This is a genomic window from Dactylosporangium cerinum (assembly GCF_042653625.1).
Lineage (GTDB): Bacteria > Actinomycetota > Actinomycetes > Mycobacteriales > Micromonosporaceae > Dactylosporangium > Dactylosporangium cerinum.
The window spans coordinates 1-57,671 of sequence record NZ_JBHSIU010000034.1 but is presented as its reverse complement, the minus strand read 5'-3'; the positions used below and the strand labels follow the sequence as shown (position 1 = coordinate 57,671).

The following is a 57,671-nucleotide window of genomic DNA, read 5'->3' as shown; positions in this document are numbered from 1 at the left end:
GCTCGTTGCCGGCGTCGTGGGCAGGGCCGGCGTCGTGGACGGGGGAGCCGAGCTCCGGTCGGGCGCGATCAGCGGTGGCACCAGCACCGTCGCGGCCGCCATCCCGGCAGCCACCACCGTCACCCCGGCCCACTGGCCCCACCGGCTACGGTCGGTCACCGGCGCTCCTCGTCCTTCCCGCGTTCATGGCCCGTCGACCCTATGCCATCAAGGCCGGACACCACGACGGCACCGCCGCCCGACGCGCACCCGCAGTGACTGCGGCGGCGTCGAGCGGCGGTGTACCGCGCCCTGTGGGGGTCAGGGCAGGAGGTAGTTCTCGTTCAGCACGTACGGCGCCGGTTGCTGGTCGTCACGGCCGTCGTGACCGCGCGGGTCGCACTGCCGGGCCGCCACGATGCAGCCCTGCACCATCGCGGCGAGGGTCCGGTCGTCCCACGCGTTCATGAAGTCGTAGTGGAACGTGGGACCGGCACCGCTGCTGAAGCGGACCTTCGACATGTCGCCGTTCACCGGCCACGCCATCTTGAACTCGAGCTTCGGCACGGCGACCGGGTGGCTGTCGGGGCAGACCCAGCCGGAGGCGGTGTGGCTGTCGACGGGGTACACGATGTGGCTCTGGTGGTCGGGGGAGTCCAGGTGCAGCCCGTCCCAGCAGCTCGGCGCCTGGTACCGGATGTTGAGCTTGACGTCCCGCGCGGCCGAGCAGGTCGCCGGGATGTTCTTGTTCTTGTAGCTGTCACCGCACTCGAAGCCCTCCTCGGTCGCGGCGAGGAACTTGTCGGCGTCGGTGTTCTTGGCGTTGCCGACGACGAACCGCAGGCCCTTCGGGAACGGCCGCACGCTGCGGTAGTCGGTGACGCCCGCCTTGTAGTAGATGACCTGCAGGCCCTCGGGGTTGACCGCGGTGTCGCCGTTGAACAGCGTCGGCATCCAGTACGCGGACAGGTCACCCTTGGCCTTGCACGTCGTCTGCCCCTGGGTCAGCGACTCGATCGTCGTGGCCGCGTTCGTCGTGGTGTTGCCCATGAACGTGTGCAGGTGCGCGGCGCCGGGCAGGCCGGGGAACACGATCGGGTCGTCGCCGAGGTTGGTCCGGCTGACCGAGCAGTTCGCCTGGAACTCGTGGAACCCGCCCTTGTTCGGCGGCACCTCGTGCGAGGCCTTCACGTTCGTGACGGGGTTCGGCGCGTCGATCCAGCCGCCGGCGGTGCCGCCGGTGCTCGTCCCGCCGCTGGTGCTGCCGGTCGGATTCGCCGGCGGGCTCGCCGGCGGGTTCACGGTAGCGGTCGCCGGTCCGGACCCCGCCGCCGCGTACACCTGGAACTCCCACAGCGAGAAGCCGTACCCCGACGACCGTTTGGTGCCGTACATCCGCACGTACCGGCCGAGGCCGCTCACCGGCAGGTTCTGCACGCCGCCGGCGCCGGTCGTGGTGCTGTACACCGCCCGCCAGTTCGTGCCGTCGACGGAGACCTGCACCTCGAACGCGGTGGCGTGGGCCCGTTCCCAGTTCAGCACGACCCGGCCGATCGCCACCGGCGCGCCGAGGTCGATCTGCACCCACTGCGGGTCGCTGAACGCGCTCGACCAGCGGGTCTTGGGGTCGCCGTCGGTGACGGCCTTGGCCGGGTAGCCCTGCCCCTCCAGGGACGACGCGGTCGCCGGCTTGCCCTGCGACAGCGGCTTGTCTTCGGCGCTGGCCAGGTGCAACGGCCCGGTCGCGAACCAGCCGAGGAACCCGACGAGCGCGACCGCGATCCCGGCCAGGATGAACAGCCGCGACCGCGGGAGGCGTCGCAGCGACACGGTTCCGGATCTCATCAAGAAGACTCCTGTGGTGATGTTCCGCCGCCGGTACGGGCGGCACAGCACCTGGACGCTAACCGCGCGCCCGCCCGCGCACCTGAGCCCAAAGACCCAGACGGGGCCCAGATGCGGCGAGGCGTGTTCATGCGTCGACGGGATCACGAGCGTCAAGGAGTTCGTCCCAGTGGTCCGCTGTCCACTCATAGACAACGTTGAGGGCGCCGAGCAGGCTCCGGCCGAGCGGCGTCAGCTCGTAGGTGACGGCGCGGCCAGCCGTAGCGCGTGATACGAAGCCGTCGCGTTCCAGCATGCGCAGAGCGCGGGTGAGTTCCTTGGGGCTTATCCGGTGGAGCACGACGCGCAGTTCGCTGAACCGGAGGGGCGCCGCTTCCAGCAACCGCATCACAAGTGGCGCCCACCTGTGATCCATCCGTACCGGCAGGAACGAGGAAGGGCATAGATCGTCGAACAGATCAGGCTTCAGGCGGCGCATAGCTCGAGGATAGATACCCGATTGGTTACCACGACCTGGCCTATGGTCGGCGCCATGTTGAAGATCGTTGTTTTCGGAGCGGGTGGCAAGGCCGGTGGCGCCGCTGTTGTCGAGGCGAGGGCACGCGGCCATGAGGTCACGCCGCTGGTGCGGTCCGCGGCGGATGTCACGGATCCTGCGGCCGTGGCAGCAGGGGCGGCGGGTCACGACGTGGCAATCGCGGCGGTGGCTGACGCCACCGCCGATCCCGCTGTGTTCTTCCGCGCGGCGGCTGAGAGCCTCGTCGCGGGATTGAAGGATGCGGGGGTGAACCGTCTCGTCTGGGTCGGCATCGCGTCGCTGCTGCCCAACGCGAGTGGCGTGCCCGTCATGGACACGGCCGGTTTCCCACCTGAGTTTCAGCCGTTCTCGCTTGCCCACCGCGCGGCCCTGGACATCATCCGTCGTTCCGACCTCGAGTGGGTCGCGGTCAGCCCATCGGGCAACTTCGACCTTGAGGGCGAGCCCGCCGGCGCGTACCGTCTGGCGCTCGGCGATCTGGCAGAGCACATCACCTACGCCGATCACGCGCGCGCCTTGATCGATGAGGCCGAGCGGGCCCAGTTCCGTCAAACGCACGTCGGGGTGGCGAACTAGCCACTGGATGCGCCGGCCGTCGCTGTCCACCGCCTGGACGGCTACCACGGGCGATCGAACACGCGATGACACCGGGGCGCAGCAGAAAGGTCCTGTTCAAGCTCGCCTGGCGCCCGGCGCGATCGCTGATGGGGCGAGCCGGGCGCCGGGACGTCAGGTGGCCAGGTAGCGGTAGCGGCCTCGGTGGGGGCGGCCCCACCATCGGGACGCGGGACAGCTGGATCGATATGGATCATTGCGCGCAATAGCGTCCGGATATGAGATTCCTCAGGTACATCACGATCGTCGGGCTGATGTTGGTGGCGGGCGCGTCGAGCGCCGCAGTGGCCGGCGCGCAGCCGGCCCCGGGGTGAACACGACGGGCGTGGGGAGGTTGTGCGGGACCCAGATCCCGGCCGGCCGGGAATCGTGGCGCGCCGGCCGCATGATGCGGTGCCGGCGGGGCATACGACGACGACGTAGCGCGCCGCTGATCCGGGGGATCCCATGTCGCAGCTCCTCGTCACGTCGTACGGCGATCCGCGCGGGTCGGTGTCGCTGGACCGGGCGGTTCCCGTGGTGCTGGGGGCCGACGACATCCTGGTCGAGATGGAGGCCGCGCCGGTCAACCCGTCGGACCTCCTGCTCGTCCGGGGTGATTACGGAGTGCGGCCGTCGCTGCCGAGCCCGCTCGGCGGCGAGGGGGTCGGGCGGGTGATCGACGCCGGCGGGGACGCGGGCCGGCAGCTGGTCGGGCGGAGGGTGGTCGTCCTGCCCAACTACGAGCAGGGCACCTGGGCGGACCAGGTGGCGATGCCGTGCCGCAACGTCGTGCCGATCCGGGACGACGGCGACCCGCTGCAACTCGCGATGCTGCCGATCAACCCGGCGACCGCGTACCTGCTGCTGCACAGGTTCGCCGAGCTCGTCCCCGGCGACTGGGTCGGCCTGAACGCCGCAAACTCCGCCGTCGGCCTGTGCGTCATCGCCCTCGCCCGGCTGCGGGGCCTCAAGACGCTCAACGTCGTGCGGCGCGAGGCCGCGGCCCAGACGGTGCGTGCGGCCGGCGGAGACCGCGTGATCGTCGCCGGGGACGACCTGCCCGCGCAGATCGCCGACGCGCTGGACGGCGCGCAGCTCGGCCTGGCGCTGGACGCCACGGCCGGCCCGGTCGTCGCCGACCTCGCCGCGGCGCTCAGGTTCCGCGGCACGGTCGTCAGCTACGCCTACGTGACCGACGCACCCCCGGCCGTCCGCGCCCACGACGTCATCTTCAACGAGGTGACACACACCGGGTTCTGGCTGCTCAACTGGCTGCGTCACGCCCCACGCACCGAGATCGAGCAGACCTACCGCACGCTCAACGACCTCGTCGCCGGCGGCGAGCTGGCCGTCCCGGTCGACGCGGTCTACCGCCTGGACGACTACCGCGAGGCGATCGAACACGCGATGACACCGGAACGCAGCGGAAAGGTCCTGTTCACGTTCGCCTGACGTCAGCCCCGACCGGCGGTCATGCCGGTCGGGGCTGCCAGGTTCCGTCGAGCGGGACGCCGGCGGCTGCGGCGATCCGGTTGCGCGATGCCACCAGCCGCATCCTGAGCGTCGGCAGGTCCACGTCGAGCAGCCGGCCGTCGCGTTTGACCACGCGGCCGGCGACGAGCACCGTGTCGACCAGGCCGGGATGGCCGGCGGTGACGATTGTGCCGGCCGGGTTGTTGGCCGGGAACACGGTCAGGTCGTCGGTGCGCAACAGGACCAGGTCGGCGTCCTTGCCGGGCGTGACACTGCCGGTCCGCGCGGCGAGCCCGCAGGCCCGGGCGCCGTCGACGGTGGCGAACTCCAGCACGTCGCGGGCGTTCAAGCCGCCGTCCAGGCCGCGTTGCACCGTGTAGGCGGTGCGCATGGTGGCGAACATGTCGCCGCCGGCCGACGGCGCGTCGTCGGTGGACAGCGACGGGCGCAGGCCGGCGGCGAGCATCCGGCCGGTCTCGGGCCAGCCGATGCCCATCCGCAGCTCGACGTCCGGGCTGATCGACACCGAACTGCCGGCCTGCGCGAGCATCCGCAGCTGGTCGTCGTCGATGCCGTTGGCGTGCACGAAGGTGGTGGTGTCGGACAGCAGGCCGTGCTGGAGGAGTTCGGCGATCGGGCGGCCGCCGGCACCCCCGGACTCGATGTGCACACTGGTCCGCAGCCCGAGCTCCGCTGCCAGTTCCAGGTCCTGCGCAACTGTGTCCATGGTGGTCATCTCCGGGCCGCGCAGACCCAACGCCATGGTGACCAGGCCGCCTCCGGGCAGCGCAGACCGGACGCGGCGGACCTCGGCGTCGATGGGGTCGGTGGTGCGGAACCCGGCGCCGTAGCAGAAGATCGACCGCCCGGGTGCGTCCCGCAGGGCGGCGACGGCGGCGTCGGCGTGCGCTGGGCTCTGTCCGCAGTGGAACCAGTCCAGCATCGTCGTGACACCGCAGTGCAGGGCTTCCAGCCGGCCGAGCAGGTTGCCCAGATAGACGTCCTCGGGCCGGTACTGCGGCTTCAACGTGCCGTGGACCGCCGCCAGGTACTGCGCGAACGTCCAGTCCGCGCCGACGCCGCGGAACGCGCTCTGCCAGGTGTGCCGGTGGGTGTCGACGAAGCCGGGCAGCACGATCCGGTCGGTCGCGTCGATCACCTCGGCGTCCGGCGCGTCGATCCGCTCGGCCACCTCGACGATCACGCCGTCATCGAGCAGCACGTCGCCGCGGTCGAGATCGCCGACGGCCGGGTCCATGCTGACCACGGCGCCGCCGGTGACAAGGATCCTCATCGGGTCAGTTCCTTCCACGAGGCCACCGCGTCGGCGGCGGCGAGCACGTCGGCGACGAGGTCTGCCGTGTCCTCGGTGCCGGCGGCCAACCGGACCAGGCCCTGCGCGACCCCGGAGGCGGCGATCTGCTCGTCGCTGAGCATCCCGCGCCACATCGCCGCCGGGTGCACGGCCAGGGACTCCACGCCGCCGAGGCTGGCCGACCGGCGGGCGTAGCGCAGCCGGCCGAGGAACGCGTCGGCCGCCGCGAAACCGCCGGTGAGCTCGACGGCGAGTACTCCGCCGCATCCGCTCATCTGGCTGTGCGCCAACGCGCGCTGCGGGTGGGTCGCCAGGCCGGGGTAGTGCACCCGGGCTACGGCCGGGTGGTCGTTCAGCGCCCCAGCGAGCGCCTGGCCGTTGGCGTTGTGCCGGGACATGCGCAGCGGCAGGGTACGCAGGCCGCGCAGCAGCAGCCACGCGTCGAACGGGCCGAGCGTGGCGCCGGTGAGCAGGGCGACGTCCCAGATCCGGCCCAGGAGCGCCTCCGGTCCCGCGATGACCCCGGCGGACACGTCGGAATGGCCGTTGAGGTACTTGGTCGCGCTGTGCCAGACCAGGTCGATGCCGAGGTCGGCCGGCCGCTGGTTCAACGGGGTGGCGAACGTGTTGTCCGCCATCGTCAGCACCCCGTGTGCGCGGGCCAGTTCCGATACCGCCCGTAGGTCAGTGACCTGCAGTAGCGGGTTGCTCGGCGACTCCACCAGCAGCAAGCGGGTCTGCGGGGTCAGGGCCTTCTCGAACGCCGCCGGGTCGGTCTGGTCCACCTGGGTCGTCGAGACACCGAGCCGCGGCAGCAGATTCAACAGCACCGACGCCGTGCCCCCGTAGGTGGACCGCTGCCCGATCACGTGGTCACCGGCGGACACCAGGGCCAGCACGGCCGTGGTGAGCGCGGCCATCCCGGACGCGGTGACCATCGCCGCCTCGGTGTGTTCCAGTTCGGCGATCACCGCGGCGACCTGTGCATGGTTCGGGTTCCCGTAGCGGGTGTAGAAGTCCTTGCCTCGCCGGTCGACGGCGGCCCGCGCGAACTGATCAGCGTCCTCGGCCCAGAACGCCGCCGTCTGATAGATCGGCGGCGCCACCGCGCGGCTGGGATGGACGTCGCGATCGGCGTGCACCGCGACCGTGCTGCTGCCCGACATGGTTTCCTTTCCCGTGCACCTCTGCTGGCGCCACAAGCTTGGTCGCCAGGCCGACCGGCACAAGCCGATCGCGGCAACTTTGGCAGCAAATAGCGCTCGGAACCGGGTCCATAGGGGTGGTAAGCGGCCTCGAGGCGCAATAATCTGCCAACGTGGACGATGTCGATCGCGCGATACTCGCCGTGCTTGAGAAGGACGGACGGATCAACAACGCCGACCTGGCGGCCCGGGTCGGCCTGTCACCGTCGCCGTGCCTGCGTCGCGTGCGCCGGCTGGAGGACACCGGGGTGATCCGCGGCTACCGGGCGCTGATCGACCCGGCCGCGGTGGGCCGCAGCCTGCGGGTGTTCGTCGGTGTCCGGCTGGCCCGCCACGCCCGCGCGGACGTGGCCGCGTTCGAACGCGCGGTCCTCCGGCTGCCGGAGGTGGTGCACACCCACCACGTCACCGGCAACTTCGACTACCTGCTCCACGTCGAGGTCGCCGACCTGTCCGCCTACGAGGACTTCCACGCCAACCGCCTGGCCGGCCTGCCCGGCGTCGCCGCGGTGACCAGCTACGTCACGATGAAGACACTCCCCACCGGCCCTGCCGCCAGGTAGCCGTAGCGGCCACGGTGGGGACGGCCCCACCGCCGGGACGCTGGGCAGCTGGATCGAAGCGGATCGTTGCGCGTCATAGCGTCCGGGTATGAGATTCCTCAGGTACATCACGATCATCGGGCTGGTATCGGTGGCGGGCGCGTCGAGCGCCGCGGTCGCCGGTGCGCAGCCGGCAAAGGGTGAACACGACGGGCGCGGGGAGGTCGTGGCGGTGCAGCCGCTGCGCGGGCTCGACGCTGGCGCCGTACGGGACACGCTCGCCGAGGCGCAGTTCGGCACGGGTGACGTCCGGTTCGGCGTCGACACGTACCAGGTCCTGTACCGCACGATCGACGCGCGGCGCCGCCCGACGGTCGCCAGCGGCCTGCTGGCCCTGCCCCGCAACGGCGAGCGGCAGTTGCGGGTCGTGTCGTACGCGCACGGCACGGAGCTCAACCGGACCGACGCGCCGTCGATGTGGCGCGACGGCTGGGCGGTGGCACCGGCGTTGACGTACGCGTCGGCCGGGTTCGCCGCCGTCGCACCGGACTACCTCGGCATGGGGCTCGGGCCCGGCCCGCACCCGTACCTCGACGTCACGACCGAGGCGTCGGCGTCGCTGGACCTGCTGCGCGCCGCCAGGACGGTCGCCGCCGGGCAGCAGCGCGTCCTGCGGCGGGAGGTGTATGCGACCGGCTTCTCGCAGGGCGCCAGCGCGGCGACCGCGCTCGGCCGGGCCCTCGAACGCGGCGACGACGGCTGGTTCCGGCTCGGCGCCCTCGCCCCGGTGTCCGGCGCGTTCGACCTGCGCGGCGCCGAGCTGCCCGCGCTGCTCGGCGGGACCGTGCCGCCCCCGTACAACGTCGGCTACACCGCGTACCTGGTCGTGGCGTGGAACCGGCTGCACGGGCTGTACCAGCGGCCGGAGGAGTTCTTCGCCGCACCGTACGCCGCGAAGGTCGAAACCCTCTACGACGGCGTGCACACCGGCGAGGACCTGGCCGCGACGCTCCCCGGCACGGTGGAGGAGCTGTTCACGCCGCGCGGGCTGGCGATGCTGCGCGAACCGTCGGGGCCGTTCGCGGCCGCGCTGGCCGAGCACGACGCCTCCTGCGACGGCATCCGGGCCCCGGCCCGGCTGCTCGTGGACCGCACCGACGAGCAGGTGCCGGCCGCCAGCAGCGCCTACTGCGCGGCCCGCCTGCGCTCCGGTGCCGTCGTGGACCTGGGCACGCATCCGTACTTCGGCTCGGCGCATCTCGGCTCGAACGTCACGGGTGCGGCGGCGGCCGTGGCCTGGTTCCGGCAGCTCGGCTGACCGGAACCGCCACCTGGAACGGGGCAGCGGCGCGGTCGTAGGCTCGGCGGGTGGACCGCCGACCGTTGCAGAACCGCGTCCTGCCCACCGGGGACATCGTCGCCGACCCGGCCCGCGGGACGCTGATGGGCAACCGGGGTTGCCTGCACGGCGCCGGCCGGGTGCTCGGCGCCGCCCGGTGGCGGTCCAAGCTCTGGATCTGCTGCACGCTGACCTGGAAGGACGTCCGCCGGGACCCGATGCCGCCGGGCCGCTGGACGGCGTTGTTCTTCCTCGACGAGGCGACGGCCCTGGCGGCCGGGCATCGGCCGTGCGCCTACTGCCGGCGGGCCGAGTTCCTTGCCTACGCCGAGGCGTGGCGCAGCGCGGAACGGCTCGCGCGGCGGCCGTGGGCGCGGGACATGGACGCGCGCCTGCACGGTGAGCGCGTCGAGCCGGGGACCCGCCGGCAGGTGACCCGGCCGGCCCGGTGCGGCGACCTGCCCGACGGTGCGATGGTCCGGCACGACGGCACCGTCGGGCTCGTCTCGCAGCGGCGGTTCCTGCCGTGGGCCAGCACCGGGTACGGCCCGCCGCGTACTCTGCCGGACCGGGTCGAGCTGCTCACCCCGCCGGCGTCGGTGGCGGTGCTCCGGGCCGGGTACCGCGCCGCGCTCCACCCGAGTGCGGTCCAGCCGTAGCGGACGTGATCAGGCGGGTTCGACGCCGTACCGCAGTGCGAGGTCGATGAGGCCGTCAACCAATGTCTTCGCCAGGCCGTTGTGCTCCAGCGGCATCGGGCCGTTGCTCTTCCCGGGGGATCCCCACGGCGCGAAATCCGTGTCGATCAGCTCCAGCACGCCGCCGCTGCGCTGCGGGAGGTGTCCGTAGCCGCGGATGCTGAAGCTGTGGACGACACCGGTCGCGGTCAGCACGTATCCGTTGGCGTTGAAGCTGTACGAGTTCGAGCTCTGCGTGTCCGGGTCGTTGAACTCGTGGGTGTGCAGCGAGAACGCCCATCCTTCGGCGACCTCCGGGAAGGTCTCGGTGATGACCTCCCGGAACATCCGCTTGGAGACCACCCGGACGCGCTGCAGGATCCGCAGGTCCGGTGGTACCCCCTTGGCGGTGAGCGCGGCCGCGATGTGCGACGCACCCTGCGCCAGCGCCCGCTCGTGCCCCTGCTGCTCGAGGTCCTGCTGCCGCTGGGCCTCCGCTCGGATGCGTTCGGCGGCGTCGCGCTGCTGCCTCGCGGCACCGAACCGCGACGCGAAGTCGTCCACGCGCATTCCCTTTCTCGAAGGCCAGTGCCTCCCATCGAAGCAGCAGCGCCGTTCGCGGTGCTTCGCCTGGACGGCCGATACAGCGTCCGCTCATCGGCGGCCCCTCTGGCGTGATCCAGCTCGGCTGTCTTATAGTCCTACTGTCGTAGGACAACAGAGAGGGTCGCCGCCGGTGATCGAGTTCGTGCTGGACGGCCGGTCGAAGGTCAACACCTATGTGCAGCTCGTCCAGCAGGTCAAACAGGCGCTGCGGGTCGGGTTGCTGGTGCCCGGGGACCGGTTGCCGAAGGTGCGGGACGTCGCGCAGTCGCTGGCGATCAATCCGAACACGGTCCTGAAGGCCTACCGCGAGCTGGAGATCGAGGGGCTCGCCGAGGGACGGCCCGGGGTCGGCACGTTCGTCACCCGCACCCTCGCCGGCGACTCGCTCGCCAACCAGGCCGATCTGCGTGCCGAGCTGCTCGGGTGGCTGCGCAAGGCGCAGGCAGCCGGGCTGAGCGACGAGGACGTCACCGCCCTGGTCGACACGACGATCCGCGCCGCACGACAGGCCGACGCCCTGCAGGAAGAGCCGGCATGAGAGGACACACGATGGAGCACGTGCTCGAGGCCGAGGGCCTCGGCAAACGTTACGGGGCGCAATGGGCCCTGCGGGACTGCACCCTGCGACTGCCCACCGGCCGGATCGCCGCGCTCGTCGGGCCGAACGGGTCCGGCAAGACCACCCTGCTGCACCTCGCGGTGGGGCTGCTGCGTCCCGACGCCGGTGCGGTGCGGGTCTTCGGCGCGGCGCCGTACGAGAACACGACCGCCCTCGCCGAGATCGGGTTCGTCGCGCAGAACACCCCGGTCTACCGCGACTTCACCGCCGACGAGCTGGTCCGGATGGGTGGCAAGATCAACCGGCGCTGGGATGCCACGCTCGCCCGGACCCGGCTGGCCCAGGCCGGCATCCCGCCACACACGCCGGCCGGCAAGCTGTCCGGCGGGCAGCGTGCCCAGGTCGCCCTCGCCTTGGCGCTGGCCAAGCGGCCCCGGCTGCTGCTGCTCGACGAACCGGTCGCGAGCCTTGACCCCCTCGCGCGGCGGGAGTTCCTGCAGTCGCTGATGGGCAGCGTCGCCGAGTCGGGCACCACCGTGCTGCTCTCCTCGCACATCCTCGCGGACCTGGAGCGCTCCTGCGACTACCTCGTGGTCCTGCAGTCCGCCCGGGTGCACCTGACCGGCGCGGTCGACGACATCGTGACGGAGCACCGGCAGATCGTCGGTCCGCGCCACCACGGCGAGCCGATCGGCGGTGTGGCGGCCGTGGTCCGCGCCCGCCACACCGACCGGCAGTCCACGCTGGTCGTGCGCACCGACGGCCCGATCACCGACCCGTCGTGGACGGTGCACGAACTGAGTCTGGAGGACCTGATCCTGGCCTACCTCGCCAGCAACGACGCACAGAGCAACCACGAGGCGTGGGGAGTGACGGCATGATCTGGCTGACCTGGCGGCAGCATCGCAAGCAGGCCATGTGGACGGTGATCGGCCTCGCGGTCCTGGCGGCGTTCATCGTGCCGACCGGCGTGGCGATGCACCGCGACTTCGACCGCCTCGTCGTGCGGGGCTGCGCGGCCAACACCCTCGACATGCCCTGCGACGGCTTCCACGACTTCTCGACCACCTACGGCTCGTACATCTACGTCTGCCTCCTGCTGCTGATCGTGCCGCTGCTGTTCGGCCTGTTCTGGGGCGCGCCCCTGATCTCCCGCGAGATCGAGCAGGGCACCCACCATATGATCTGGACCCAGGGCATCAGCCGCCGCCACTGGGCCCTGGCCAAGGTCGGCCTCCTCGGCGCCGCGGTGACGGTCCTGGCCGTCGTCTACGGCCTGGGCATCGCCTGGTGGTACGAGCCGCTCGGCTACGTCGAGAGCCGATTCGGCAGGATCTTCTTCGACGTGCAGGGCGTCGCCCCGGTCGGCTACACCCTGTTCGCGGTCGCGGTCGGCATCGCCGCCGGCGCCCTGGTGCCGAAGGTCGTGCCGGCGATGGCGATCGTCCTGCCGGCGTTCATCGGCGCCCGGATCGCCGTGGCGATCTACGCGCGGCCACGGTTCGCGACACCCGTCACCAACAACTACCCGGTCGTCGCCGACAACGCCCCTGAGAGCGGCGCTATGCGCGTCGGAAGCTGGCTGCTGAATTCCGACATCCGCCGACCGGACGGCACGTTCGTCGCCTCCGGCGCGATGGTCTGCCCGTCTGCGGACGACCAGGTGTGCCTCGGCCAGTTCGGCGCCGACCTGCACAACCACCAGGTGTTCCAGCCGGCGGACCGGTTCTGGACGTTCCAGTGGATCGAGGCCGGCGTCTTCACCGCCATCGCGGTGCTGCTGGTCTGGGTCGCGATCCGCCGCATCCGCCGGATCATCTGACCGGGTGACCGGCCCCGGAAGCGAGCGGCTTCCGGGGCCGGTCGGTGATCACGTGCCGTACACCTGGAACGTGTACAGCGAGTAGCCCCACTGGGTGCCGCGGGCCGTACCGTAGATGCGCACGTAACGGCCTGAGCCGGTGAGGCCGGTGTGGTCGTCCTCGCCGCCGTTGCCGCCGGTGACGGAGCGGATCGTCGTCCAGGTGTTCCCATCGGGGGAGGTCTGGATCTGGTACGCCGAGCCGTACGCGGTCTCCCAGACCAGCCGGACCCGGTTGACGGTGTGCGTGGCGCCGAGGTCGACGCGGATCCACTGCGGGTCGGAGAAGGCGCTGGACCAGCGGGTGGTGGTGGAGGCGTCGACCGCGTTCGCGGCGGGCGTGCCGGCGTTCTCGACGCTGGACGCCGTCACGGGGTGGTTCAGGGCGAGGTCGGTCGACGGGGGCTGGGTGGTGACGGAGCAGTTGCCGGTGCCCTGCGCGGCGTAGCGGATGCCGCCGAGCAGCAGCGAGCGGAAGCCCGCCTCGGCGTAGCTGGCCTGGGTGTGGCCCATGCCGGTGTAGAAGGACCGGCCGCCGTCGTAGGCCCGGCACCAGGTGTTGGGGTGGTCGGCGCCCATCGTGCCGCCGCTGTACGTGGACTCGTCGAGCGTGGTCAGCACGTGCACCTGGGCGCGGGGGTTGGTGCGGTAGTTGTACCACTCGTCGCTGCGGGACCAGGCGGCCGGCAGTCCAGCGGTGGCCGGGTGGGTGGCGTCGGCGACGCGGACCGTCGCGGTCTGGATCGCCGGGTGGCTGGCGAAGTACGCGCCGACGAGGCCGCCGTACCAGGCCCAGTCGTATTCGGTGTCGGCGGCCGCGTGCACGCCGAGGTAGCCGCCGCCGGCGCGGATGTAGTTCTCGAACGCGGTCTGCTGCGTCGCGTTGAGCACGTCGCCGGTGGTCGACAGCCAGATGACCGCCTTGAACCGGGCCAGGTTGGCGGCGGTGAACTGGGTGGCGTCCTCGGTGGCCTCGACGGCGAAGTTGTTCGCCGTGCCGAGGTCGCGGATCGCCTGGGTGCCGACGGCGATCGAGTCGTGGCGGAACCCAGCGGTCTTGCTGAACACGAGCACGGTGAAGTCCGGCGCCGCCTGGGCGGGCGCGGCGGTGAGGCCGAGCGCGGCGACGACGAGGGCGGTGCAGAAAGCGAGTCTGCGAATCACGGAACAGGCCTTTCTAGGAGTAGACCTCGAAGCTGAACAGGGAGTAGCCGTACGCGGTGCCGCGGGCCGTGCCGTAGATGCGCACGAACCGGCCCGACGCGTTCAGGGCGGTGTTGTTGTCCTCACCGCCGTTGCCGCCGGTCACGGAGCGCACGGTGGTCCAGGTCGTGCCGTTGGGCGACGTCTGGATCTGGTACGCCGAGCCGTATGCCGCCTCCCACTGCAGGCGGACCCGGTTGACGGTGTACGTGGCGCCCAGATCGACCTGGATCCACTGTGGATCGGAGAAGGCGCTGGACCACCGGGTGGTGGTGGAGGCGTCGACCGCGTTCGAGGCGGGCGTGCCGGCGTTCTCCACGCTGGACGCGGTCGCCGGCTTGTTCAGCGCCAGGTTCGTCGCCGGCGGTGCGGTGCCGGTGGCGAACGTGAAGCTGTCCAGGTCGAACAGCGCGGCGGTGCCGGTGCCGGCGAACGTGAGGTACAGCGAGGTGGTGCCCGCCGGCGCGCCGCTGATCGTGCCGGTCACGGTGGCGAACGTCTCCCACGACCCGGTGGAGGCGACCGCCGCCGAGCCGATGACCGCGCCGGTCGCCGAACCGGTGCGGATCTGCAGCGTCCCGCCGGTGCCACCGGAGGCGATGCGGGCGGTGAACGAGGTGGCGTTGTTGAGCTTGTACGGGTCGAACTCGATCCAGTCGCCGTTGTTGATGTCGCCGACGGTCATGCCACCCTCGGCCGCCGTCTTGGCGAACTTGTTGACGCCCGAGGACGTCTTGTAGTGCTCGGCCTGCCGGTGCTTGGGCGCCAGGATGTTCTGCGCGTGCGTGGTCAGGCCGCCCTTGTCGGTGTAGGACGCGTCGAAGATCGGGAAGATGTTCGAGGCGTCGTCGTGCTCACCGTCGACCGGGATCGTGATGGTGCCCGAGCAGCCCGTCTGCGACGTGATCTGGTGGGCGTGCTGGTCGTGGCCGAGCACGTAGGCCATCGTCACCTTGGTGCAGTCGACGGTGCCGTCCTCGGGGTCGGTGACGGTGACGCTCCACGGCACGCTGTCGCCGAACGCCGCCAGCTGGCCGCTTGCCGGCGCGTTGACCACGACGGTGGGCGCGGTGTTGCCGACGCTGATCGGCACGCTGGCCGTGCCGGTGGCACCCTGCGGGTCGCGCACCGTGAGGGTCGCGACGTAGCTGCCGTTGGTGGTGTACGTGTGCGCCGGGTTGGCGGCGGTGGAGGTGCCGCCGTCGCCGAACGCCCACGAGTACGTCAACGCGCCGCCGTCCGGGTCGCTGGAACCGGACGAGGAGAACGTCACCGCGAGGGGCGCCGCGCCCGAGGTCCGGTTGGCGCTCGCGACGGCGGTCGGTGCCCGGTTGCCGCCGGTGCCGACGTAGTCGTAGCGGTACAGGGCCGAGTTCGCGTCGCCGTTGAAGTAGCCGGTGCCGTAGTCCAGGACGTACAGCGACCCGTCGGGGCCGAACTGCATGTCCATGACCTGCTTGCCGTTCCACGGGAAATTGTCGATCGCGCCGGGCGACCCGTCGCCGTTGACGACGATCGGCTTGATCCAGCCGCGGCCGAACTCACCGGCGAAGAACTGCCCGTCCAGGCTGGCCGGGAACTTCGTGGTCAACGGGTTGGCGGCGTTGTAGCGGTACACCGGACCGGCCATCGGCGACTCGGATCCGCCGCCGAACGCGGGCGGTGATCCGGCGTCGCCGGCGTAGCGGATCCAGGCGGCCCTGGCCGGGGGCAGGGTGCCCTGGCCGGTGTTGCGGAAGGAGTTGTTGGTGGCACCGCCGCCGCAGTTGTACTTCGGGCCGGTCGCGTTGGTCGCGAAGTTCCACTCGTTGTACGTCTCGGCGGTCGTGTTGGCGCCGGTGCAGTACGGCCACCCGTAGTTGCCGGGGGAGGTGATCCGGTTGAACTCGACCTGCCCGGACGGGCCCCGGTTGGCGTCGGTGGTGCCCGCGTCCGGGCCGTAGTCACCGACGTAGACGACGCCGGTCGCCTTGTCGACGCTCAGCCGGAACGGGTTGCGGAAGCCCATCGCGTAGATCTCGGGCCGGGTGTTGGCGGTCCCCGGCGCGAACAGGTTGCCCGACGGGATGCTGTACGTGCCGTTGGCGTTGACCTTGATCCGCAGGACCTTGCCGCGCAGGTCGTTGGTGTTGCCGGCGGACCGCTGCGCGTCGTAGACCGGGTTGCGGTTGGTGCGCTCGTCCAGTGGCGAGTATCCGCTGGACTCGAACGGGTTGGAGTCGTCACCGGTGGACAGGTACAGGTTGCCGGCCGCGTCGAAGTCGATGTCACCGCCGACGTGGCAGCACATACCCCGGTTCGTCGGCACGTCCAGCACCGTGACCTGGCTGGCCAGGTTGACCGTGTTGTCGCTGTTGAGGGTGAACCGGGCCAGGCGGTTGACGCCGCTCCACGTGGTCCAGTCGGTGGCGGTGCCGCTGGCGGGCGCGTCACCGGCCGGGGTGCTCAACGGCGGCGCGTAGTACAGGTAGATGTAGCGGTTGCTGGCGAAGTTCGGGTCCGCGGCAACGCCCTGCAGGCCCTCCTCGTCGTGGCTGTACACGGGGATGTTGGCGATGACTGTGGTGTTGCCGGCCACGTCGGTGCGCCGCAGCGTGCCGTTGCGTGCCGTGTGCAGGACCGAGCGGTCCGGCAGCACGGTGATGGCCATGGGTTCGCCGGTCTCCGCCACCCCCTTGGCGAGGGTGACCTGTTGGAAGTCCGCGGCGTTGATCGCCGCCGCGGCCGGGGTGGCCGCCGAGGCGAGGACGCTGACCGCCGGGGTGACCAGGAGCAGGGCGGCCGCCATTGGCCGCCATCGTCGCACTGACCGATGTCGCTTCACGTGTTTCCCTTCCTGACCGGCTCGCCAGGCAGGACGCGCGCCGCCGCGCCGCAGCCGAAGCTGCCGTGTTGTCGGCCCTGGGGGCGGAGCGCACCCCCCGGCATCCGCGCCGACGGATCTTCGAGAGAGCGCTCTCAGGGTCGTGCCGCCAACACTATGGAAGTTAGATCCACGTGTCTAGATGTTTCGATCAGATGTCCGGAACTTCCGCAGCCCCGACCAAAAGCGGTGCGGACCCGTCGGCCGGGGCGCTTCCGTTCGCGTCAGGCCAGCAGCACCGCCAGCTCACGCTTGAGCACCTTGCCGCTCCCGCCGAGCGGGAACGACGCAAGGAACTCGACCCGCCGGGGGCACTTGTACGCGGAGAGGCGTTCCCTCGCCAGCGCCACCAGCTCGGCCGCCAGCTCCGGGCCCGCCGCGAAGCCGTCCCGGACGACGACTGCGGCGCACACCTCCTCGCCGAGCCGGTCGTCAGGCAGTCCGACCACCGCGACCTGCCTGACCGCGGAGTGCCGGGTGAGGACCTCCTCGATCTCCCGCGGGTACACATTGTGGCCGCCGCGGAGGATGACGTCCTTCTTCCGGTCGACGATCGTGAGGTATCCGTCCTCGTCGAACCGCCCGAGGTCGCCGGTGCGCAGCCAGCCGCCGACGACGGTCTCGGCCGTCGCCTCCGGAAGATTGAGGTAGCCGGCCATGATGTTGTGCCCGCGCACCACGATCTCGCCCAGCCCGCCGTCCGGCACGAACTCGATGGCGTCGGCGAGGTCGGCATCGGCCACCCGGACGTCGACGCCCCGGATCGGGCGGCCGACGGTGCCCGGCTTGGTCGGCCAGGCCTTCTGGTTGTAGGCGACGCAGGGGGACGCCTCGGTGAGCCCGTAGCCCTCGTACACCTCGCATCCGAAGGCGGCACGAATGGCCTCGAGCGTGGCGACGTGCAGCGGCGCGCCGCCGCTGAACACCCGGTCGAGCCGATACCTGCCGGCGTCGCCCGGCGCAATGGCGGCCAGCATCGTGGTGAACATCGTCGGCACGCCCATGAACAGCGTGCACCCATGCTTCTCGATCAGGTCCAGCGCCCGCGCCGCGTCGAACCGCCGCATCAGCACGACCGACGCGCCCGCCAGCAGGCAGGTGCCCAGCCCGCAGATGAGGCCGAACGAGTGGTGCAACGGCAGGCCTCCGAGCAGAACGTCGTCCGCCGTCACGCCGAACGGGGACTCTCTGGTGACCATGATGTTCATCGTCACGTTGAGGTGGGTCAGCATCGCGCCCTTGGGCCGGCCGGTGGTCCCCGACGTGTAGAGGACCATGGCGATGTCGTCCGGCCGGCGGGGTTCGTACGTGGTGAGCGGCGACGTCGCCGTTGCCAGCTCCGCCCCGGTCAGGACCGGCACCCCCGCGGCGCGCGCCACCTGTCCCGCCTCGGCGACCAGCGACGCAGCGCAGATCAACAGCACCGAACCGGAGTCGGTCAGCACGAACTCGACCTCCGCCGGCCGCGCCGCCGCGCCGACGGGCACCACGGTCGCCCCGGCGGCCCAGACCGCGAAGCACGCCACCGGCAGGTCGGGGGTGTTCTCCAGCATCAGCGTGACCGCGTCACCCGGGCAGACGCCCCGCGCCCGCAGCATCGCGGCACCCCGCAGCGCCCGCCGCCAGAGGTCGGCGTAGGAGATCTCCTCGTCGTCAGCGATGAGCGCGGTGTGCCCGGGACTACGGGCCGCGGAGTCGGCGAGGATCGCGGCCACCGACATCACCGGGCTCATCACCCCTGCCTCTCCACTGTGCCGAGGGTGCTGGCGCAACGCCCGCCCTCCGTCATTCCGTCATCTCCGCCACAAGACGTCCTGCCGTGGCGCGGGGCAGGTCCAGCTCCTTCCAGATGTCGTCCAGGGCGTCGGCGAAGCGGACGATCTCCGCCTCCTGGTGCGTGGCCGAAGGCGTGGCCCGCAGCACGGCATGACCCGGCCGGACGCTGGGCGCGTCGATCGGCTGCACATAGATGCCGTGGCGGTGCAGCAGGATGCTGGAGGCCGTCCGGCACTTCGCCTCATCGCCGACGAAAACGGAGACGATGTGCGACATGGCCGACACGTAGGGAATGCGCCGGTCGTCGAGGAGCTGGTGCGTGAACGCAGCGTTGCGGTGCAGGATCTCCCGCTCCGTTTCCGACGTCGTCAGGTGACGCACCGCCGCGAGGGCACCGGCCGCCATGGCCGGCGGCAGCGACGTGGTGAAGATGAAGTAGGGCGAAAACATGCGCACCGCCTCGACCAGCGGTGCCGAACCGGCGATGTAGCCGCCGATCGTGCCGAACCCCTTGGCGAGCGTGCCCATGATGACGTCGAACTCATTCTCGAGGCCCTGCTGCGCAGCGACACCGGCGCCGCGAGGACCGTACATGCCGACCGCGTGGACCTCGTCGAGATAGGTCAAGGCGTGATACCGGCGGGCGAGGTCGGCGATCTCTGCCAGCGGCGCGACATCGCCGTCCATGGAATAGATCGACTCGGCGACGATCATCTTCGGCCGGTCCGGGTCTGCCGCGGCCAGGAGCTCGGCCAGGTGGTCGGCGTCGTTGTGCCGGAAGATCCGCTTCTCGGCGCGGCTCTGCCGGATGCCGTCGATGATGGACGCGTGGTTCTTCTCGTCCGAGAACACGACGGTCCCGGGAAAGCGCCCGGCGAGAATCGGCAGGGCCCCGGAATTGGTCGTGTAGCCGGTGCTGAAGAGCAGCGCCGCATCCTTGCGGTGCAGCGCGGCGAGCTCGACCTCCAACTGCATGTGGTACCGGTTGGTGCCGCTGATGTTCCGCGAACCGCCGGAGCCGGCCCCGTTTTCGTCCACGGCCTTCTTCACCGCTTCGAGCACGGCCGGCGCCTGCCCCATGCCCAGGTAATCGTTACTGCACCACACGCTCACCTCGGCGGTGTCGGCGGGCAGGATGGGCGCGGTGGCCCGGGGGAATCTGCCCGCAATCCTGGAGATCTCAAGAAATTCACGACGGCCCCGCAACAGCGCGCTCATCTCGGTGGAAATGAGCTCAAGGAGATGTGTCATGGATACGGACTCCCTTACTCGACCTCGGTCGTGCATATGACTGAATGACCATTACGTCCGCCGGCCCATACCTTCGGAAAACATCCGCTTCCCGGCCGATACGCCGGAGCATCACGCGCCGTGCGTCAGGAGCAAGGCCTGCGTATCCGCCTTGCCGAACTGCGTCGTCGCGAGATGTGACACCAGTTCGATGACCGCCGGAACGTGCAGTGCGGACATCTTCCCGGCCACGAACGCGGCCAGTTCCCCGGACGTCAGGTCGCTGCCGGTGGCGCGTGGCTCGACGTATGCCCTGATGGAGTCGCGCAGGTCGGCGTCGCGGACCTTGATGACGCTGGCCCGGGCAACGGCCGGGTGCGACAACAGCACGCGCTCGATCTCAGCCGGGTAGATTTTGATCCCGTTGGCCTTGACGACCTGGTGCATGCGGTCGATGAGGTACAGGTAGCCGGTCTCGTCGAGGTAGCCGATGTCGCCGGTGTGCAGCCAGCCGCCGCGCAGCGCCTGCTCCGTCCGCACCGGGTCGAGGAAGTACTCCGTCATCATCCCGGGGGTTCTCACGCACACCTCGCCGGCGACGTTCGTTTCCAGGTCGGCGCCCGTGTCCGGGTCGCGGATGACGACCTGGACGGTGGGAACCGGACGCCCGGCGCTCGCGAGCCGGTGCGGGTCACGGTGGTCGGCGGGCATCAGCGCGGAGATCCGGCGGCTCTCCGTCGTCCCGTAGTACTGGACGAAGATCGGGCCGAACCTGTCGACGGCCTGTTGGATGCGCGCCGCCGAGATCGGCGTGCCGCCGTACATGACGAGCCGCAGGCTCGAGGTGTCGACGTCATCCAGGCGTGGGTGGTCGAGGATCTGATACAGATGCTGGGTCGCCCAGAAGGTGCCCCCCACCCGCTCCCGCTCGACGGTTTCGAGCACCCGGCCGGCATCGAACTGCTCGTGCAGCAGCACGAACCCTTCGTGCGCCAGGACCGAGTCCACGGAAATGCCGGCGTTGCTGAGCGGAATGGTGACCAGGTAGGACGACGCACCCAGGTTCATGCGTTTCACCTGATCCATCGCGGCGACGGTCTCGCGATGCCACGCGCCGAAGCTCCGGCAGATGCCCTTCGGCTTCCCGGTCGTGCCACTGGTGTAGATGATCGTGGCGGTGTCGTCCTCGACAATGGGCCGGGGCTCCGGCAGGACGCCGTCGTCCGATTTCCCGGCCGACAGGTCGGCGTCGACGCGTGCGTCGCCGGCGCCGTAGCTGGCGAGCTTGAGCGGTCCTTTGACCTGATCCACCAGCCTGCGTGCGACATCGAGACTCTCGATGTCCACGGCGAGCAGCGTCGCGCCCACCTCGTTCAAGATGTCGACCTGCTGGCCTTCGGCCAGCGACTCGGCCGCCGAATTCGCGTTGACCGAGAGGATGTGCACCAGGCGCGCACCGAGGAGGTGCGCCGCGTAGCGGGTGTAGATGACGGTCGGACTGTTCGATGCCGAGAGGGCGGCGACGGTATGGGTGCGGTCGACGCCCAGCTCCTGCATCTGGCGGGCCGCGGCAACCGTCGAGCCCAGGAACTCCCGGGCGGTGATGCGCTGATCCCGCCACTTCACGACGATCTCGTCAGGTCGGCCGGCCAACGCGGTGAGGATCCGCATTACATAGTTCGGGCAATCCGATTCCGCGCCGTTGCCGGCGGCAATCTTCTCCATGAGGAACCACCTCTGTCGTACGTGGTGCGGTCGGGTTATGCGTGGTGGTACGTGCCGGTGGAGCCACAGATGGTCAGCGTCACGTCGAAGATGGACAGGTACTGGTTGGTGTAGCCGCGCAGGCTGAACTTCCAGGAGCCGGTCTTGCCGAGCATGTCGCCGGCGCTGCCGACCAGCGGAATGGTCTGCGGCTTGCCGGCGACCGCGTCCGCGATCGAGACCGGCACGGTGCCGAAGAACGTGCCGCCGCTGGGCATCTGCACGGTGACCGCGAGCCACTCCCAGAGCGTGCCGTCCGTGGGATTGGTGTAGACCAGCGCGGTGCCCTCGCCGGTGACGGCAAGCGCGCCGGAGGCGTCGTAGACGTCATCGTGGTAGACGACGGCGTCGCCGTCGGTGGTGCCCGGTGCGCGGCCGTCGTGCTTCGTCAGGTGGGACTGGTCGGTGAGACCGGCCGTCACGGTGCACTGCCAGGCGGGGACCGCGGAGGCCGCGGAGCCGCCCAGGACGGCGGTGGCGGCACTGCCGAGAACGACCGCGGAAAGCAGAGCGGCGAGCCGCTTCGGCCTTGGCTTGAGCATGAGCGTCAGTCTCCTTCTCATGGTCGGCCGGCCTTCCGGAAGACGGAGGCGGGCTCGAAGATGGCGCGACACCGGCCGAACCGGCGTCGATCGTGTGCTGGCCGGTCATCGGGTCGCCCCGTCGCGTCGCACGACGGCCGGGCGTGGTGCCCACCGGTGGGGCCAGTCTCGGGCACGACGCTTGCCCCGGGCTTGTAGCCGCCTAAAGCGTGTCCAAGGCGGCCGGACGCGCGACGGACCGGACACGCGACGGCGCGCGGGCGCCCCGCGCGCCGCCGTCGTCGCGGTCAGCCGCAGATGGTCGACGTCACGTCGAAGATGGACAGGTTCGGGCCTTCGTAACCGACGAGGCTCCACTTCATGGAGCCGGTCTTGCCGAGCATGTCGCCGGCGCTGCCGACCAGCGGAATGGTCTGCGGCTTGCCGGCGACCGCGTCCGCGATCGCGAACGTCGAGACGCCGAACAGCGTGCCGCCGCTGGGCATCTGCACGGTGATCGTGAGCCACTCCCAGAGCCGGCCGTCCGTGGGGCTGGTGTAGACCAGCACGGTGCCCTCGCCGGTGAAGACCTGAGCGCCGGCGGCGTTGGTGACGTCATCGTGGAAGATGACGCTGTCGCCGTCGGTGGTGCCCGGCGCACGGCCGTCGTGCTTCGTCAGGTGGGAGTGGTCGGTGAGACCGGCCGCCACGGAGCACCGCTTCCCGTTCCCGTGCCCGGCCGGGACCGCGGACGCCGTGGAGCCGCCGAGGACGGCGGTGGCGGCGGCGCCGAGAACGACCGCGGAAAGCAGAGCGGCGAGCCGCTTCGGCCTTGGCTTGCGCATGAGCGTCAGTCTCCTTCGCATGGTTGGCCGGCCTTCCGGGAGACGGGGCCGGCTCGGAGATGGCACGACACCTGCCGTACCAATCTCGATCGTGCGGGGAGGCGCTTAAGCGGTGCTAAGTCGGCCCTGCGTCAGGATGCGCGGGCGGTCCCGGCGTCTCGTGGTCCATGAGACTGTTCCGGGTGACCCGGTCACCCGGGCATCGACTGGTCCCTGGCCGGCGGGGGACCGAGGGGACGGCGCGACCCGGGCGCACCCTCGACGTCCTGCGCATCGACCAGGTGCCGCGCCACGATGTCGGCCGGCTCGCCGCCCCCGGGCCCGAGGACGGCGAGCCTGCGGTGCAGCTCGGCCCGCTCCCGGACCGGCATGCCGGCGAGGACGGCGGCCTGCACCCTGGGATCCCGGAAGGCGTGGCCGGGCAGCAGGCCGACCCGGTGCAGCGCCAGCAGCCCCCAGTCGACCATCTCCTCGCTGATGGACAACAGCTGGGCCAGCACCGGCACCTCGGCCGTGCCGCCGGTGACGGCGAGCGCGCGGGCGATCGGCAGTGCGTGCGGTTGACTGCGGAGCAGGCAGGTGCGGACGGCCTCGATGAACGCCTCGCCGGCGACGGGGCGCCCCACCGCGGGCGGCCCCTCGACCCGCCGCAACACGTCCTCGACCAGGGCCGCGGTCAGCCGCGGGTTGCCACCGGTGAGGGCGTGGACGTGACCGGCCAGGCCGGGATCGACCGGCGGCGGCAAGCGCCGCACCATGTCGGCCACGCCGGCGCGGGTCAGCGGGGGCACCGTCAGCACGATCGGCGTCGAGCTGTGCAGCAGTTCCACGTATTGCGCCGGGTGGGCGGGCGACAGCTGCGGGAGGTCGGTGAGCACCATCAGCAGGCGCGTGGCCCGGACCCGCCGGCTCAAATACGACAGGAACTGCATCGAGAACGGATCGGCGTGATGGACATCGTCGATGCACAGCATCATCGGCCGGCGCTCGATGCCCCGCAGAAATGCCATGCACAGACCGTGCAGGATCTTCGCCGAGCTGGGCGGGAACGATGCGTCCTGAGCGAGATCCCAGTCCCTCGACATCGCCGCGTCGAGCAGGCCGGCCACACTCGTCGCGGCACCCGCCGGCTCCGGTGCGTGGCTCGTCAGCAGCCCGGCGGCGCCGGCGAGCTGGCCGATGACGCCCAGCGGCAACGACTGCTCGGTGCAGGCGGCGATCGCGGTCGTCACGTCGGTGCCCACCTCGCCGGCCAGCGAGCGCATTCGGTCCAGCAGGACGCTTTTGCCGTTGCCGGACGCGCCGCTGAGGACGGCTGTCTGTCCGCTGCCCGCCACGGCAGCGGACAACAGCTCGCCCAGCGTGCCCAGCTGGTCCTCGCGCTCGATCAGATCCTCCGCCGGCCGGTGCATTGATGCCTCCCCGTGGCGCCGGCCTGTAGGCCCGGCACGCGATTTGCGCAGGGTGAGGCGTCAGGCGAAACGTTCACCTGACGTCGGCCAGACACCCCTGTTCAGCCCGACGACCTGCACCCGCGACGCCCGGCGCCTGTCTGCGGCGCCGAGCGTCGGGGATGCGGCTCAGCCCATCGCCGCGGGCTGCGGGGCCGGCTCTGCCGCGTCGTCGCGCAGGGTGCGCGGCAGCAGCAGCGCCGGGATCACGGCGACGACGGTGAGGGCCACGGTCCACCAGAAGGTGTTGCCGAACGCGCCGGCGATCTGGTCGAGGTTCGGCCGGCCGGCGGCGGCGTCGGTCGCGTCGGTGACCTGACGCTGGAGCACCACGGCAACGACGGCCACGCCGAAGGAACCGCCGAGCTGCTGGAAGATGCGCAGGGCGCTGCTCGCCCGGTTGAAGGCATGCTGCGCCACCCCGGCGTAGGCCGCGGCCATGCAGGGCACGATGACCGCGCCCAGCCCGGCGCCGCGGACGACCAGGGAACCACCCAGCAGCCACTGGTTGATCTCGCCCTTGGCCAGGCAGAACGGGATCGTGCCCGCGATGGCGAGCAACAGCCCGACCACCGCGATCCAGCGGGGGCCGATCTTGTCGGTGAGCGGTCCGGCGAGCAGGAGCGCGGCGGCCAGGCCGACGCCCTGTGGTGCCAGCAGCAGGCCGGTCTTGACCGCGCTGTCCCCGTGCACCTGCTGATACAGCAGCGACAGCAGGAAGATCGCGCCGAACAGGGCCATGCTGAAGACGAACAGCACGCTCGAGGACGCGCTGAAGTTGCGCGACTTGAGCAGGCGCAGGTCGATGATCGGCTCAACCTTGGTGCGCAGCGCGTGCAAGGCGAAGGCGGCCAGCAGCACGACGCCGCCGACCAGCGGGATGAGGACCTCCGGGGCGGTGAAGCTGCCGTGCTGGCCGGCCTTGGACAGCCCGTAGACCAGTGCCGCGCAGCCGGGTGAGAGCAGGAGAAGCCCGAGCTTGTCGAGTCCCTTGCGCTCGCTCTCGGCGCTGGTGCCCGAGGGCATGAGCCGCCAAGACAGGGCCAGCGCCGCGAGGCAGATCGGCACGTTGACGTAGAAGATCCAGCGCCAGGAGAGGTGGTCGACCAGCACGCCGCCGAGGACCGGGCCGAGGACCGGGCCGAGCATCGCCGGCACGCCGATCGCGCTCATCATGCGGCCGAGCCGCTTCGGCCCGGCGGCGGCCGCGAGGATCGCCTGGGCCAGTGGGAGGATCATCCCGCCGCCGAGGCCCTGCAGGACGCGGAAGGCGATGAGGCTCTCGGCCGACCAGGCGACGCCGCAGAGCACGGAGCCGCCGAGGAACGCGCAGAGCGAGAACGTCCATACGGCCCGCGCGCCGAACCGGTCGGACGCCCAGCCGGTGAGCGGAATGACGATGGCCATCGCCAGCAGGTAACCCGTGCTCACCCACTGGATCGTGCTGACCGTGACCTCGAAGCGCTTGCTCAGCGTGTCGATGGCGACATTGACCATCGTCGAGTCGAGCTGAACCATGATTGCGCCGAGCATGATGACGCCGGCCAGCTTGAGCAGGGCAGGGGAGATCCGGCTTTCGTCGTCGGAAGTGGTGGCCGTGCCGTCGGGCACGGATGCGTCGGGAGGTGCCGGAACAGTCATCTGGACTCCGATCGCTGGCCGGACCGATGGGAAACAGGTACGGCATCTCGTTTGTTGATACAACGTATCACAAACCGATGGGCTGTATGATGGACGTATGTCGCCGACGCCATCCACCCAGGGGCTCGACCAGGAGCCCGCCGACCGCCCCAACGCCCGCCGCGGCGCGTCCGCGCCGGTCAGTGGTTCGGTCTGGACGCGCCCGCCACGGCCCACGCGGCGGCGGCTGTCCCTGGAGGCGATCGTGCGGGCCGCCGTCGACCTGGCCGACGCGGAGGGGCTCGACGCCATCACGATCCGCCGGGTCGCCGCCGAGCTGAACGCCCGGCCGATGAGCCTCTATTCGTTCATGGACCGCAAGGACGATCTCATCGAGCTCATGGTCGACGAGATCCTGGGCGAGATGGTCCTCGGCGAGCCCCCGAAGGACTGGCTGGCCGCGTTGCACGCCATCGCTGCGCAGACCCGCGCGGTCGGCCGCCGCCACCCGTGGCTGATCGCCGCGATCATGCAGCGACCGGCACTCGGGCCCAATGCGGTGCGCCACGCCGAGCAGTCCATGGCGGCTTTAGCGGGACTCGGCCTTGAGCGCGAGGAGGCGCGCACCCTGCTGATCGCCGTCGACGCGTTCACGATGGGCTTCGGGGGCCTGGAGCTGGCCGGTCACAGCATGCGGCAACGCGACGGCCTCACCGAGTCCCAGTGGGCCGACTCCACCGGGGCTTACCTGGATGACCTGTCCCGCGCCGGCCGTGCGCCCCATCTGGCACAGCTCGCCGAGGAGCCCTCCGACCAGGCCTTCGCCACCAGCCTGAACTGGTTGCTTGCCGGCTTCGCCGCCAGCCACGGCAAGACGATCGGCGAGCCCTGATCGCCACGGAGCTTGCGCACCCCTGAATTCGGCTCCCGCGGCCCCCTACATCTCCTAAGGGGGCGGAGCCCGTGTTCCGGGCGGGTTCTGACGCGACGACGCGCGATTGAATGGAGCCCCGTGATCGAGGTACGGCAGTTGACGAAGCGCTACCGGCACACGACCGCGATCGCGGATCTCACCTTCCGGGTCGGTCCTGGCCTGGTCACCGGCTTCCTCGGCCCGAACGGCGCCGGCAAGACCACCACCATGCGGCTGATCCTCGGGCTGGGCCGGCCCACCTCGGGCACCGCGACCGTCGGCGGCCATGCCTACGCCGACCTGCCGCACCCGCTGACCACGCTCGGCACGCTGCTGGACGCCCAGGCCGTCAACCCGCGCCGGGACGGCTTCCACCACCTGCTCGCCCTGGCCCAGAGCAACGGGATCGGCGCGCGCCGGGTCCGCGAGGTGGTCGACCTGGTCGGCCTGTCCGACGTCGCACACCGGCCGGCCGGCGTCTACTCGCTCGGCATGAAACAGCGCCTCGGCATCGCGGGCGCCCTGCTCGGTGACCCGGCCGGGGTGATGCTGGACGAGCCGCTCAACGGGCTCGACCCGGAGGGCATCGTCTGGCTCCGCGGACTGCTGCGCCGACTGGCCGGCGAGGGCCGCACGGTGCTGCTCTCGAGCCATCTCATGAGCGAGATGGCGCTGATCGCCGACCACCTCGTGGTGATCGGCAGGGGGCGCCTGATCGCCGACACGCCGACCGCCGCGCTCCTGCGCGAGCACGCACCCGGGTCGATGCTCGTCCGTGCCGAGGACGCGGGCGCCTTCGCCGGCCTGCTGCGCGGCGCGGGCGCCTCGGTGCGGGTCGAGGAGGACGGCGCACTGCGCGTCCGCGGCCTGGACGGCCTCGGGATCGGCCGGCTGGCCGCGCAGCACCACGTCGTGGTGACCGAGCTGACGCCGATCCAGCCCTCGCTGGAGACCGCGTTCATCGACCTCACCCAGGACAGCGTGGAATACGCCGCCGCAGCAACCGCCACCATCAAGGACGCAGCCTCATGAGCCTGACCGGAGTCCTCGCCGGCGAGTGGACCAAGGTGCGCAGCCTGCGATCGATGTCGCTCGGCGTGCTGCTGGCGCTGGGCATGGGCGCCGGCTTCGGGGCGCTCACCAGCTACGCAGCAGGCCGCTCCTACGCCCAGCTGTCGCCGCAGGCACAGGCGACCTTCGACCCGGCCGCGTCCAGCCTCCGCGTCTACCTGTCGGTCCAGCTGGTCCTCGGCATCCTGGGCGTGCTGACGGTCACCAGCGAATACGCGAGCGGCACGATCCGGGCCAGCCTCAGCGCCGTGCCGCGCCGGACCCGCCTGCTGGCCGCGAAGGTGGCCGTCTTCACCGCCGGCGCGCTCGTCCTCGGCCAGCTCATCGCGTTCCTGGCGTTCCTGGCCGGGCAACCGATGATCGCCGCGCAGGGTGCCCCGTCGACGACGCTGGACGCGCCAGGGGTGCTGACCGCCGTGACCGGGGCGGGGCTGGTGATGGCGGCCGTGGGGGTGCTCGGCATCGCGCTCGGCGTGCTGACCCGCAGCACCGCGGCCGGCCTGATCACCGTCGCGGTCCTGACCGTGCTGGTGCCGTCGTTCATCCCGGCCCTGCCCGAGCCGCTGTCCTCCGGGCTCGGCCGCTACTGGCCGACCACGGCGGCAGCCCAGCTGACCAAGGTGGTGCCCGACGCCGCCGCGCTCAACGGCTGGGCCGGACTGGGCCTGCTGATGGCGCTGGTGACCGCCGCCCTGACCGGCGCCTTCATCGTCTTTCACCGTCGCGACGTCTGAGCCACGCGCTGTGGCGCCACCCGCCCGCGTGGCAGGCGGCGCCGCAAGCGTCAGACCCGCTTGCCCTCGAGACCGAACCCGCCGATGAGGCCGGCGCTGACCTTCCCGGTCATGGTGTCGCCGTCCACGGTCACGTTGAACGTCAACGTGACCTTGACGAGCGCCATCTCGATCTTCCATGTGGCGGTGTCACCTTCGACGTGCCCGTCGAAGATCTCGGACTGCTGGTTCATCGTCTTGTTGGTCAGGGGGCCGGTGACGGTGTCGCCATCGACGTGCAGGACGACCTCGCCTTCCTGCTTGCCCATTGGGCTGTCGATGATCAGCTGCCAGGTTCCCGCGACGCTCATCGGACCTCCATCGTCAGGGTAGGGACACGCTCACGGTAGGGACGCCCGGCACCGGCAAGCACCCCTAGCTGTCCCCTATGCCACCCGCCCCCTATGCCGCACCGCGTCCCGCCGACCACTCGAAGGACACGCGCCGCTTTAGGCGGCTGCAAGGCCGGGGCAAGCGCCGTCCGCGAGGCTGGCCGCATCCGGGCGGCGGCTCCGCCGGAGCTCTACGAGCCCGACCTTGACCCCGCGAGGAGAACACCATGGACGCTGCCGTCGTCATCGCCGGTGCCGGTCCGACCGGCCTGCTGCTCGCCGCTGAACTCGCGCAGGCCGGCGTGCCGGTGGTGGTGCTGGAGCGTGACCCCGAGCCACGCCTGGCCGCGATGGGCATGGCCGTCAACGCCGGCGTGGTGGAGCTGCTCGCCGAGCGTGACCTGATGGACCGGATCGGCGCCGACGGGCTGCCCTGGCCCCGCGCGCACTTCGCCCAGCTGTGGCTGGATCCTGGCCGCGTGCCCGGCCGGCAGGCGCACACGTATCTGCTCCCGCAGGCCAAGCTGGAGGAGCACCTGCTCGCGCACGCCACGAAGCTCGGCGCCGAGATCCGGCGCGGGGTGACGGTGCGGGGCGTGCGGCAGGACGCCGGCGGGGTGACCGTGGACACATCCGCCGGTGAGGTCGGCGCCGCCTACCTGGTCGGCTGCGACGGCGCCCACAGCGTCGTGCGCAGCGCCGCCGGGATCACGTTCGAGGGCTCCGAGTCGGCGTTCGACGGCATCGCCGGAGACGTCGAGGTGCCCCACGGCCATCCGCTCTACCAGCAGCTGGGCGCCAACGACTTCAGCCGCGGGCTGTTCTCCGTCGCGCCCAGCGGCATGGGCCTGCTGCGCGTGGCGACCGGCGAGTTCGGCCGCCGGCCGGCGGACCGCGCCGCACCGCCCGACGCCGCCGAGCTGCGCGCCGCCGTGCGCCGGCTGACCGGGCAGGACATCGACGTCGGCACGCCGCGCTGGCTGGGCCGGTGGGACTGTGAGACCCGGCAGGCCGACCGGTACCGCGCCGGGCGTGTCTTCCTCGCCGGCGAGGCCGCCCACGTCCACTTCCCCCTCGGGGGCCAGGCGCTGAGCACCAACCTGGAGGACGCCGTCAACCTCGGCTGGAAGCTGGCCGCGGAGCTGGCCGGCTGGGCGCCGTCCGGGCTGCTCGACAGCTACCACGACGAGCGGCACCCGGCCGGTGCCCGGACCTGCCTGACCACCGCCGCGCAGCTGGCCCTGCTGCACCCGGCCGAGCAGGTGGCGCCGCTGCGGCAGGTCATGACGGAGCTGATCGAGTTCGACGCGGTGAACGAGTACCTGGTGCGGACGGCCGGCGGCCTCAACGTGCGCCATCCCGACGGCGGCGACCACCCGCTGGTCGGTCGCCGGGTGCCCGGCGTGCCGCTGCCGCCCGGCCGCGGCGTGGCCCTGCGGTTCGACCGGTCCGTCCCGCTCGATGTCAGCGGGTGGGCCGGCCGGGTCGACCTGGTCACCGCAGAGCCGTCCGCCGATGTCCCGGCCGCCGCCCTGCTGGCCCGGCCGGACGGCCGGATCGCCTGGGCCACCGACAGCGCCGACCCCGAGGGACTCGCCGCCGCGCTGTCGACGTGGTTCGGCGCGCCCGCCCGCGCCTGACCCGTCTCCGCTGTCGGGCCAGGGCGGATTGTCCGGTAGCGCTCGCCGGCCCGGACAGACAACGCCGGCCAATCTCGGCGCTCACGCCGGCGAGGGTCCGGACCGCGGGCCGGGCCGGTGAGTCAGGCCGGTGAGTCAGGCCGGTGAGTCAGACAATGGACGGCCGTGCTGCTCGAAGCCGACACCGAGGCAGGTGATCAAGAAACTACGATCACTGGCTCTGACCACCGGAAGGCGTCGGCATGACCCCGCAGCAGCAATCATCCACACTGGCGACCGGCGTCGAATGGGCCCGTCGGCTGGGAGTCGCCGCCCTGGCCGGCGGCATCACGGGGCTGGTCGCCGGAGGCATCGTCGGGCGGCTGTTCATGCTGGTCCTGGCCCGACTGAACCATCCCCGGGCAACCGGGGTGCTCAGCGACGACGGCTTCGTCATCGGCCAGTTCACGCTCGCCGGTACGCTCAATCTCCTGCTGGTCGGCACCGTCCTCGGCGCGATCGGCGGGCTGGTCTGGCTCGCCATCCGGGGTCTGCGCTTCGGTCTGCTGTGGTGGCGGCGGGTCAGCCTGCCACTCGGGGCGACCCTCGTCATCGGGGCGATGATGGTGCACAGCGACGGTGTCGACTTCACCCTGCTCGACCCACCACTCGTCGCCGTTGCCCTCACGCTTAGCGTCCCGCTGCTCGCGAGCGTCCTCGTGACCTGGCTCGGCGACCGCTGGATCGGCAGTGACCGGACCGTCTGGCAACAGCTGCCGGCGGTGGTCGCCTGGACCGCCAGGGCCGCCCTGACCCTGGTCGCCGGCGGGGCCCTGGTCGACCTGGCCACCAAAATCAGTCGCATCCTCTGACGGTCGCCCCGCCGCATGGATCCGGGCCGTTCGCGCCGCCGTTGGCGTCCTCCCGGGTGCGGCGCGGAGGCAGATCACTGAGCGGGTGAGGTCCCCCTTAGAGGGCGGCGCGCAGCCGGGCCGCGCGCAACAGCAGGCGCAGGGGCAGCGCGGAGCGCCCGCGCATGCGCTGGATCGACAGCGCCGTCCAGGCCATGCTTTCCAGCGTGTGGTTCGGCGCGCCGTGCACGTCGTCGTGGACGAGCATCCGGAAGTCACGGACGTTGTCGCGCAGCACCAGCAGATCCTCGCGCGGGATGATCTCGTCGCGGGTGCTGGCGACAGCGGCGACCGGGATGCGCAGTGCGGCCAGCTGAGCGGGGCCGATGACCCAGTCGCCCAGCTGGTCGAGGCCCAGCCCGGTGAGGTGGCTCAAGGTGTCGGTGGTGACCCGGGGGAGCCGCGCCTGCCAGGCCTCGTCGGTGAAGAACGAGCGGATCGGCGCGCCGGCGGTGACGACGCCCCGCAGCCGCGGATCCTCCAGGGCGCAGCGCAGCGCCAGATGGCCGCTGAAGCTGAGCGCGATCGCGTACGTCTGCCGCACGTCGGCCCGGTCGCCGACCGCGTCCAGCAGGCTGGACAGGAAGCGATGGGCGCCGGCGTCGTAGGGCACGGTGTTGCCGCCGATGCGCGGGATGTCGGCGACGACGGCGGCCAGACCCAGTCGGCGGAACACGCCCAGGCGTGGCGCCCACTGTTCCTTGACGGTCAGGTGGCCGCCCATGATGACGACGAGCGGTCGCGGCCGTGCCGAGGACAGCCCGGACTGCCAGCAGCGCACCGGATGGCCGTCGTGCTCGAAGTCCAGCGGGTGCAGGTCACGCCCGGCCCGCCACCGTTCGAAGGTGGCCGCCGCGTCGTGCGCGGCACGGGTCCGGGTGGGCCGGTCCGGGTACGGGAAACGGGCCATGATGTAGTGGCGGCTCGCCGGCAGCAACTGCCCCCGGCGTTCGAGCGCCGCCGCGGCGGCCGACCACTGCGTGACCCACGAGCCCGGGCCGTCGCCGTCGTCCACAATGGAGTCGAGCTTCTCCTGGAGCTTGCCGATGCGCTGCCCGCGCGCGTGCGCGACGATGTACCGCTTGAGTTCGTCGAGGTCATTCATGCGGGTCCTTGAAATGCTCGAGGGACTGCTTGAGATCGGCCAGGATGTCGGCCGCCTCGGCGCCGTCGATGGCCCGGTGGTCGAACGTCAGGGACAGCCGCATGACCGGCGCGACGACGATCTCGCCGTCGCGCACCACGGGGCGGTCGGTGCTGCGGCCGAGCCCGATGGTCAGGGTGGTGCCACCGACCGAGTAGAAGCCGTCGACCGGGCGGTGCCCGAGCGAGGTGACCGCGAACGTCCCCATGCGCCTGATGCGTTGTCGCAGCGGCCGGACGGCCAGCCGGTAGAGCAGACCGCCGAGCGGCATCGGGGCACGGTGCAGCCGGCGGAGGCTCGCGAACTCCGGCATGGTGTCGGGGTCACCGTCGCGGAACCGTTCGACCTGCCGCTGGATGCCGGTGAGGCTCTCCCGGTCGAGGTCCGGCAGCACGGTCGACAGCACGACCCGCCGGCCCGACATCATCTTGTCGAACGTGAACTTGCCGGCGACCGTGTCGTAGCGGACCATGCGACGGCCCCGCAGCGCCACGTTGGCGTCGGGGTGCGCGGCCAGCACGCGGGCCGCGCACCACAGCACGTAGGTGACGATGGAGTGTTTCGCCGCACGCCGGTGGGCCAGCACGGCGCTCATGTCGATGTCGGTGCCGAGGAACACCGGTGCGATCTCGCGGATGTTGTCGAGGAAGTAGATGGTGTGCCGGTGGGGCCGGGGAATGCCGCTCATGCCGCCACCGCGAGCCCGTCGAGCAGGTGCTGGGCCAGTTCGGCCGGGGTCGGGCTGTCGTAGATGAGCGACGGGCTGATCGCGACCCCGGCGTCGCGGATACGGGCCGTGAGCTCCATCGCCGTCATGGACGACAGCCCGAGGTCGAGCAGGTTCTCATCGGGGCCGATGGCGTCGGCCTCGTCGAGCCCGAGCGCGCCGGCGACCTCGGTGCGGATGTAGTCGATCAGCAGCCCGAGCCGTTCGTCCGGGTCGGCCGCCGCGAGACGGGCCGTGAGCGGCACCTCGTCGTCGCGGCCCGCCGCGGCGGCATCGCCTGCCGGGACTGCGTCGGTGAGCACGACGGTGGCGGGCGCCGAGCCGGACCAGGTCAGGCTGCCGGCGACGGCCCGGTCCGGGAGCGGGCGGGGCCCCGGCTGCACCGACAGCCCCCGTTCGCCCGCGGCGACCCGGTCCAGGACGGTCAGCTCGCAGCACATGGTGGTGCCGGCGTCGGCCGGCGGAGCGAACAGCACGAACGCCGACAGCCCGGACCCGCGGGTCAGTTCGTCGAGGTGCCGGACCGCTGCGCCGCCGCCGGGCGCCGCGATGTGCACGACGGCGTCGACGGGCTCGTCGGCCAGCAGGTCGGCCACGGCCGCCCGGTCGGCGAGGTCGCAGGCGACGACGGTCACCTTGGCCCCGAGCGCGGCGAGCGCGGACCAGTCGTCGGAGTGCGGGACGTTCACCAGGATCAGCTGCTGCGCGCCGCCGGCAGCCAGCCACCGGGCCGCGTGTCCGCCGAGCCCGGTGTCGGCGCCGGTCAGCAGCACGGTCCCGGTCGGCACCCAACCGGCCCCGGCTGGGGCAGCGGCGGTCACGAGCCGCCGGGCCGCCAGCCCGGTGTGCCGCACCGCGACCGCCGGCTCGTCCACGGCGCCGGAGAGGACTGCGAGCAGCTGCCGCCGCATCACGTCGTCGAGTTCGGCCGGCAGATCGATGAAGCCGTAACCGTGATCCAGGGCCACGCCCCAGGCCGTGGCGGCCTCGAGACGCGGGCCACGGGAGATCACCCACTGGCGGCCGGATCCCGAGATGTCGAACTGCTCGCCGGGGTGGGGCGCGGCGACGGTCACCTCGGCGCCGCCGTCGCGCAGGATCCCGGCCAGCTGTTCGTCGCGGACGAGCCAGCGACCGGTCAGCCCGCCGGTGACAGCCGGGACCGGCACCGGGCTCCAGATCCAGGTGTGCCGGCCGGAGACCCGGCGCCGGAGGTCGGTCAGCGCCGGCAGCAGCGCCCGCAGACTCGTGCGCTCGTCCTCGGTGAGGGACAGCAGCGTGTCGAGGTGGGCCACGTCCTCGCGTTCGACGGCAGGCCAGAAGCCCTCGTGCGCCGACTCGGTGCCCGACGGTGCCACGGCTTCGAGCCAGAAGGGCCGGCGCTGGAACTGATAGAACGGGAGCTCCACGGCGCCGGCCGGTTGCGGGCCGATGATCGTCGCCCAGTCCACGGCGTGGCCGGCGGTGTGCGCCAGCGCGGCCGCGGTCAGCGCGGTGTGCGGTTCGGGTCGTTCGGGGTGCAGCAGCGGCCCCGCGGCGGCGCTGCGGCCGAGTGCCTCGCGGACGAAGCCGAGCAGCACCGGGCCGGGGCCGAGCTCGAGGTAGGTGTTTGCGCCGAGGCGGTCCAGAGTGGACAGTGCCGCACCGAACCGGACCGGTTCACGGATCTGCCGTGCCCAGTGGCCGGGGTCCTGCAGCTGCCCGGCGGTCGCGACATCGCCGGTGAGGCCGGTGACGAGCGGGATCCGCGACTCGGCGTAGGTGAGGTCGGCGATGGCCGCGCGGAACTCGTCGAGGACCGGATCCATGTGGTGCGAGTGAAACGCATGGCTGACCTTGAGCCGCTTGGTGCGCCGCCCGCGAAGGGCGAACCGCTCCGCCAGGACGGCGACCTTGTCGGTGTCGCCGGAGACGACCGTCCGCGTCGGAGCGTTGACCGCCGCGATCGAGACCCCGTCGACCAGCTCGGCGAGCACCTCCTCCTCGGTCGCCTCGATGGCGGTCATGGCGCCGCCCGCCGGTGCGGCCTGCATGAGCCGGGCCCGGGTCGCCGTGAGGCGGGCCGCGTCGGCGAGGGTCATCACCCCGGCGGCATGCGCGGCCGCGATCTCACCGACGGAGTGGCCGGCCACGGCGTCGGGCCGCAGGCCCCACGACTCGAGGAGCCGGAACTGGGCCGTCTCCAGCGCGAACAGCGCGGTCTGGGTGTAGAGCGTCTCGTCGAGCCGGGCGGCGTCGGTGAACATCACGGTCCGCAGCGGACGGTCGAGGTACGGGTCCAGCTCGTCGGCCGCCGCGTCGACAGCGGCGCGGAAGACGGGGTACGCGTCGTAGAGCGCCTGTCCGGCTCCGGCCCGCTGGGCGCCCTGCCCGGTGAAGAGCAACACGAGTTTGCCGCCGGTTCCGGCCACGCCACGCACGACGGCGCGGGACTCCGCACCGGCGGCGAGCGCGGCCAGCCCGCGGGCGAACCCGTCCCGGTCGTCGGCGACCACGGCGGCCCGATGCGGGAAGTGGGTGCGGGTCGTGGCCAGCGCCCGCGCGACCGCCGCCGCGCCGGCTTCGGGCAGGTCGGAGCGCAGCCGGGCGGCCTGTGCCCCGAGGGCGGCGTCGCTGCGGCCCGACAGCAGCCACACCTGCGGGCCGGCGGGCTCGTCGCCCTCCGGCGGGTCGGCGGGCGGCGCCTGCTCGAGGATCACGTGGGCGTTGGTCCCGCTGATGCCGAACGACGACACCGCGGCCCGGCGGGCACGGCCGACGTCCGGCCACTGCCTCGCCTCGGTGAGCAGGCGCACCGCCCCGCTGCTCCAGTCCACGTGCGGGCTCGGCGCGGTCACGTGCAGGGAGCGGGGAATCTCGCCGTGCCGGATCGCCTGGATCATCTTGATGACGCCGGCCACCCCGGCGGCGGCCTGGGTGTGGCCGATGTTCGACTTGATGGAGCCGAGCCACAGCGGGCGGTCCCGGTCCTTGCGCTGCCCGTAGGTGGCCAGCAGCGCCTGTGCCTCGATCGGGTCGCCCAGCACCGTGCCGGTGCCGTGGGCCTCCACCACGTCGATGTCGTCGACGGTGAGCAGGGCGTTGGCCAGGGCCTGGCGGATCAGTCGCTCCTGTGAAGGGCCGTTGGGGGCGGTGATGCCGTTGCTGGCGCCGTCCTGGTTGGTGGCCGAGCCGCGGACGACGGCGAGCACCCGGTGGCCGTTGGCCACGGCGTCGCTGAGCCGTTCGAGGAGCACCAGCCCGCAGCCTTCCGACCAGCCGGTGCCGTCGGCGCCGGCGGAGAACGACTTGCACCGCCCGTCCGGCGCCACCCCGCGCTGGCGGCTGAACTCGATGAAGACGCCCGGCGTGTGCATGACGGTGACGCCGCCGGCGAGGGCGAGCTCGCATTCGCCGTTGCGCAGCGACTGCCCGGCGAGGTGGATGGCGACCAGCGACGACGAGCAGGCGGTGTCGACGGTGACGGCCGGACCTTCCAGCCCGAACGTGTAGGCGAGCCGGCCGGAGGCGAGGCTGCTGGCGCTGCCGGTGCCGAGCAGGCCCTCCAGATCGGGCGGGACGTTGTGCATGACGCGAACGCCGTAGTCGTCGTACATGACCCCGGTGTAGACACTGACCGGCCGCTGCCGCAGATCCGCCGGCACGATGCCCGCGTGCTCGAAGGTCTCCCAGGCCGTCTCCATCAGCAGCCGGTGCTGCGGGTCCATCGCCCGCGCCTCGCGGGGGCTGATGCCGAAGAACGCGGGGTCGAAGTGGTGCGCGTCGTAGAGGAACCCGCCCTCCCGCGTGTAGGTCTTGCCGGTGCGCTCCGGGTCCGGGTCGTAGAGATCGCCGGTCGACCAGCCGCGTTCCTCCGGAAAGCCGGCGACGGCGTCGGACCCGTCGGCGACCAGGCGCCACAGGTCGTCCGGTGTCCGCACGCCGCCGGGGTAGCGGCAGGCCATGCCGATGACCGCGATCGGTTCGCGCGCCGAGGCCTCCGTCCGGCGCAGCAGCTCCCGGGTCCGATGCAGGTCGGCGGTCACCCACTTGAGGTAGTCGACCAGCTTCTCCTCGTTCGTCATCGCAGCGTCAACGGCCCTTCTCTGTCGATTGCTGCCGCTGCTCGGCCGGTCCGGTGTGCAGTTCGCGGACCCGCGCGGCCAGCCCGGCCGGGGTGGGTGCGTCGAAGAGGTCGGCCAGCCTGAGCGGGACATCGATGTCGTCCTGGATGTGCTGTAGCAGCTGTGCCCCGGCGAGCGAATGCCCGCCGCTGGTGAAGAAGTTGGCGTCGGCATCGACGTCGTCGTGGCCGAGGATGGCGCGCCAGTGCCCGATGAGTCGCAGCACCATCGGGTCGGCCCCGTCCGGCGACAGGTCGCCGGGCTCGGGGTGCGGCGCGGAGACGGACCGTTCCCGGTGGGCGTCGGCGGCCAGCCGTTCCAGCCGCGGGTAGTCCACCTTCTCGTTGGCGTTGACCGGGAGGGCGTCGATCGGGTGGAACTCCTGCGGGATGGCGGCGTGCGGCAGCTCGGCCCGGGCGTGCTGCCACAGCGCGGCCGAGATGTCGGTGTCACCGGCGGTCTCGACGAACGCGACCAGGCGGGCGTCGGCGCTGCGATCGCCGACCGCGACGACCGCGACCGCGTGCACCTGCGGGTGGCTCAGCAGGGCCGCCTCGACCTCGCCGAGCTCGATGCGGTTGCCCCGCAGCTTGATCTGGCGGTCTGACCGGCCGAACAGTTCGATGGTGCCGTCGGCGCGCCAGCGGCCGACGTCGCCGGTGCGGTAGAAGCGACCGTGCACGGGGTGCGTGCCGAACCGCTCGGCGTTGAGGTCGTCCCGGTCGTGGTAGCCGATCGCGACACCGTCCCCCGCGATCCAGACCTCACCACGGACACCGACCGGCAGCTGGCGCCCGTCGGCTGCGGCGACGCCCAGGTAGGTGTTCCAGATGGGGCCGCCGACGTCGAGCCGGTCGCCCTCGATCTTGTCGACCTTCGCCCAGGTCGCCCAGGTGGTCGTCTCGGTGGGCCCGTAGGCGTGGTGCAGTTCGCAGCCGGTGTCCAGCAGCCGGCGCGCGATGTCCACCTGCACGATCTCGGCCCCGGTCACGACGCACCGCCCGCTCAGCTGGTCGGCGACGTCGTCGAGCACGATGCGCCAGGTGGTCGGGGTGGCCTGCACGATGCGTGGCTGGTAGCGCTCGATCGCCGCGCGGAGCGCGACGCCGTTGCTGCGGGCCGCGTCGGAGGCGACGGCGATCTGCCCGCCGCTGTAGAGCGGCACGTACAGCTCCAGGTTGGCCATGTCGAAGGCGAACGTGGTGAGCCACAGGGTGACGTCGGACGGGGTCGCGTTCATGGTGTGCACGTAGTGGGCGGCCGCATTCGCGATGCTGCGATGCCTGATCGAAACCCCTTTGGGACGGCCGGTGGAGCCCGACGTGTAGATCAGGTAGGCGCGGTCGTCGGGACCTGGCTCATGCGTGGTCGCGGTCAGCGGACCGTCCTGCGGCAGGGCAGTGCCGTGGGCGTCGTGCAGCGGCAGGACGGTGACCGGACTGTCCGGTGCCACCTCGACCGGGTGGTCGGCGAGCACGATGCGGGCGCCGGAGTCCTGCAGGACGTGCTGCACCCGGTGGGCCGGGTGCTCCGGGTCGATCGGCAGATAGGCCGCCCCGCACAGCCAGACACCGAGGGCGTTGGCGACGAGGGTGGCGTCGCGAGGGGCGGAGATGGCGACGATGTCCCCCGGGCGGGCGCCGGCCGTGTGCAGCTGCCGGGCCGCTGCGGCCGCGGCGCACCACAGCTGGTGATAGGTGACGGGGCCGGTGTCGTCGTGGACCGCGACGGCCTCCGGCGTGCTCAGCGCGTGCCGGCGCACCGCGGCGACGAGCGTGCCGAAGGCGACGTCGTGGGCCGTGGTGTTGGCCGCCTCGATGACGGCGTGGTCGTCGGCGGACCAGACGGCGAGCTCGCCGGTAGGGGTGTCGACGGTCCTGCCGAACAGGTCCAGCATGGCCTCGTAACGGTGCAGCAGCGCGACCACGTCGTCCTTGTCGAGCACGTCGGTGGCGAAGCGGGCGACGACGTCGATGCCGTCGTCCGCCGAGGCGACGAAGAACTCCAGGTCGTATTTGCTGTAGCCGTTGTCGATGACGAGCAGGTGTGCGTCGTGGCCGCCGATGCTGAACCGGGCCTGCTGGAGGGGGAAGTAGTTGAACAGGTGGCGGGTGAGTCGCGGGCGCCGGTTGTCGGCGGTGCGCGGCACCAGCCGGGCGATGTCCTCCTCCGGAACGCCGGCGTTCATGAGGGCGCCGAAGTACGTGTCGCGGACCCGGCGCACCAGCACGCGGAAGCTCTCCCGCGGGTCGATCCGTGCGCGGATCGGCAGCACGTTGGTGTGATGGCCGACGGTTCCGGCCGCCGTCTTGCCCCGTACGTTGACCGGCGTGCCGACGGCAAGATCCGGCCCGGATCCGTGCGCGGCGAGCAACAGCTGGAACGCGGTGAGCAGGATGACCGCCTCGGGTGCGCGAACCTCCTTCTGCAGCCGCCGCACGACCTCCCTGGTCGGCGCGCCGAGCCGGTGGGTGACCTGATCGCCGCGCAGGCTCGGCTGGTCCGCGTCGGGTGTGCCGCACTCCAGCCCGAGCGCCGCCGGGTCGAAACCGGCCAGCTCGGTGCGCCAGAACCCGACGCTGTCGTCCGACGGCTCGGGCTCCACGAATGACGGCACCTCGACGCGCAGTTCCTCCGGCATCGGCACCCGCGCGACGAGCGAATCGTAGGCGCGGATGAGGTCGGCGAGGATGATCGCGCCGGAGATGATGTCGTAGACGAGATGGTGGAACGCCAGGCAGAGGATGTCGCCGTCGGCGTCCTTGCGCAGGCCCGCCCGCACCAGCGGCCGGCCGTCGAAGGTGAACGGCCGGGTGACGAAGGGTTGCAGGTCACCGTCCGGCAGCCGCTCCAGCGGCACGTCGAAGTCGCCAGGGGCGACGACGTCCTTCTCGAGCGTCGAGCCGGCGGCGTAGTAGACCGTGCGCAGCGTCTCGTAGTGGGCGAAAACCGTCTGCAGGGCGGTGATCAGCCGGGGTTCGTCGAGCACGCCCTCGATCTGGAACGCCAGCGTCAGGTTGTTCGGGGCGCTGTCAGGAACCAGCCGCTCCAGCAACCACAGGGCGGCTTCCTTTCGGCTGGCCGAGGTCCGTCCCGTTACCGCTGTCGATGCGATATCCACCCTTTGCCTCCCACCCGGCCGGTGCCGCTGTCGGTTCCGAACTGTAGGACCGGCACTGTGGACCGGGTACCCCTTGGTGCGGAGACCGGGGGCGCCCAGTAGGGGCTCCATAGGGGTTCGCGTGGATGGAGCGGCACCGGGCGCTGACCTAGGCTCGGTCGGCGTAGCACACCCGAACGCCCTGATTGGGAGCGGAATATGGCGCGAGCTGATGGATGGCGGGTGCACGCCGAGCCCGACCACGCCGAGCGGGTCATCCTGGCAGTCGACTTCGATGCCACCGGACGGCCGGAGGCGAGATTCGCCGATCTGGCAGGACGCTTGAAGACCGACTGTGCGTTCTGGGAAACCGCACCGCCCGACCTCGACACCGAGCGGACGGCGTCGGGCACGGCGTACATCGACTACTGGTGGGCGGCGTTCCAGCGCCGTGCCCGGCCGGTGGCGGCGGTCATGGGATTCTGCGGTGGCGCCGTCTACGCGGCGGCACTGTCCGAACGCGTCGCCGCCTGGCAGGGCAGTGAACCGCAGCTACTGCTGTTCGATCCCGAGATTGCGGTGCCGCAGACACTCGTGTGGCAGTTCCACAAGGTCGTCGGCTACCTGGCCGGCGTGTTGCCGCCCGAGGACATCATGCGGGCGCAGGCGGCCGGGCAGGCCGAGATCGACCGTCACTCCGGCATGGCGGAGATGTGTGAGGCGCTCGTCAAGCTCACCCTCGACATGGGCGACGTGGCGTTCGCCCAGGCCGGGCTCAGCAAACCGTTGCGGGACGAACTGATGGGGACGTTCTGTTCGTTCCTGCGGTACCTCGCCGCGGCCTCCGAGCTGGACCCGTTGCCCCGCTGGCGGGGCGCGACCGCCTTCCAGTCGGTCACCGAGCTCAGCGGGCTCCATGCCGTGCGCCTGTCCGGCATCGGCGGCGACGGGCCACTGGTCGGCCGGGAGATCGTCGTCCAGGACGAGCACGCCAAGCTGCTTGCCAACGACGAGGTGGCGGCGGCAGTGAGCGACCTGCTCGCCGGCGACGGGAGCAGGCAGTGAGCCCGGCGTCGGCGGCGATGCGCACCGGCACACCGTGGCTGCGGCGTTTCCATCCCCGCCAGGACAGCGAGATCGAGCTCTTCTGCTTTCCGCACGCGGGTGGCTCGGCCAGCGCCTACTTCCAGCTGTCGCAGTTACTGGCGCCGACCGTGCAGGTCTCGGCCGTGCAGTACCCGGGGCGGCAGGATCGCCGCAGCGAACCGCGCATCGACAGCATCGACGAGTTCGCCGACCGGATGTGTGCCGAGCTGCTCTCGCAGCCGGCACGCCCGTTCGCGATGTTCGGTCACAGCATGGGCGCGGTCATCGCATACGAGACGGCGCAGCGGCTGACCGAGGCCGGGCGGGTGCCGGTCTGGTTCTTCAGTTCCAGCCGCCGTGCCCCTTCCCGCCTGCGGCACACCGACGTGCACCGGCGCGACGACGCGGGCATCGTGGCCGAGCTGCGGTCCCTCGCCGGCGGGGACGTCGACTGGCTCGCCGACGAGGAACTGCTCGCGTCGTTCCTGCCGGCGATCCGCAGCGACTATCAGGCCATCGAGACGCATCCATACCGGCCCGGGCCGCCGCTGCGGTGCCCGATCACCGCGTTCATGGGCGATCAGGACCCGTACACGACGCAGGACGAGGCAGCGTCCTGGCAGGACCATTGCACCGGGTCGTTCGACCTGCACGTGTTCCCGGGAGGGCACTTCTACTTCGACAACCACACGGCGCAGGTGGCTGCCCACGTCAACCGGGTGCTGGGCACCGCGGCCGGCGTGGCGCCCCATGGGGAGGCGTAGATGCGGTACGAACTGATGGGGTCGTTGCGGGTGATCGGCCCGGCCGGCGCGCAGATGCTCACGGCACGGAAGATCGAGATCGTGCTCGCGGTGCTGCTGATCCGCGCGGATCACGTGGTCAGCACCGACCAGCTCATCGGCGAGGTGTGGGGTGAGCGGGCGCCGCACCGGGCGACCGCGGGCCTGCACGTCTACGTGTCGGAGCTGCGCAAGTTTCTGGCCCGGCAGCGGCCCGGGACCGAGACCATCTGCACCCGGTCGCCGGGCTACCTGCTGCGGCAGGACGACGACGAGTTCGACTTCCAGGACTTCCTCGCACTCGTCGAGGTCGGCCGGGGCTACCACGCCGCCCACCGCTACGAGGAGGAGGCCGAGGTGCTGCAGCGCGCGCTGGCGCTGTGGCGTGGCCCCCTGCTCGGCGAACCGAGCGATGGTGTCATCGTCGGAAGCTTCGCCGCCTGGCTGGGCGAGGTGCGGATGGAGTGCATCGAGATGCTGATCGACGTGCAGCTCGAACTCGGCCAGCACCGCCGGCTCATCGGCCGGCTGCGGCAGCTGGTCGCGGACAGCCCGTTGCACGAGGCCTTCTACCGCCAGCTCATGCTGGCGTTGTACCGGTCGGACCGCACCGGCGACGCCCTGCAGGCGTACCGGCAGGCGCGGGCGACCCTCAACGGGGAGCTCGGGCTGGAACCCTGCCGTGCGCTGCAGGAGCTCCAGCACGCGATCCTGGTCGGTGACGAGCGGTTGCTCTCGGCGCGGGTATAGACACCCGTCCCGCCGATTCGTACGCCGACAACCGGGGGCCGTGCGCGAACGCGGCGCCGGCGCAGCACCACGCCCGACTGCACCTGACCACTGCCTGCAGGCCGACAACGATGAATGCGACGGATCCGGCGCGGACGCCGGGCATGGTCGCGGCCTGAGGACCCCACCCGTGCCCGGGCGCCCCGACATAGGGGGTGGCCGGGGTGGATCGACGATTGGTAATCGCAATGGATGATGTCGCCACGGCAGTTCCGCCCGCTTTCCCGATGCCTCGCACCTGCCCGGTCGATCCACCCTCCGGCTATGCGGCAATCGCCGCAGAGCAGCCGATCTCGAAGGTGACGCTCCCGACCGGCAGAACCGCCTGGCTGGTGCTGGGCCACGACTACCTGCGCCAGATTCTCGCCGACTCCCGGGTCAGCGTGAACCGTCTCAACCCGGCATATCCGCACCTCGTCGAGATGGACGAGCGGGCGATGGGTGCGATTTCGCTGGTGAGCAGGTCCCTGGTGGGGCTCGACCCGCCGGAGCACACCGTGCACCGGCGGATGCTGATCAACGAGTTCACCGTCAAGAAGCTCGCCGCGATGCGGCCCCGCATCCAGGGGATCGTCGACGAGTGCATCGACAACCTGCTCAAGCAGGAGCAGCCGACCGACCTGGTCACCGCGCTGTCCCTGCCGGTGCCGTCGCTGGTCATCTGTGACCTGCTCGGCGTTCCCTACACGGATCACGGGTTCTTCCAGCAGAGCACGCTCGTCGCGTTCAACCGGAAGTCCACCCAGGCGGAGCGGATGCAGGCCGGCGCGGGTCTGCTCATGTACATGGACAAGCTGGTCACCGACAAGGAGGCCGCGCCGACCGACGAGGACCTCATCGGCCGGCTGATCACCAAGTACCGCGAGGCAGGAATCTACGAGCACCCGCACCTGGTGGGCCTGTCGATGCTGCTGCTGATGGCGGGCTTCGAGACCACCGCCAACATGATCTCGCTGGGCACGCTCTCCTTCATGGAGAACCCGGACCAGCTGGCGAAGCTCACGAACGACGGCACGCTCGCCACCCGCGCCGTCGACGAACTGCTGCGGTACCTGAGCATCGTGGACGTCTCCGGCGGTTCCCGGTTCGCGCTCGAGGACATCGAGATCGGCGGCGTCACCATCCGCAAGGGGGACGGCATCATCGCCCTGCTCAGCGGCGCGAACCGGGATCCCGGCCACTACGAGCACCCGGACACCTTCGACATCGACCGGGGTGCCAAGTCGCACGTCGCCTTCGGCTACGGCGTCCACCAGTGCCTGGGACAGAACCTGGCCCGCCTCGAACTGGAGGTCGTCTACCAGACGCTCTTCGCGCGGGTGCCCACGCTGCGGCTCGCCGTGCCGATGTCCGACCTGCCGCTCAAGGACGAAGCCAGCATCTACGGCCTGGCCGAGATGCCGGTGGCGTGGTAGGACGGCGCCGGGCATGAGGATCATCGCGGATCGTGAGGCCTGTATCGGCGCGGGGCAGTGCGTGCTGTCCGCCGACACGGTGTTCGACCAGGACGACGACGACGGCCGCGTGCTGCTGCTCAACGAGCGGACCGACAGCGACGTCTCCGGGGTGGAGCAGGCGGTGCTGCTCTGCCCCTCGCAAGCGCTCACCCTCACCGACGACTGACCGCACTCATCCCCCGACGCGTGCCTCCGGCCTTCGGGCCGGAGGCACGCGGCTGTCTGCGTGCCGTACCGCCGGCGGAAACCCAGGACAGGACCGTCCCCCGACCCGTGCGCGCACGGGTCGGGGGACGGTCGTCGGGCCTGCCGTTCAGCCGCCGAGCTCTCCATCCAGCACCGCGAAGAGTTCGTCGTCGCTGGCGACCGACAGGTCCTCTTCCGCGGCCGGCTCGACGGCGGCGGGCGTGAGCCGGTCGCTCCACTTCCAGAGCAGGCCGCGCAGCCGTTCCTCGATGCGCCGCTCGGCTTCCCCGCCCGGCTGCAGCGCCATGATCCGCGCCTCCAGCCGGCCGATCTCGGCCAGCGCCGCGGTCGCCGCCGCGTCCTCGTCGGCCGGGGCGACGGCACCGTGCAGGAAACCGGCCAGCGCCGCCGGTGTCGGGTAGTCGAAGACCATCGTGACGGGCAGCCGCAGGCCCACCGCCGCGTTGAGGCGGTTGCGCAGCTCCACGGCGGTGAGGGAGTCGAACCCGAAGTCCTTGAAGGCGCGCCCCGCGTCCACCTCGGCGCCGGAGCTGTGTCCGAGCACCGTGGCGACCTGGGTGCGGACCAGCTCCAGCAGGATTGCCCGGCCCTCGTCCCGGGACACCGCGGCGAGCCGCCGGGCCAGGGCCGAGGCGTCCACGGTGACCCCCGTCGCGCTGCGCCGGGCCGCGCCGCGGACCAGCCCACGCAGGATCGGCGGTGCGACGCCGGCCTCGACCTGCGCGCGCAGTGCCCGCGCGTCGACCCGGACCGGGGCCAGCACCGGCAGCGCGGACGGCAAGGCGGCGGCGAACAGATCGAGCCCCTCCGCCGTGCTCAGGGCGAGCATGCCGGTCCGGCCGAGCCGGGCCAGGTCGGCCCTGCCGAGATGCCCGGTCATCCCGCTGGCTTCGGCCCAGAGACCCCAGGCCAGCGCGAGCGCCGGCAGCCCCCGGCCGCGGCGGTGCACGGCCAGGGCGTCCAGGGCCGCGTTCGCCGCTGCGTAGTTGCCCTGGCCGGGACCGCCCAGCGTGCCGGCGGCCGAGGAGAAGAGGATGAACGCGTCGAGCGGCAGCTGGTCGGTCAGCTCGTGCAGATGCCAGGCGGCGTCCACCTTGGGGCGCAGCACCCGGTCCACCTGCTCAGGTGTGAGCGCGTCCACGGTGGCGTCGTCGAGCACCCCGGCGGCATGCACCACCGCGGTCAGCGGATGCGCCGCGGGTACCCCCGCCAGCAGCGTCGCCAGGGCGGCCCGGTCGGCGATGTCGCACGCGGCGATCGTCACCCGGGCGCCGGCCGCGGTCAGCTCGTCCCGCAGCGCCTCCGCGCCCTCAGCGGCCGGCCCGCGCCGGCCGGCGAGCAGCAGATGCCGGGCGCCGTGCTCGGCGACCAGCCTGCGGGCCACCAGGCCGCCGAGCACGCCGGTGCCACCCGTGATCAGCACCGTGCCGTCCGGGTCGAGCGTGGACGGCACCGTGAGCACCACCTTGCCCGTGTGCCGGGCCTGGCTGAGGTAGCGGAACGCCTCGGGCGCGCGGCGCACGTCCCAGGCGGTCACCGGCAGCGGACGCAGCGTGCCGTCCTCGAACAGGGCGGAGAGCTCGTCGAGCATCTGCTTGACCCGGTCGGGGCCGCCGTCCATCAGGTCGTACGCCTGGTAGGTCACGCCGGGGTGGCCGGCGGCGATGTCTTGCGGGTCCCGGATGTCGGTCTTGCCCATCTCCAGGAACCGGCCGCCGCGGGGCAGCAGCCGCAGGGACTCCTCCACGTATTCCTTGGCCAGCGAGTTGAGCACCACGTCCACGCCCCGGCCGCCGGTCGCGGTGAGGAACGCGTCGGCGAACTCCAGCGTCCGGGACGAGGCGATGTGCGCGTCGTCGAACCCCAACGCCCGCAGCGTGTCCCACTTCCTGAGGCTGGCCGTGGCGAACACCTCGACGCCCCAGTGCCGGGCGAGCTGGATCGTCGCCATGCCGACCCCGCCGGTCGCCGCATGCAGCAGCAACGCCTCACCCGGCTGGATCTTCGCCAGGTCGACCAGCCCGTAATAGGCGGTCAGGTACACGACCGGGATGGTGGCGGCCTCCGCGAACGTGCAGTGCGGCGGCATCCGGGTGAGCAGCCGGTGGTCGGTGATCGCCACCGGACCGATGCCGGAGACCAGGCCCATCACCCGGTCGCCGGGGGAGAACTCGCCGACCCCCGGGCCGGTCTCCAGCACCACGCCCGCTGCCTCGCCGCCGAGCGGCCGGCCGTCGTTGCGGACCAGGCCGAGACTGATCAGCACGTCGCGGAAGTTGAGCCCGCCGGCCCGCACAGCGATGCGCACCTGGCCGGGCTCCAACGGCTGGGTCGCCTCGGGCCACGCGCGCAGCAGCAGATTGTCCGGGGTACCACCGCCGGTGGAGTCCTCCTGCCAGTGCAGTTGCCATGCGGGGGCGTCCGGCAGCGGCAGGGCGGGCGCGGTGTCGGCGCGGGCCAGCCGGGCAACGTGCACGGCACCGTGCCGGACGGCGAGCTGTGGCTCGTCCAGGGCCAGTGCGGCGCCCAACGCGGCCGCCGACGCCGGATCCCGGTCGAGGTCGAGCAGGGTCAGCCGGCCGGGATGCTCCGACTGCGCCGAGCGCACCAGCCCCCACGCCGCCGCGGCGGCCGGGTCCGCCCGGACGTCGTCGCCCGGCACCACCCGCACCGCCCCGGTGGTGACCAGCACGAGCCGGGTCCGGACCGCGGCCAGGTGCTCGCGGAGCAGGTCGAGGGCGCTCCGGACGGCGGCGCGGACCCGGTCCGGCAGGTCCCCGTCCGGGATCGGCAGCGTCGCGATCGTGACCTCGGCCTCCCCGGCCGCGTCCGGCGGCAGCTGGGTGGCCAGTCCGTAGGGGTCGTCGCCGGAGATCACCGCGCGCAGCGGTGCTTCCGGCCCGGCCACGGCGTCCGGCGCGGCGGCCCAGTCGAGGTGGAACAGCCAGTCGTGGTGCGGTTCGTGGACCGTGGCGAGGGCCGCGGCCTTGATCGGCCGGACCGCGAGCCCGCCGATGCGCGCCACCGGGCCACCGGCCGGATCGGCGAGCTCCATCGCCACGCTGCCGGCACCGGCGGGGGACACCCGGACCCGCAACCCGGTCGCGCCGGAGGCCAGCAGCGCGGTGTCGGACCACGAGAACGGCAGGAGCACCTCGTCCTCGCCGATCGGCTCCGCGCCGGTGAGCCCGGCGGCGTGCAGGGCGGCGTCGAGGAGGGCGGGGTGCAGGCCGAAACCGGCCGCGTCGGTGCCGTCGGGGAGCTGGACCTCGGCGTACACCTCCTCGCCGAGCCGCCATGCGGCGCGCAGGCCACGGAAGAGCGGGCCGTAGCCGTACCCCCGGCGGTCGAGTCCTTCGTAGTGTTCGTCCAGCGGGATCGCCGTGGCGCCCGGCGGCGGCCAGACGCCGGCGAGCGCCCCCGGACCGGGATCCGGCTGGTCGGCGGGGTCGGCGGCGGCCAGCAGGCCGGTGGCGTGCATCGTCCAGGGCCGGTCCGCGCCGCCCTCGTCGGCGTCGGCGCGGCTGTGGACGGCGATCGGGTGCCGGCCGGTGGCATCGGCCGCTCCGACCGTGACCTGCAGGGCCAGCCCGCCGGTCGCCGGCAGCAGCAGCGGTGCGCTGAGCGTCAGCTCCTCCACCCGGTCGCAGCCGGCGCCGTCCCCGGCGTACACGGCGAGGTCGACCAGGGCGGCGGCGGGCAGCAGGATCCGGCCGAACACCGCGTGCTGGGCCAACCACGGCTGGGCGTGCAGCGAGAGGCGTCCGGTGAGGACCGTGGCGTCCCCGTCCGCCAGCGTGATCGCGGCGCCGAGCAGCGGATGCGTGGTGGAGGTCAGGCCGGCCGAGGTGACGTCGCCGGCCCCCGCCGGGGTCGGCAGCCAGAACCGGTCCCGCTGGAAGGCATAGGTCGGCAGGTCGACGTGCGGTCCCGGCGGGATCCGCCAGTCGACCGGGACGCCGCCGACGTGGACCTGGGCCAGCGAGGCGAGGAAGCGGCCGAGGCCACCCTCGTCGCGGCGGAGCGTGCCGACCGTGAACCCCGGCGCCGCGTCCTCACGCTCGTCGAGGGTCGCCTGGATCGGCATGGTCAGGATCGGGTGCGGGCTGATCTCGACGAACACCCGGTGCCCGCGCTCGTGCAGCAACCGGGTGACGTCCGCCAGCCGGACCGTCCGGCGCAGGTTGCGGTACCAGTACCCGGCGTCCAGGACGGTGGGCTCCGGCTCCTCGCCGTCCACTGTGGAGTAGAAGGCGATCTGCGCGGGCCGGGCGGTGATGCCGGCCAGGCTCGTCAGCAGGACCTCCCGGACGGCCTCGACGTGATCGCAGTGCGAGGCGTAGTCCACCGGCACGGCACGGGCGTCCACCCCGTCGGCCTGGCAGCCGGCGACGAGCGCGGCGACGCCCTCCGGCGTGCCGGCCACCACGGTGGCGGCCGGGCCGTTGACCGCGGCGATCGTGACCCCACCCGCGGTGTCCAGCCGGGCCTGGACCTGATCGGCAGGCAGCGGCACCGAGGCCATCGCGCCGGTCCCGGCCAGTGCGCCGAGGGCGCGGCTGCGCAGTGCGACCACCCGGGCGGCATCCGGCAGGCTCAGCACGCCGGCGATGTGGGCGGCGGCGATCTCCCCCTGGGAGTGTCCGGCGACCGCGTCGGGCTGCACCCCGTGCGCCTGCCAGAGGCGCGCGAGGGCGACCATGACCGCGAACAGGGCGGGCTGCACCACGTCCACCCGCTCCAGCGAAGCGGCGCCCGGCTCGCCGCGCAGCACCGGCAGCAGGTCCCAGTCCGTGTGCGGGCTCAGGGCCTCGGCACACTCGGCGATCCGGTCCCGGAACTCGCCGCTGGCGTCGAGCAGTCCACCTGCCATGCCGACCCACTGCGAGCCCTGGCCGGGGAAGACGAAGACGACCCGGCCCGGATCCCCGGCGGCCACGCCGGTCACGGCGCCCGCCGGGGCGTTGCCTTCGGCGAGCGCGTCCAGGACGGCCGCCCGATCGTCGCCGATCACGACCGCCCGGTGGTCGAGGACGGCCCGGGTGGTGGCCAGGGCCGCGGCGACGCCGGCCGGGTCGAGGTCGGACCGGTCGGTGACGAGGTCGCGCAGCCTCGCGGCCTGGGCCCGCAGGGCCGGCGCGGTCCGCGCGGACAGCAGCCACGGTGCGTTCCGGTCGCCCGCCACCGCCGCAGGGGCGGGCGTGCCGGGCACCGGGGCTTCCTCGACGATGACGTGCGCGTTGGTGCCGCTGATGCCGAACGACGACACACCGGCCCGGCGGATCCGCGCCCCGGCGGGCCACGGCCGCGCCTCGGTCAGCAGCGCGATCTCCCCGGTGGTCCAGTCCACGTGCGGGGTCGGCGCGTCCACGTGCAGGGTGCGCGGGAGCATCCCGTGCCGCAGCGCCAGCACCATCTTGATGATCCCGGCGACTCCCGCCGCGGCCTGGGCATGGCCGATGTTCGACTTGACCGACCCGAGGAACAGCGGCCGGCCGGTCGGCCGGTCCTGGCCGTAGGTCGCCAGCAGCGCCTGCGCCTCGATCGGGTCGCCGAGGGTGGTGCCGGTGCCGTGCGCCTCCACCGCGTCCACATCGGACGGTTCGAGCCGGGCGGCGGTCAGCGCCTCGCGGATCACCCGCCGCTGCGACGGCCCGTTCGGGGCGGTGAGCTGACTGCTGGTGCCGTCCTGGTTGACCGAGCTGCCCGAGATGACGGCGAGCACCGGATGGCCGTTGCGTTCGGCGTCCGACAGCCGCTCCAGCAGCAGCAGACCGGCGCCCTCGCCCCAGCCGGTGCCGTCGGCGGCGGCCGCGAACGGCTTGCACCGGCCGTCCGGTGCCAGCCCCCGTTGCCGGCTGAACTCCACGAACAGCCGCGGGGTGGCCATGACCGTCACGCCACCGGCCAGCGCGAGCGCGCACTCGCCCTGGCGCAGCGACTGCGCGGCGAGATGGATCGCGACCAGCGACGACGAGCAGGCCGTGTCCACGGTCACCGCCGGGCCCTCGAAGCCGAAGGTGTACGCGATCCGACCGGAGGCGATGCTGCCGGCGCTGCCGGTGCCGATGAAACCCTCGAACTCCGGCGGCATCGGCTGCATCCGGGCGCCGTAGTCGTTGTACATCACGCCGGCGAAGACACCGGTGCGGCTCTTGCGCAGCGTCGCCGGATCGATGCCGCCGTCCTCGAGCGCCTCCCACGCGGTCTCCAGCAGCAGCCGTTGCTGCGGGTCGATGGCCAGGGCCTCGCGGGGGCTGATCCGGAAGAACTCCGCGTCGAAGTCGGCGGCGTCGTGCAGGAAGCCGCCCTCGCGGGCGTACGTGGTGCCGGTGCGCTCCGGGTCCGGGTCGTAGAGGCTGTCCACGTCCCAGCCCCGGTCCCCGGGGAACGCCGAGATCGCGTCGGTCCCATCGCTCAGCAGCTGCCACAGCTGCTCGGGGGTGCTCACCCCGCCGGGGTAGCGGCAGCCCATCCCGACGATCGCGATGGGCTCGTGGAACCGGTCGGTCAGCCGGCTCTGCTGCCGGCGTAGCTGTTCGTTCTCCTTCAGGGACGCCCGGAGGGCCGCAACGATCTGGTCGGTCGAGGTGGTCATCGCAGCTCCAGCGTCCGGCGGTCAAAGCGGGCGGCTCCAGGGTGCCGCTCCCGGCTAACCAGCGGCTTGCCGGACGCTAAAGCGGCCCTGCCCGCCGCGCCGTCGCAGGGGGCGACGGCGCGGCCGGTGCGTTCAGGTGCGGCCGAGCTCCCGGTCGATGAAGTCGAAGAGCTCGTCGACGCCGGCGGTCTCCAGCCGGTCGGCCGCCGCCATCTCCACCGGTGCCGTGGAGTGCTCGCTCCAGCGGGTCAGCAGCGTCTGCAGGCGCAGGGTGATCCGGCTCCGGCCGGGGTCGTCGGCGGTGATCGTGCCGAGCGCCGCCTCCAGCCGTTCCAACTCCTCACCGGCCGGTTCCCGGGCCTCGGCGGGGGCGAGCCGGTCGCGGACGTGCCGGGCGAGCGCGCCGGTGTTCGGATAGTCGAAGATCACCGTCGGGGGCAGCCGCAGCCCGGTGATCGTGTTGAGCGTGTTGCGGAGCTCGACCGCGGTCAGCGAGTCGAAGCCGAGATCCTGGAACGGCCGGTCGACGTCGACGGCGTCCGGTGAGGCGTGCCCGAGCACGGTGGCGATCTGGCCGCGGATCAGGTCCAGCAGCACCGTCTCCCGCTCCGCGTCGCCGAGGCCGGCCAGCCGGCGGGTCAGCGCGGCGGCACTGGCGGAGGTCCGGCGCGCCGGCACCCGCACCAGGCCGCGCAGGATCGCCGGCAGCACGCCCGCGCCCGCCTGGGCCCGCAGCGCGGCGGTCTCCAGCCGCACCGGCACGAGGGCCGCGGCGCCGTCGGCGAGCGCGGTGTCGAACAGGCGCAGCGCCGCCGCGCCGGGCAGCGGGAGCAGGCCGTTGCGTGCCATCCTGGCCCGTTCGGTGTGCTCCAGCGTCGCGGTCATCCCGCTCTCCTGCTCCCACAGCCCCCACGCGAGGCTGGTGGCGGGCAGGCCCTGCATGCGCCGGCGCTCCGCGAGCGCGTCGAGGAACGCGTTCGCGGCCGCGTAGTTGGCCTGCCCCGGGCTGCCCACCGTGCCGGCGAACGAGGAGAACAGCACGAACGCGGCGAGGTCGCGGTCGCGGGTGAGCTCGTGCAGATGCCAGGCCGCGTCCGCCTTCGGGCGCAGCACCGTGTCCAGCCGGTCGGACGTGAGCGCGGCCAGGATGCCGTCGTCGAGGACGCCGGCCGTGTGCACGACCGCTGTGAGCGGATACGCCTCCGGGATTGTCTCGAGCAGAGCGGCGAGTGCGTCGCGGTCGGCGACGTCGCAGGCGACGACGGTCGGCTCGGCGCCGAGCGCGGTCAGCGACGCGACGAGGTCGTCCGCGCCGTCGGCCGCCGGGCCACGCCGGCTCGCCAGCAGCAGCCGCCGGGCGCCGTGCGCGGTGACCAGGTGTGCGGCGACGTCCGCGGCGAGGGTGCCGGTGCCGCCGGTGATCAGCACGGTGCCGTCCGGGTCGAGGCTCGGCGGGGTCCGGTCCGGCGGCGGGGTCCGTTCCGGCGCCGGGTCCGTGAGGACCAGCCGTGGCACCAGCACCGCCCCGCCGCGCACGGCGATCCGCGGCTCGTCGGTGGCGATCGCGATGCCGAGCGCACCCGGGACCGCGGCCCGCGACGCGGCGGCGTCGTCCAGGTCGACCAGGACGAACCGGCCCGGGTTCTCGGTCACGGCGCTGGCCAGCAGACCGGCCACCGCCGCGCCGGGCAGGTCCCGCGGCTGCCCGCCGGCGGCCGTCGCGCCCCGGGTCAGCAGCGCCAGCCGGGTGTCGGCCAGCTCCGGCGCGGCCAGGAACTCCTGGCAGAGGCCGAGGACGCGCCCGGCGAGCGCGTGCGCCCCGGCGACCGGATCGGTGTCCGGTTCGGTGGTGGCGACGTGCACCAGCAGCCCGGGCGCGGCCTGTCCCGCCGCGACGGCCGCCCGCAACGTGGCCAGGTCGGGGTAGGACGCTGCACCGCCGAGCCCGAGCGGGTCCGGCCCGACGAGCACATGACCGGCGTCCGCGGCAGTGCCGCCCGACGCCGTCCAGTCCAGCCGGTACAGGGCGCCGTCGCGGCCACCGGCGCGGCGGAGCTGCTCGACGGCGATCGGGCGGATGGCCAGTGATTCGATCGTGGTCACCGGGGTGCCGGCCGAGTCGGCCAGGTCGACCCGGACGGTGCCGGCCGCGGTCGGGGTGATCCGCACGCGCAGCGTGTCCGCCCCGGGCACGGGCAGGTCCACGCCGGAGAAGACGAACGGCACCTGGGCCTGCTCGGGGGTGCCCGGGATCAGCGCGATCGCGTGCAGGGCGGCATCCAGCAACGCCGGGTGCAGGCCGAAGCCGTCCGGCGTCGTACCTTCGGACAACGCCACCTCGGCGTAGACCGTGTCGCCCTGCCGCCAGGCCGCCCGGACGCCCTGGAACGCGGGCCCGTAGGCCAGTCCAGCGGCCAGGAACCGGTCGTACAACTGCTCGACGGCGACCTCGACGGCGCCGGCGGGCGGCCGGGCCTCACCGGGGACCGTCGCCGACGCCGGTGGTGGCGCGGCGGAGAGCACGCCGTCTGCGTGCCGGGTCCAGGCGCCGTCGCCGTCCGGCCCGGCCGGCCGGGAGTCGATGGTCAGCTCCCGGCGTCCGTCCGGATCGGCCGGCCCCGCGGCCACGTGCAGCCGGACGCCCGCGGGATCGTCGAGGATGAGCGGGGCCTGCAGGGTCAGCTCCTCCAGCCGCTCACAGCCGGTGTGCGCGGCCACGTGCAGGGCGAGTTCGGCGAACGCGGCGCCCGGCAGCAGCACGGTGTCCAGCACCGCGTGGTCGGGGATCCAGCCGGCGGTGTCCGGCCCGAGCCGTCCGGTGAACAACCAGCCCCCGTCGGGCAGTTCGGCGGCGGCGGCGAGCAGCGGATGGCCGGCCGTGGCCAGCCCGGCCGCGGTGACGTCGGACGCGGAGGTGCCACGCAGCCAGTAGGGGCGGCGCTGGAACGGATACGTCGGCAGCTGCACCCGCTGTGGCCGCAGCGGCGCGAGCACGGGCGACCAGTCCACCTCGACGCCGCGCACGGCCAGCCCGGCCGCGGAGATCAGCAGCCGGGTCCAGTCACCCTCGTCCCGGCGCAGCGTCCCGGTCACGGTGGCCTCGACGCCGGCGTGCTCGGCGGTGTCCTGGAGCCCGGTGGTGAGCACCGGATGCGGGCTGCACTCGACGAAGTGCCGGAAACCGGCGTCCAGCAGCGTCCGGGCGGCCGGCGCGAACCGGACCGGGCTGCGCAGGTTGGCGTACCAGTATTCGGCGTCCAGCGCCGCGGTGTCGATCTGCTCGCCGGTGAGCGTCGAGCAGAAGGCGATCTGGCCCGCACGGGGTTCGATCCCGGCCAGCACCTCCCGCAGCCGGTCCCTGATCGCCTCGACGTGGTGCGAGTGCGAGGCGTAGTCGACCGGAACCCGTCGGGCGCGCACGCCGTCGGACTCGCAGCCGGCCAGCAGCTCCTCCAGCGCCGCGGTGTCGCCGGAGACGACGGTGGCGGCCGGTCCGTTGACCGCGGCGACGCCGATCCGGCCGTCCCAGCGCCCGATGAGCTTCTCGACCTCGTCGGCGGGCAGCGGCAGCGAGACCATGCCACCCAGGCCCAGGATCTCCGACAGCGCCTGGCTGCGCAGGGCCACGACCCGGCAGGCGTCGGTGAGGCTGAGCGCCCCGGCGACGTACGCGGCGGCGATCTCGCCCTGCGAGTGGCCGATGACGGCGTCCGGGCGCACCCCGAGCGCCTGCCACTGCCGGGCCAGCGAGGTCATCACCGCGAACAGCGCCGGCTGCACCACGTCGGCCCGCTCCAGCGGTGGCGCGCCCGGCGCCCCGCGCAGCAGCTCCAGCAGCGACCAGCCGGTGAGCGGGTCGAGGGCGGCGGCGCACTTCTCGACGTGCTGGCGGAAGACCGGTGCGGTCTCCAGCAGCCCGGCCGCCATGCCCGCCCACTGGGAGCCCTGCCCCGGGAAGACGAACGCGACCGGACCGGCCGGGCCGTCGCAGCTGCCCCGCACCAGGTGCGCGGCGCCCCCCTCCGCGGGCACTGCGGTCAGGCCGGCGAGCAGCTCGTCCCGGTCGGTGCCGACGACGACGGCGCGGTGCGGGTGCCGGGCCCGGCCGGTGACGAGCACCTGCGCCACGTCGGCCGGGCGCAGCGCCGGATCGGACCGCACGAACGAGCCGAGCTGCGCGGCCTGGTCCACCAGCGCCTGCTCGGTGCGGGCGGACAGCACCCAGGCGACCGGTGCCGGTGCCGGCAGGTCCGCCTCGGTGGCCGGGGCCTCGTCCGGTGACTGCTCGATGATGACGTGGGCGTTGGTGCCACTGATGCCGAAGGATGAGACCGCCGCCCGGCGTGGCCGCCCGTTCGGCCGCCACGGCTGCGCCTCGGTCAGCAGCGCGACGTTCCCGGCGCTCCAGTCGACGTGCGGGCTCGGGGTGTCGGCGTGCAGGGTCTTCGGCAGCTCGCCGTGCTGCAGGGCGAGGGTCAGTTTGATGACGCCCGCGATCCCGGCGGCGGCCTGGGTGTGCCCGATGTTCGACTTGATCGAGCCGAGCCACAGCGGCCGGTCCGCCGGCCGGTCCTGCCCGTAGGTGGCCAGCAGCGCCTGCGCCTCGATCGGGTCGCCGAGCTTGGTGCCGGTGCCGTGCGCCTCGACCGCGTCCACGTCGGAGGATGCCAGCCGTGCGTTGCTGAGGGCCTGCCGGATCACCCGCTGCTGCGAAGGACCGTTGGGGGCGGTGAGACCGTTGCTGGCGCCGTCCTGGTTCACGGCCGACCCGCGGACCACGGCGAGGATCGGATGCCCGTTGCGCCGGGCGTCGGAGAGCCGCTCCAGCAGCACCACTCCGGCGCCCTCGCCCCAGCCCGTGCCGTCGGCGCCCGCGGCGAAGGACTTGCACCGGCCGTCCGGGGCCAGACCGCGCTGCCGGCTGAACTCCGTGAAGATCGCGGGGCTGGCCATGATGGTGGTGCCGCCGGCGATCGCCATGTCGCACTCGCCGTTGCGGATCGACTGGCACGCCAGGTGCAGCGCGACGAGCGAGGACGAGCATGCGGTGTCGACCGTGACCGCCGGGCCCTCCCAGCCGAAGGTGTAGGCGATCCGGCCGGAGGCGATGCTCGTGGTGGTGCCGATCATCAGGTACCCCTCGGCGCCCGAGGAGGCCGGCGAGGTGCTGCCGTACGCCTGCGCGATCACCCCGGCGAAGACACCGGTGTTGCTGCCACGCAGCGTCGCCGGGTCGATCCCGGCCCGCTCCAGCGCCTCCCACGTCGTCTCCAGCAGCAGCCGCTGCTGCGGGTCGGTGGCGACGGCCTCCCGCGGGCTGATGCCGAAGAAGTCCGCGTCGAAGTCGGCCGCGTGCGGGACGAAGCCGCCCTCCAGCGCATACGTCTTCCCGGGTGCCTCCGGGTCCGGGTCGTAGAGCTCGGCGGTGTTCCAGCCGGGCCGGTCCGGGAACCGGCCGACCGCGTCGATGCCGCTGGCGAGCACCTGCCACAGCTGCTCGGGGCTGTCCGCCCCACCGGGGAACCGGCACGCCATCCCGACGATGGCGACCGGCTCGTCGGCGGGCCGGGCCGCGGCCGCCCGCCGGGTGGTCTTGGCGCGCGTCCCGCCGAGCTCCGTGCGCAGGAATCCGCCGAGCGCCGCCGGCGTGGGGTAGTCGAACACCGCGGTCGGCGACATCCGCAGCCCGGTGGCCGTGTTGAGCCGGTTCCGCAGCTCCACCCCGGTCAGCGAGTCGAATCCGAGGTCGGAGAACGGCCGCTCCGGGTCGATGTCGCTTGCCGAGGCGTGTCCGAGGACGGCGGCGATGTGGGTGCGGATGAAGTCGACGAGCAGCCGGGTCTGTTCCGCCTCGCCCAACCCCGCCAGCCGCGCGCGGAGCGCGTCGCCGTCTCCGGCGTCGGTGTTGGCGGCCCGCCGGGCCGGCCCGCGCACCAGCCCTCGCAGCATCGGCGGCACCACGCCGGCGAGGGCGCGCAGGGCCCTGGCGTCGAGCCGGGCCGGCACCGCCGTCGGCCGGGCGGCCGGCAACGCCGCGTCGAACAGGGCCAGTCCTTGCGCGGCGGTCAGCGCGGCGAGCCCGCCCCGCCCCGCCGGGCGCCGGGTGCCCTCGCCGCCCATGCCGCCCGCGTCCTCCCACAGCCCCCAGGCCAGTGAGAGGGCGGGCAGCCCCTGGGTGTGCCGGTGTTCGGCGAGGGCGTCGAGGTAGGTGTTGGCGGCGGCGTAGTTGGCTTGTCCTGGGTTGCCGAGT

The 57,671-nt window shown here is 72.4% G+C and carries 39 protein-coding genes and 1 pseudogene (1 of these 40 running past the window's edge); 18 read left to right on the top strand and 22 right to left on the bottom strand.

The genetic code is table 11. From position 1 onward, the window contains the following. The 3 genes from ACFPIJ_RS26455 to ACFPIJ_RS26445 all read right to left on the bottom strand — a co-directional run. Positions 1 to 159, bottom strand: partial view of a carbohydrate-binding protein gene (locus ACFPIJ_RS26455; RefSeq protein ID WP_380118344.1) — the beginning only. The gene continues 417 nt to the left of window position 1, outside the view; only the first 159 of its 576 coding nucleotides appear in the window; the start codon lies at positions 157 to 159; its stop codon lies beyond the left edge, outside the window. 141 nt (positions 160 to 300) lie between these two features. Then, complete coding sequence (locus ACFPIJ_RS26450) at positions 301 to 1,824, bottom strand: DUF1996 domain-containing protein (protein ID WP_380118341.1); 1,524 nt, start codon at positions 1,822 to 1,824, stop codon at positions 301 to 303. A 127-nt stretch (positions 1,825 to 1,951) separates the two neighbouring features. Next, complete coding sequence (locus ACFPIJ_RS26445) at positions 1,952 to 2,302, bottom strand: winged helix-turn-helix transcriptional regulator (protein ID WP_380118338.1); 351 nt, start codon at positions 2,300 to 2,302, stop codon at positions 1,952 to 1,954. A gap of 54 nt (positions 2,303 to 2,356) precedes the next feature. Here ACFPIJ_RS26445 and ACFPIJ_RS26440 point away from each other — a divergent pair, with 54 nt between their 5' ends. Beyond that, positions 2,357 to 2,938: an NAD(P)-dependent oxidoreductase gene (locus tag ACFPIJ_RS26440; RefSeq protein WP_380118336.1), complete on the top strand. Its 582-nt coding sequence runs from the start codon at positions 2,357 to 2,359 to the stop codon at positions 2,936 to 2,938. 486 nt (positions 2,939 to 3,424) lie between these two features. Next, positions 3,425 to 4,411, top strand: a complete 987-nt coding sequence (locus ACFPIJ_RS26435; protein ID WP_380118334.1) for a zinc-dependent alcohol dehydrogenase family protein — start codon at positions 3,425 to 3,427, stop codon at positions 4,409 to 4,411. A 19-nt stretch (positions 4,412 to 4,430) separates the two neighbouring features. Here ACFPIJ_RS26435 and ACFPIJ_RS26430 read toward each other — a convergent pair whose 3' ends face one another. After that, positions 4,431 to 5,726: an amidohydrolase family protein gene (locus tag ACFPIJ_RS26430; RefSeq protein WP_380118331.1), complete on the bottom strand. Its 1,296-nt coding sequence runs from the start codon at positions 5,724 to 5,726 to the stop codon at positions 4,431 to 4,433. Next, positions 5,723 to 6,913, bottom strand: a complete 1,191-nt coding sequence (locus tag ACFPIJ_RS26425) for a trans-sulfuration enzyme family protein (RefSeq protein ID WP_380118329.1) — start codon at positions 6,911 to 6,913, stop codon at positions 5,723 to 5,725. Before ACFPIJ_RS26425 ends, ACFPIJ_RS26430 begins: the two co-directional genes overlap by 4 nt. A gap of 152 nt (positions 6,914 to 7,065) precedes the next feature. Here ACFPIJ_RS26425 and ACFPIJ_RS26420 point away from each other — a divergent pair, with 152 nt between their 5' ends. The 3 genes from ACFPIJ_RS26420 to ACFPIJ_RS26410 all read left to right on the top strand — a co-directional run bounded on the left by ACFPIJ_RS26420 (position 7,066) and on the right by ACFPIJ_RS26410 (position 9,492). Beyond that, a complete protein-coding gene (locus tag ACFPIJ_RS26420) occupies positions 7,066 to 7,515 on the top strand; it encodes an Lrp/AsnC family transcriptional regulator (protein ID WP_380118326.1) in 450 nt (149 codons plus the stop codon). 88 nt (positions 7,516 to 7,603) lie between these two features. Further along, positions 7,604 to 8,812 carry an alpha/beta hydrolase family protein gene (locus ACFPIJ_RS26415; protein WP_380118324.1) on the top strand — a complete coding sequence of 403 codons (1,209 nt, stop codon included), beginning with the start codon at positions 7,604 to 7,606 and terminating at the stop codon, positions 8,810 to 8,812. A 50-nt stretch (positions 8,813 to 8,862) separates the two neighbouring features. Next, positions 8,863 to 9,492, top strand: a complete 630-nt coding sequence (locus tag ACFPIJ_RS26410; protein ID WP_380118322.1) for a hypothetical protein — start codon at positions 8,863 to 8,865, stop codon at positions 9,490 to 9,492. 9 nt (positions 9,493 to 9,501) lie between these two features. On the opposite strand, the gene ACFPIJ_RS26405 is transcribed toward ACFPIJ_RS26410, so the two are convergent. Continuing rightward, positions 9,502 to 10,074: a hypothetical protein gene (locus ACFPIJ_RS26405; RefSeq protein ID WP_380118319.1), complete on the bottom strand. Its 573-nt coding sequence runs from the start codon at positions 10,072 to 10,074 to the stop codon at positions 9,502 to 9,504. 172 nt (positions 10,075 to 10,246) lie between these two features. Between ACFPIJ_RS26405 and ACFPIJ_RS26400 the strand changes: the two genes are divergently transcribed. The 3 genes from ACFPIJ_RS26400 to ACFPIJ_RS26390 are packed head-to-tail and all read left to right on the top strand — an operon-like array spanning position 10,247 to position 12,497. Further along, positions 10,247 to 10,654 (top strand): GntR family transcriptional regulator, encoded by a 408-nt coding sequence (locus tag ACFPIJ_RS26400; RefSeq protein ID WP_380118317.1) that lies wholly within the window; start codon positions 10,247 to 10,249, stop codon positions 10,652 to 10,654. A gap of 11 nt (positions 10,655 to 10,665) precedes the next feature. Further along, on the top strand, positions 10,666 to 11,556 hold the full coding sequence (locus ACFPIJ_RS26395) for an ABC transporter ATP-binding protein (protein WP_380118393.1): 891 nt from the start codon (positions 10,666 to 10,668) through the stop codon (positions 11,554 to 11,556). Further along, positions 11,553 to 12,497 carry a transporter gene (locus tag ACFPIJ_RS26390; protein ID WP_380118315.1) on the top strand — a complete coding sequence of 315 codons (945 nt, stop codon included), beginning with the start codon at positions 11,553 to 11,555 and terminating at the stop codon, positions 12,495 to 12,497. The genes ACFPIJ_RS26395 and ACFPIJ_RS26390 overlap by 4 nt, the downstream gene beginning before the upstream one ends. A gap of 48 nt (positions 12,498 to 12,545) precedes the next feature. On the opposite strand, the gene ACFPIJ_RS26385 is transcribed toward ACFPIJ_RS26390, so the two are convergent. From ACFPIJ_RS26385 to ACFPIJ_RS26345, 9 genes are all read right to left on the bottom strand, one after another. Then, positions 12,546 to 13,700: a ThuA domain-containing protein gene (locus ACFPIJ_RS26385; RefSeq protein ID WP_380118312.1), complete on the bottom strand. Its 1,155-nt coding sequence runs from the start codon at positions 13,698 to 13,700 to the stop codon at positions 12,546 to 12,548. A 13-nt stretch (positions 13,701 to 13,713) separates the two neighbouring features. After that, the gene (locus ACFPIJ_RS26380; protein ID WP_380118311.1) at positions 13,714 to 16,527 is read right to left on the bottom strand and encodes a PQQ-dependent sugar dehydrogenase; all 2,814 of its coding nucleotides are present in this window, start codon (positions 16,525 to 16,527) and stop codon (positions 13,714 to 13,716) included. 299 nt (positions 16,528 to 16,826) lie between these two features. Further along, positions 16,827 to 18,335, bottom strand: a complete 1,509-nt coding sequence (locus ACFPIJ_RS26375) for a long-chain-fatty-acid--CoA ligase (RefSeq protein WP_380118309.1) — start codon at positions 18,333 to 18,335, stop codon at positions 16,827 to 16,829. Between the two features lie 52 nt (positions 18,336 to 18,387). Further along, positions 18,388 to 19,596 carry a 5-aminolevulinate synthase gene (hemA, locus tag ACFPIJ_RS26370; protein ID WP_380118306.1) on the bottom strand — a complete coding sequence of 403 codons (1,209 nt, stop codon included), beginning with the start codon at positions 19,594 to 19,596 and terminating at the stop codon, positions 18,388 to 18,390. A 144-nt stretch (positions 19,597 to 19,740) separates the two neighbouring features. Beyond that, on the bottom strand, positions 19,741 to 21,333 hold the full coding sequence (locus ACFPIJ_RS26365) for an AMP-binding protein (protein ID WP_380118303.1): 1,593 nt from the start codon (positions 21,331 to 21,333) through the stop codon (positions 19,741 to 19,743). Between the two features lie 35 nt (positions 21,334 to 21,368). After that, positions 21,369 to 21,914, bottom strand: a complete 546-nt coding sequence (locus tag ACFPIJ_RS26360) for an allene oxide cyclase barrel-like domain-containing protein (protein ID WP_380118300.1) — start codon at positions 21,912 to 21,914, stop codon at positions 21,369 to 21,371. A 287-nt stretch (positions 21,915 to 22,201) separates the two neighbouring features. Beyond that, on the bottom strand, positions 22,202 to 22,738 hold the full coding sequence (locus ACFPIJ_RS26355; protein ID WP_380118298.1) for an allene oxide cyclase barrel-like domain-containing protein: 537 nt from the start codon (positions 22,736 to 22,738) through the stop codon (positions 22,202 to 22,204). Between the two features lie 191 nt (positions 22,739 to 22,929). Continuing rightward, positions 22,930 to 24,150: an AAA family ATPase gene (locus tag ACFPIJ_RS26350; protein WP_380118296.1), complete on the bottom strand. Its 1,221-nt coding sequence runs from the start codon at positions 24,148 to 24,150 to the stop codon at positions 22,930 to 22,932. A gap of 168 nt (positions 24,151 to 24,318) precedes the next feature. Beyond that, on the bottom strand, positions 24,319 to 25,830 hold the full coding sequence (locus tag ACFPIJ_RS26345) for an MDR family MFS transporter (protein ID WP_380118294.1): 1,512 nt from the start codon (positions 25,828 to 25,830) through the stop codon (positions 24,319 to 24,321). A 97-nt stretch (positions 25,831 to 25,927) separates the two neighbouring features. On the opposite strand from ACFPIJ_RS26345, the gene ACFPIJ_RS26340 reads away from it, so the two are divergent. From ACFPIJ_RS26340 to ACFPIJ_RS26330, 3 genes are all read left to right on the top strand, one after another. Next, positions 25,928 to 26,701, top strand: coding sequence for a TetR/AcrR family transcriptional regulator C-terminal domain-containing protein (locus ACFPIJ_RS26340; RefSeq protein ID WP_380118291.1), 774 nt, complete (start codon positions 25,928 to 25,930; stop codon positions 26,699 to 26,701). A 120-nt stretch (positions 26,702 to 26,821) separates the two neighbouring features. Beyond that, positions 26,822 to 27,754, top strand: a complete 933-nt coding sequence (locus ACFPIJ_RS26335) for an ATP-binding cassette domain-containing protein (protein WP_380118288.1) — start codon at positions 26,822 to 26,824, stop codon at positions 27,752 to 27,754. Next, a complete protein-coding gene (locus ACFPIJ_RS26330) occupies positions 27,751 to 28,527 on the top strand; it encodes an ABC transporter permease (protein ID WP_380118285.1) in 777 nt (258 codons plus the stop codon). Before ACFPIJ_RS26335 ends, ACFPIJ_RS26330 begins: the two co-directional genes overlap by 4 nt. Positions 28,528 to 28,577: 50 nt before the next feature. Here the strand turns inward: ACFPIJ_RS26330 and ACFPIJ_RS26325 are convergent, their stop codons facing one another. Further along, positions 28,578 to 28,877 carry a hypothetical protein gene (locus tag ACFPIJ_RS26325; RefSeq protein WP_380118283.1) on the bottom strand — a complete coding sequence of 100 codons (300 nt, stop codon included), beginning with the start codon at positions 28,875 to 28,877 and terminating at the stop codon, positions 28,578 to 28,580. A gap of 248 nt (positions 28,878 to 29,125) precedes the next feature. On the opposite strand from ACFPIJ_RS26325, the gene ACFPIJ_RS26320 reads away from it, so the two are divergent. Beyond that, positions 29,126 to 30,538, top strand: a complete 1,413-nt coding sequence (locus ACFPIJ_RS26320) for an FAD-dependent monooxygenase (protein WP_380118280.1) — start codon at positions 29,126 to 29,128, stop codon at positions 30,536 to 30,538. A gap of 242 nt (positions 30,539 to 30,780) precedes the next feature. Continuing rightward, positions 30,781 to 31,389 carry a hypothetical protein gene (locus ACFPIJ_RS26315; RefSeq protein WP_380118278.1) on the top strand — a complete coding sequence of 203 codons (609 nt, stop codon included), beginning with the start codon at positions 30,781 to 30,783 and terminating at the stop codon, positions 31,387 to 31,389. Between the two features lie 97 nt (positions 31,390 to 31,486). Here ACFPIJ_RS26315 and ACFPIJ_RS26310 read toward each other — a convergent pair whose 3' ends face one another. The 4 genes and pseudogenes from ACFPIJ_RS26310 to ACFPIJ_RS26295 form a co-directional block, all read right to left on the bottom strand. Then, positions 31,487 to 32,533: an alpha/beta hydrolase family protein gene (locus ACFPIJ_RS26310; RefSeq protein WP_380118276.1), complete on the bottom strand. Its 1,047-nt coding sequence runs from the start codon at positions 32,531 to 32,533 to the stop codon at positions 31,487 to 31,489. Further along, positions 32,526 to 33,260 (bottom strand): 2-oxo acid dehydrogenase subunit E2, encoded by a 735-nt coding sequence (locus ACFPIJ_RS26305; protein WP_380118273.1) that lies wholly within the window; start codon positions 33,258 to 33,260, stop codon positions 32,526 to 32,528. Before ACFPIJ_RS26305 ends, ACFPIJ_RS26310 begins: the two co-directional genes overlap by 8 nt. Then, positions 33,257 to 37,336: pseudogene (locus tag ACFPIJ_RS26300) on the bottom strand (type I polyketide synthase); the annotation flags it as partial. The pseudogene ACFPIJ_RS26300 and the gene ACFPIJ_RS26305, both read right to left, overlap by 4 nt. Positions 37,337 to 37,370: 34 nt before the next feature. Next, positions 37,371 to 40,457, bottom strand: coding sequence for a non-ribosomal peptide synthetase (locus ACFPIJ_RS26295; protein WP_380118269.1), 3,087 nt, complete (start codon positions 40,455 to 40,457; stop codon positions 37,371 to 37,373). 264 nt (positions 40,458 to 40,721) lie between these two features. Here ACFPIJ_RS26295 and ACFPIJ_RS26290 point away from each other — a divergent pair, with 264 nt between their 5' ends. The 5 genes from ACFPIJ_RS26290 (at position 40,722) to ACFPIJ_RS26270 (ending at position 44,782) form a co-directional block, all read left to right on the top strand. Beyond that, positions 40,722 to 41,567, top strand: a complete 846-nt coding sequence (locus ACFPIJ_RS26290) for a hypothetical protein (protein WP_380118266.1) — start codon at positions 40,722 to 40,724, stop codon at positions 41,565 to 41,567. Between the two features lie 17 nt (positions 41,568 to 41,584). Next, entirely contained in the window at positions 41,585 to 42,352 is a 768-nt protein-coding gene (locus ACFPIJ_RS26285; RefSeq protein WP_380118391.1) for a thioesterase II family protein, read from the top strand. Next, positions 42,353 to 43,120, top strand: coding sequence for an AfsR/SARP family transcriptional regulator (locus tag ACFPIJ_RS26280; protein WP_380118264.1), 768 nt, complete (start codon positions 42,353 to 42,355; stop codon positions 43,118 to 43,120). A gap of 338 nt (positions 43,121 to 43,458) precedes the next feature. Then, positions 43,459 to 44,574: a cytochrome P450 gene (locus ACFPIJ_RS26275; RefSeq protein WP_380118262.1), complete on the top strand. Its 1,116-nt coding sequence runs from the start codon at positions 43,459 to 43,461 to the stop codon at positions 44,572 to 44,574. A 13-nt stretch (positions 44,575 to 44,587) separates the two neighbouring features. Further along, positions 44,588 to 44,782 (top strand): ferredoxin, encoded by a 195-nt coding sequence (locus ACFPIJ_RS26270; RefSeq protein WP_380118260.1) that lies wholly within the window; start codon positions 44,588 to 44,590, stop codon positions 44,780 to 44,782. Between the two features lie 147 nt (positions 44,783 to 44,929). On the opposite strand, the gene ACFPIJ_RS26265 is transcribed toward ACFPIJ_RS26270, so the two are convergent. Both ACFPIJ_RS26265 and ACFPIJ_RS26260 read right to left on the bottom strand, forming a co-directional pair. Further along, positions 44,930 to 51,421, bottom strand: coding sequence for an SDR family NAD(P)-dependent oxidoreductase (locus ACFPIJ_RS26265; protein ID WP_380118257.1), 6,492 nt, complete (start codon positions 51,419 to 51,421; stop codon positions 44,930 to 44,932). 132 nt (positions 51,422 to 51,553) lie between these two features. Further along, the coding region (locus ACFPIJ_RS26260) for an SDR family NAD(P)-dependent oxidoreductase (RefSeq protein ID WP_380118254.1) at positions 51,554 to 57,671 on the bottom strand (6,118 nt) is incomplete at its 5' end.

Coding starts and splice junctions, on each gene's coding strand:
- ACFPIJ_RS26390 (WP_380118315.1), top strand. CDS start 11,553: ATGATCTGGCTGACCTGGCGGCAGCATCGCAAGCAGGCCATGTGGACG.
- ACFPIJ_RS26430 (WP_380118331.1), bottom strand. CDS start 5,726: ATGAGGATCCTTGTCACCGGCGGCGCCGTGGTCAGCATGGACCCGGCC.
- ACFPIJ_RS26350 (WP_380118296.1), bottom strand. CDS start 24,150: ATGCACCGGCCGGCGGAGGATCTGATCGAGCGCGAGGACCAGCTGGGC.
- ACFPIJ_RS26280 (WP_380118264.1), top strand. CDS start 42,353: ATGCGGTACGAACTGATGGGGTCGTTGCGGGTGATCGGCCCGGCCGGC.
- ACFPIJ_RS26265 (WP_380118257.1), bottom strand. CDS start 51,421: ATGACCACCTCGACCGACCAGATCGTTGCGGCCCTCCGGGCGTCCCTG.
- ACFPIJ_RS26360 (WP_380118300.1), bottom strand. CDS start 21,914: ATGCTCAAGCCAAGGCCGAAGCGGCTCGCCGCTCTGCTTTCCGCGGTC.
- hemA (WP_380118306.1), bottom strand. CDS start 19,596: ATGAGCGCGCTGTTGCGGGGCCGTCGTGAATTTCTTGAGATCTCCAGG.
- ACFPIJ_RS26365 (WP_380118303.1), bottom strand. CDS start 21,333: ATGGAGAAGATTGCCGCCGGCAACGGCGCGGAATCGGATTGCCCGAAC.
- ACFPIJ_RS26395 (WP_380118393.1), top strand. CDS start 10,666: ATGGAGCACGTGCTCGAGGCCGAGGGCCTCGGCAAACGTTACGGGGCG.
- ACFPIJ_RS26340 (WP_380118291.1), top strand. CDS start 25,928: ATGTCGCCGACGCCATCCACCCAGGGGCTCGACCAGGAGCCCGCCGAC.
- ACFPIJ_RS26310 (WP_380118276.1), bottom strand. CDS start 32,533: ATGAATGACCTCGACGAACTCAAGCGGTACATCGTCGCGCACGCGCGC.
- ACFPIJ_RS26445 (WP_380118338.1), bottom strand. CDS start 2,302: ATGCGCCGCCTGAAGCCTGATCTGTTCGACGATCTATGCCCTTCCTCG.
- ACFPIJ_RS26305 (WP_380118273.1), bottom strand. CDS start 33,260: ATGAGCGGCATTCCCCGGCCCCACCGGCACACCATCTACTTCCTCGAC.
- ACFPIJ_RS26325 (WP_380118283.1), bottom strand. CDS start 28,877: ATGAGCGTCGCGGGAACCTGGCAGCTGATCATCGACAGCCCAATGGGC.
- ACFPIJ_RS26285 (WP_380118391.1), top strand. CDS start 41,585: ATGCGCACCGGCACACCGTGGCTGCGGCGTTTCCATCCCCGCCAGGAC.
- ACFPIJ_RS26375 (WP_380118309.1), bottom strand. CDS start 18,335: ATGAGCCCGGTGATGTCGGTGGCCGCGATCCTCGCCGACTCCGCGGCC.
- ACFPIJ_RS26270 (WP_380118260.1), top strand. CDS start 44,588: ATGAGGATCATCGCGGATCGTGAGGCCTGTATCGGCGCGGGGCAGTGC.
- ACFPIJ_RS26315 (WP_380118278.1), top strand. CDS start 30,781: ATGACCCCGCAGCAGCAATCATCCACACTGGCGACCGGCGTCGAATGG.
- ACFPIJ_RS26355 (WP_380118298.1), bottom strand. CDS start 22,738: ATGCGCAAGCCAAGGCCGAAGCGGCTCGCCGCTCTGCTTTCCGCGGTC.
- ACFPIJ_RS26440 (WP_380118336.1), top strand. CDS start 2,357: ATGTTGAAGATCGTTGTTTTCGGAGCGGGTGGCAAGGCCGGTGGCGCC.
- ACFPIJ_RS26290 (WP_380118266.1), top strand. CDS start 40,722: ATGGCGCGAGCTGATGGATGGCGGGTGCACGCCGAGCCCGACCACGCC.
- ACFPIJ_RS26425 (WP_380118329.1), bottom strand. CDS start 6,913: ATGTCGGGCAGCAGCACGGTCGCGGTGCACGCCGATCGCGACGTCCAT.
- ACFPIJ_RS26345 (WP_380118294.1), bottom strand. CDS start 25,830: ATGACTGTTCCGGCACCTCCCGACGCATCCGTGCCCGACGGCACGGCC.
- ACFPIJ_RS26380 (WP_380118311.1), bottom strand. CDS start 16,527: ATGGCGGCCGCCCTGCTCCTGGTCACCCCGGCGGTCAGCGTCCTCGCC.
- ACFPIJ_RS26415 (WP_380118324.1), top strand. CDS start 7,604: ATGAGATTCCTCAGGTACATCACGATCATCGGGCTGGTATCGGTGGCG.
- ACFPIJ_RS26450 (WP_380118341.1), bottom strand. CDS start 1,824: ATGAGATCCGGAACCGTGTCGCTGCGACGCCTCCCGCGGTCGCGGCTG.
- ACFPIJ_RS26330 (WP_380118285.1), top strand. CDS start 27,751: ATGAGCCTGACCGGAGTCCTCGCCGGCGAGTGGACCAAGGTGCGCAGC.
- ACFPIJ_RS26435 (WP_380118334.1), top strand. CDS start 3,425: ATGTCGCAGCTCCTCGTCACGTCGTACGGCGATCCGCGCGGGTCGGTG.
- ACFPIJ_RS26320 (WP_380118280.1), top strand. CDS start 29,126: ATGGACGCTGCCGTCGTCATCGCCGGTGCCGGTCCGACCGGCCTGCTG.